35 protein-coding genes and 2 riboswitches are annotated in these 48,342 nt (G+C 70.2%); of the genes, 22 read left to right on the forward strand and 13 right to left on the reverse strand.

What is annotated here, in order from left to right; genetic code table 11:
• The 6 genes from A3IC_RS69340 to A3IC_RS0142240 form a co-directional block, all read right to left on the reverse strand.
• Nucleotides 1-4,185: toxin glutamine deamidase domain-containing protein (locus A3IC_RS69340; protein ID WP_020556105.1), on the reverse strand; the 4,185-nt coding region annotated here is incomplete at its 3' end.
• Nucleotides 4,185-4,511, reverse strand: coding sequence for a WXG100 family type VII secretion target (locus tag A3IC_RS63380; protein WP_020556106.1), 327 nt, complete (start codon nucleotides 4,509-4,511; stop codon nucleotides 4,185-4,187). The genes A3IC_RS69340 and A3IC_RS63380, both read right to left, overlap by 1 nt.
• A 179-nt stretch (nucleotides 4,512-4,690) precedes the next feature.
• Nucleotides 4,691-6,970 carry a 1,4-alpha-glucan branching protein GlgB gene (glgB, locus tag A3IC_RS0142225; RefSeq protein ID WP_020556107.1) on the reverse strand — a complete coding sequence of 760 codons (2,280 nt, stop codon included), beginning with the start codon at nucleotides 6,968-6,970 and terminating at the stop codon, nucleotides 4,691-4,693.
• A 48-nt stretch (nucleotides 6,971-7,018) separates the two neighbouring features.
• Complete coding sequence (locus A3IC_RS59720) at nucleotides 7,019-8,470, reverse strand: maltokinase N-terminal cap-like domain-containing protein (protein WP_063744957.1); 1,452 nt, start codon at nucleotides 8,468-8,470, stop codon at nucleotides 7,019-7,021.
• On the reverse strand, nucleotides 8,467-10,161 hold the full coding sequence (gene treS / locus A3IC_RS0142235; RefSeq protein WP_020556109.1) for a maltose alpha-D-glucosyltransferase: 1,695 nt from the start codon (nucleotides 10,159-10,161) through the stop codon (nucleotides 8,467-8,469). Before treS ends, A3IC_RS59720 begins: the two co-directional genes overlap by 4 nt.
• A complete protein-coding gene (locus tag A3IC_RS0142240; protein ID WP_079027041.1) occupies nucleotides 10,158-12,422 on the reverse strand; it encodes an alpha-1,4-glucan--maltose-1-phosphate maltosyltransferase in 2,265 nt (754 codons plus the stop codon). The genes treS and A3IC_RS0142240 overlap by 4 nt, the downstream gene beginning before the upstream one ends.
• A 419-nt stretch (nucleotides 12,423-12,841) precedes the next feature.
• On the opposite strand from A3IC_RS0142240, the gene glgP reads away from it, so the two are divergent.
• Both glgP and A3IC_RS0142250 read left to right on the forward strand, forming a co-directional pair.
• Nucleotides 12,842-15,454, forward strand: coding sequence for an alpha-glucan family phosphorylase (gene glgP / locus A3IC_RS0142245; RefSeq protein WP_026219364.1), 2,613 nt, complete (start codon nucleotides 12,842-12,844; stop codon nucleotides 15,452-15,454).
• Nucleotides 15,455-15,797: 343 nt separating this feature from the next.
• Nucleotides 15,798-16,991: a L,D-transpeptidase gene (locus A3IC_RS0142250; protein ID WP_020556112.1), complete on the forward strand. Its 1,194-nt coding sequence runs from the start codon at nucleotides 15,798-15,800 to the stop codon at nucleotides 16,989-16,991.
• Between the two features lie 116 nt (nucleotides 16,992-17,107).
• Here A3IC_RS0142250 and A3IC_RS0142255 read toward each other — a convergent pair whose 3' ends face one another.
• Nucleotides 17,108-19,408, reverse strand: a complete 2,301-nt coding sequence (locus tag A3IC_RS0142255) for an MMPL family transporter (protein WP_020556113.1) — start codon at nucleotides 19,406-19,408, stop codon at nucleotides 17,108-17,110.
• A gap of 391 nt (nucleotides 19,409-19,799) precedes the next feature.
• Here A3IC_RS0142255 and A3IC_RS0142260 point away from each other — a divergent pair, with 391 nt between their 5' ends.
• The 6 genes from A3IC_RS0142260 to A3IC_RS0142285 all read left to right on the forward strand — a co-directional run bounded on the left by A3IC_RS0142260 (nucleotide 19,800) and on the right by A3IC_RS0142285 (nucleotide 24,403).
• The gene (locus A3IC_RS0142260) at nucleotides 19,800-21,071 is read left to right on the forward strand and encodes a sensor histidine kinase (protein ID WP_020556114.1); all 1,272 of its coding nucleotides are present in this window, start codon (nucleotides 19,800-19,802) and stop codon (nucleotides 21,069-21,071) included.
• A gap of 7 nt (nucleotides 21,072-21,078) precedes the next feature.
• Nucleotides 21,079-21,759, forward strand: a complete 681-nt coding sequence (locus A3IC_RS0142265; RefSeq protein ID WP_020556115.1) for a response regulator — start codon at nucleotides 21,079-21,081, stop codon at nucleotides 21,757-21,759.
• 236 nt (nucleotides 21,760-21,995) lie between these two features.
• Nucleotides 21,996-22,403: a hypothetical protein gene (locus tag A3IC_RS63385; protein ID WP_020556116.1), complete on the forward strand. Its 408-nt coding sequence runs from the start codon at nucleotides 21,996-21,998 to the stop codon at nucleotides 22,401-22,403.
• 104 nt (nucleotides 22,404-22,507) lie between these two features.
• Nucleotides 22,508-23,119, forward strand: a complete 612-nt coding sequence (locus A3IC_RS59735; protein ID WP_020556117.1) for a hypothetical protein — start codon at nucleotides 22,508-22,510, stop codon at nucleotides 23,117-23,119.
• 63 nt (nucleotides 23,120-23,182) lie between these two features.
• Entirely contained in the window at nucleotides 23,183-23,359 is a 177-nt protein-coding gene (locus A3IC_RS69345) for a hypothetical protein (RefSeq protein ID WP_020556118.1), read from the forward strand.
• Nucleotides 23,360-23,413: 54 nt separating this feature from the next.
• Nucleotides 23,414-24,403: a hypothetical protein gene (locus tag A3IC_RS0142285; protein WP_020556119.1), complete on the forward strand. Its 990-nt coding sequence runs from the start codon at nucleotides 23,414-23,416 to the stop codon at nucleotides 24,401-24,403.
• A 91-nt stretch (nucleotides 24,404-24,494) separates the two neighbouring features.
• Here the strand turns inward: A3IC_RS0142285 and A3IC_RS0142290 are convergent, their stop codons facing one another.
• From A3IC_RS0142290 to A3IC_RS0142300, 3 genes are all read right to left on the reverse strand, one after another.
• Entirely contained in the window at nucleotides 24,495-25,274 is a 780-nt protein-coding gene (locus tag A3IC_RS0142290) for a tyrosine-protein phosphatase (protein WP_020556121.1), read from the reverse strand.
• 206 nt (nucleotides 25,275-25,480) lie between these two features.
• Nucleotides 25,481-27,646: a glycogen debranching protein GlgX gene (gene glgX / locus A3IC_RS0142295; RefSeq protein WP_052174051.1), complete on the reverse strand. Its 2,166-nt coding sequence runs from the start codon at nucleotides 27,644-27,646 to the stop codon at nucleotides 25,481-25,483.
• A gap of 244 nt (nucleotides 27,647-27,890) precedes the next feature.
• Nucleotides 27,891-28,220, reverse strand: coding sequence for a hypothetical protein (locus A3IC_RS0142300; protein WP_020556123.1), 330 nt, complete (start codon nucleotides 28,218-28,220; stop codon nucleotides 27,891-27,893).
• Between the two features lie 431 nt (nucleotides 28,221-28,651).
• Between A3IC_RS0142300 and A3IC_RS0142305 the strand changes: the two genes are divergently transcribed.
• The 3 genes from A3IC_RS0142305 (at nucleotide 28,652) to A3IC_RS0142315 (ending at nucleotide 31,562) form a co-directional block, all read left to right on the forward strand.
• On the forward strand, nucleotides 28,652-29,116 hold the full coding sequence (locus A3IC_RS0142305) for an NAD(P)H-binding protein (protein WP_020556124.1): 465 nt from the start codon (nucleotides 28,652-28,654) through the stop codon (nucleotides 29,114-29,116).
• Nucleotides 29,117-29,367: 251 nt separating this feature from the next.
• On the forward strand, nucleotides 29,368-30,588 hold the full coding sequence (locus tag A3IC_RS59740; RefSeq protein WP_020556125.1) for a L,D-transpeptidase: 1,221 nt from the start codon (nucleotides 29,368-29,370) through the stop codon (nucleotides 30,586-30,588).
• 200 nt (nucleotides 30,589-30,788) lie between these two features.
• Nucleotides 30,789-31,562: an enoyl-CoA hydratase/isomerase family protein gene (locus A3IC_RS0142315; protein ID WP_020556126.1), complete on the forward strand. Its 774-nt coding sequence runs from the start codon at nucleotides 30,789-30,791 to the stop codon at nucleotides 31,560-31,562.
• A 90-nt stretch (nucleotides 31,563-31,652) separates the two neighbouring features.
• Here A3IC_RS0142315 and A3IC_RS0142320 read toward each other — a convergent pair whose 3' ends face one another.
• The 3 genes from A3IC_RS0142320 to gcvT form a co-directional block, all read right to left on the reverse strand.
• The gene (locus A3IC_RS0142320; protein ID WP_020556127.1) at nucleotides 31,653-32,957 is read right to left on the reverse strand and encodes a serine hydroxymethyltransferase; all 1,305 of its coding nucleotides are present in this window, start codon (nucleotides 32,955-32,957) and stop codon (nucleotides 31,653-31,655) included.
• Entirely contained in the window at nucleotides 32,954-33,328 is a 375-nt protein-coding gene (gene gcvH, locus A3IC_RS0142325; protein WP_020556128.1) for a glycine cleavage system protein GcvH, read from the reverse strand. Before gcvH ends, A3IC_RS0142320 begins: the two co-directional genes overlap by 4 nt.
• 172 nt (nucleotides 33,329-33,500) lie before the next feature.
• Nucleotides 33,501-34,601 (reverse strand): glycine cleavage system aminomethyltransferase GcvT, encoded by a 1,101-nt coding sequence (gene gcvT, locus A3IC_RS0142330; RefSeq protein ID WP_020556129.1) that lies wholly within the window; start codon nucleotides 34,599-34,601, stop codon nucleotides 33,501-33,503.
• Between the two features lie 252 nt (nucleotides 34,602-34,853).
• Nucleotides 34,854-34,971: riboswitch (glycine riboswitch) on the reverse strand.
• A riboswitch (glycine riboswitch) is annotated at nucleotides 34,972-35,065 on the reverse strand.
• Between the two features lie 214 nt (nucleotides 35,066-35,279).
• Here gcvT and A3IC_RS59745 point away from each other — a divergent pair.
• The 11 genes from A3IC_RS59745 (at nucleotide 35,280) to mnmA (ending at nucleotide 47,822) form a co-directional block, all read left to right on the forward strand.
• Nucleotides 35,280-36,011 (forward strand): AAA family ATPase, encoded by a 732-nt coding sequence (locus A3IC_RS59745; RefSeq protein ID WP_020556130.1) that lies wholly within the window; start codon nucleotides 35,280-35,282, stop codon nucleotides 36,009-36,011.
• A 29-nt stretch (nucleotides 36,012-36,040) separates the two neighbouring features.
• Nucleotides 36,041-36,757 (forward strand): enhanced serine sensitivity protein SseB, encoded by a 717-nt coding sequence (locus A3IC_RS0142340; RefSeq protein ID WP_020556131.1) that lies wholly within the window; start codon nucleotides 36,041-36,043, stop codon nucleotides 36,755-36,757.
• 195 nt (nucleotides 36,758-36,952) lie between these two features.
• Nucleotides 36,953-37,681 (forward strand): enhanced serine sensitivity protein SseB C-terminal domain-containing protein, encoded by a 729-nt coding sequence (locus tag A3IC_RS0142345; RefSeq protein WP_020556132.1) that lies wholly within the window; start codon nucleotides 36,953-36,955, stop codon nucleotides 37,679-37,681.
• A gap of 308 nt (nucleotides 37,682-37,989) precedes the next feature.
• Entirely contained in the window at nucleotides 37,990-38,985 is a 996-nt protein-coding gene (locus A3IC_RS0142350; protein ID WP_020556133.1) for an ABC transporter permease, read from the forward strand.
• Nucleotides 38,986-39,023: 38 nt separating this feature from the next.
• A complete protein-coding gene (locus A3IC_RS0142355; protein ID WP_020556134.1) occupies nucleotides 39,024-40,793 on the forward strand; it encodes an ABC transporter substrate-binding protein in 1,770 nt (589 codons plus the stop codon).
• 102 nt (nucleotides 40,794-40,895) lie between these two features.
• Nucleotides 40,896-41,903, forward strand: coding sequence for an ABC transporter permease (locus A3IC_RS0142360; protein WP_020556135.1), 1,008 nt, complete (start codon nucleotides 40,896-40,898; stop codon nucleotides 41,901-41,903).
• Nucleotides 41,903-43,003, forward strand: a complete 1,101-nt coding sequence (locus A3IC_RS0142365; protein WP_020556136.1) for an ABC transporter ATP-binding protein — start codon at nucleotides 41,903-41,905, stop codon at nucleotides 43,001-43,003. The genes A3IC_RS0142360 and A3IC_RS0142365 overlap by 1 nt, the downstream gene beginning before the upstream one ends.
• 176 nt (nucleotides 43,004-43,179) lie before the next feature.
• The gene (locus tag A3IC_RS0142370) at nucleotides 43,180-44,412 is read left to right on the forward strand and encodes an ABC transporter ATP-binding protein (protein ID WP_063744960.1); all 1,233 of its coding nucleotides are present in this window, start codon (nucleotides 43,180-43,182) and stop codon (nucleotides 44,410-44,412) included.
• Between the two features lie 36 nt (nucleotides 44,413-44,448).
• Nucleotides 44,449-45,123, forward strand: coding sequence for a trimeric intracellular cation channel family protein (locus tag A3IC_RS0142375; RefSeq protein ID WP_020556138.1), 675 nt, complete (start codon nucleotides 44,449-44,451; stop codon nucleotides 45,121-45,123).
• A gap of 177 nt (nucleotides 45,124-45,300) precedes the next feature.
• Entirely contained in the window at nucleotides 45,301-46,488 is a 1,188-nt protein-coding gene (locus A3IC_RS0142380) for a cysteine desulfurase family protein (protein WP_026219370.1), read from the forward strand.
• A gap of 221 nt (nucleotides 46,489-46,709) precedes the next feature.
• Nucleotides 46,710-47,822, forward strand: coding sequence for a tRNA 2-thiouridine(34) synthase MnmA (mnmA, locus tag A3IC_RS0142385; RefSeq protein WP_026219371.1), 1,113 nt, complete (start codon nucleotides 46,710-46,712; stop codon nucleotides 47,820-47,822).
• Nucleotides 47,823-48,342: the final 520 nt, after the last annotated feature.

Below are 48,342 nucleotides of genomic sequence, written 5' to 3' on the forward strand. Positions count from 1 at the left end.
GCTCGTGTCCGCGCTCGTGTCCGGCGTGGGATCCGCAGTCGGATCCGGGCTCGTGTCCGCGCTCGTGTCCGGCGTGGGATCCGCAGTCGGATCCGAGTCGGTGCCCGGAGTCGTGTCCGACGCCGGTTCGGGAGCGGTGCCGGGCGTGGTGTCGGCGGTCGGGCCCCGGTGCGAATCGGTGGCCGGGTCGGTCGCGGGCCGGGTCGCCGGATCGGGCGTGCCGTCGGGAGCCGAAGGGTCCGGCGTGCCGGTGTGCTGCTCGGGCGTCGGCGGCGCCGTCGGCGTCGAATCGGTGTTCTGTTGTTGTGAGTGCGGCTGCGGGGCGGGCTCCGACGTCGAGTCGGCCGGCTGCGTGGTCGGCGGCAGCGACATGTCGATCGGCTGCGCGTTCGCGTCCACGGCGATCGCCCACACCCGGTTCTGGTTCGGATACGGCTCGGGCATGACCTCGCCCGACTGCGGGTCGACCCACAGGACGTCGCCGTCCACGTTGATCGCGGCCCACGCGTGCGAGACCTGGCCGGTCTTGATGGTGCCGTCCGGATTCACCTGCGGCTCGGTCGGCCTGGACGTGACGATGTACGTCATCGCGCCCGGTCCGGCATCGCGCAGCCGTGCCTCGATGTCGCCGTACGCGCCGGCGGTGTCGGTGCTGCCGTCCGGGCGCCGGGCGAGCGGTGTCCAGTTCGTACCGAGCTCGTGCTGGGCCCGCTCCGGCGCTTGGACCTCGCCGGTCGTCTCACCCGGGATGCGCGGCGCGGCCACCTCCGGACGCCCGAACCAGGTGTTGCCGAAGGCCAGCACGCCGTCCATGCAGTTGTTGTCGCGGCCGGGCACCTGGGTGCCGCCGTCGTTCTGCACCGCGAACCAGTGGCCGTCGCGCGGGTCCGGGTGCACCTGCGGCGTGCCGTCGGCGTTGCGCGGGACGGCGACGTTCAACACGGACTGATCGCGCACGCTCGGCGGCATCAGGCCGCCGGGCTCGTACAGCGGACGGCCGTCGTTCAGCGGCGGCCGATCGGCGATCGGGCTCGTCGGATTCCGCAGCGAATCCGGCCGGTCGGGCTGTGCATTCGCGTCGGTAGTGGCCGGCGAGTTCGCGTACGGAGTCGAGTCGTAGGTGGGGTTCGGCTCCGGGCGCGTGCTCGGATCGGTATTCGGCGAGGCGTTCGGGCCGCGGCCGAAGAGGCTGCGGAGCCGGTCGCCGAGGCCGCGCACCGTGTTGTCGGTCCGACCGGTCGGATTCGGGTCGGTCGGCGTGCCGTGCCGCGCCCCCGTCGGGTTGCCGGCCGGGGTCAGGTGCAGGATGCCGACACCGCCGCCGTCCCGGGACGGCGTGCCGTCCTGCTCCGGACGCGGCGCGGTGTCCGGCGCGGGGGCGATGGAGGGGCCGGCGACCGTCGGTTCGGCGTTGAGATCGGTGTCCGGGGTCGTGGTCCGGTCGGTGTCCTGAGTCGGGTCCTGGTTCGGGTCGAGGTTCGAATCCTGCTCGGTGTTCCCGGTCGGGTCCGGTCGCGAGTCCGGGGTCGGGTTCGCGGCCGGGTCCGACTCGGCATCCTGTCGGTGCTCCGGCGTGGTGTCGCCGGTCGGGTCCTGCCGGGTGTTGTCCGAGGTGGACTCGGGCGTCGAGTCGGGCCGGGATTCCGGCCCGGTCTCCGGCTTCGAATCGGTCGTCGGATCCTGCCGGGTCTCCGGCGTCGTGTCGTGCCTGGGGTCCGTGGTCGGGTCCGTCGTCGGGTCCGGCCGGGTGTCCGACCGGGCGTCCTGGTTCGGATCCGTGTCGCCGTCCGGTGTCGGACTCGTGGTGTGGTCCGGCGCGGTGTTCGGCGTGACGCTCGGATTCGCGTCCGTCGTCGATCCCGGCGTCGGGTCCGGCCCGGTCCCGGTCGGGTCGGTCGCCCGGTTGGGGGTGTTGCCGGCCGGGCCGTCCTGTCGCTGCCCCGGAATGCGGCTCGTGTCCGGGGAGGTGCCGTTCGGCGTACCGGAGGTGGGCGAAGTGCCGTTCGGGCTGGTCGGGTTCGTGGCACCGGAGTTCGGCGTCGCGCCGGTCGGGGAGCCGGTGGTCGTCGGGTGGCCCGAGTTGGGCGCGCCCGTGCCCGGCGACGTCGGACCGGTCCCGCTCGTGGCCGGAGCGCCCGTGCCCGGGCTCCCGGTCATCGGCGTCGCGCCACTCGCCGGACGGGTCGCAGTCGGCGTACCGGCGGAGTTCGTCGCGGCTGAAGCGCCGTTGCTGCCACCGGAGTTGGGCGCCGATCCCGATCCCGATCCCGATCCGGCGCCGGCACCCGGTCCGGAACCCGTACCCGTACCCGGGCCGGTACCGGCAGCCGGGCCTGCTCCCGTGCTCGCCGCCGCCGTTGTACCGGCCACCGTGCTCGTCGTCGACACGTTGGTGGTCGTACTCGGACCGGACGTCGAGGGCGTCGTGGCCGACGTCGAGCCGATCGGGGACGAACCGCTCGTGGCGGGCGCGGTGCTCGTGGACGCGGTCGTGGTCTGCACGCCGCCGGTGTGGTTGCCGCTCGACGGGCTGCCCATGGACGGCGAACCACCGCTCGGGCCGTTGGAGCCGGTCCCGGATGGCGAGCCGCCCATCGACGGCGTATTGCCGGCGCCCGGCGCGCCACCGGTGCCGGGCACGCCACCCGGCTGCTGGCCGCCGCTCGGCGGCGCCTGCACGTACGTGTTGTTCTGCGAGGAGCCGCCGTCGTGGCTCGGCACGCGGCGCGGCGCGTCGCTGCCGTGGCCGGTCACTCCGGCCGGCGCGTCCGTCGAGGGCGGTGCCGCGGCCGATGCGCTCTGGGTGGCGACCGGGGTGTGCGTGGGTCGGTAGTCCCCGCCCGTGCTGCCACCCGTGTTGCCACCCTGATGTCCGGAATTCCCACCGGAGTTAGCCGAGTTCCCACCCGAGTTTCCGGAATGCCCGCCCGAGTTCCCCGAGTTGTTTCCGGAGTTTCCGGAGTTCCCGCCGTTGCCCGAGTCCCCCGAATTTCCCGAGCTCCCCGAATTCCCCGAATTCCCCGAATTTCCGGACGAGTTGTGCGACGAGCCGCCGCTTTGATTCCCGTTCCCGGAAGACCCGCCGTTTCCGGCACCGTTCCCGTGCGATCCCCCCGAGCCGTTCGATCCACCGGAGCCGTTGTCGGACCCGCCCGAGCCGTTCGACCCTCCGCCGTTTCCCCCGCCGTTGCCGGAGTTCCCGCCGTTCGGGTTGAGCGTCGAATCGATTCTGTTGCCGCCGGTCACCGGCCCGTTGGTGCCCAGGTTCGGCCCGCCGAGGTTCGTGTCGATGCCGGGGGTGGTGAACGCGTTGCTCACCCGGTCGCCGAGCTTGGACGCGCCGTGGTCGGTCGCGCCGCCCAGGCCGCCACTGGCGAACGTCTCCCAGTTCACCGGACCGCCGGTGGCCACCGTGCCGGCGACCTCGGCGCTGATGTTGGAGGCGAGCGAGGTGGTGACGCCCTTGACGCCCAGCTCGGCGCCCTCGCCGAAGACCTTCTTGCCGAGGCCGTTCACGCCGATCGCGGCCAGGCCACCGGCCGCGCCGCCGCCCGCGGCCAGCGCGGTCTGCTTGATCGAGTAGCCGTCCTGAGAGCCCCAGGTCATGTGGATGAACTGGGAGATGATGTCGTCGCGCACCTCGGAGAGTGCTTCGAGGGCGACGTTCTTGAGCAGCCGGCGCACCATGGACGCCTCGATCCGCCCCAGCATCCGGCGCAGCACCTGCATGAACGAGAAGCGCAGCGCGGCGGTCGAGGCCGCGGCGGTTCCGGCGGTGATGCCGAGGGTGATCGGGGCCGCCGCGATCTGGGCCAGGATGGCCGCGCCCTGGATGGTCGCCATCGTGACGAACTCGATCTTGGTGGCGTAGATCGTGTCACTCGTGTCGTCCGCCGCGCCGCCGAGCGCCTTGGAGGCCGCTTCCAGGGCCGGGAAGAACGCCTTGTCGCCCTTGCTCAGCTTGTCCCACATCCGAAGGAAGGCTTCCATGCCTTTGCCCTCGTTGGCGGCGTTGAGCTTGTTGACCGCCGCGGCAAGGTCCCCCGCGACCTTGGCGATTTCGCCGGCGGCGTGCTCCCACGCATTGCCCAGCGCCTCACACTTGTCCTCGTCGCCCTCCGGCCAGTCGACACCGACCAGGAGTTCGAGGACCTTCTCGACGATCTCCCCCGCTTCGACCGCCATCAGGCCCTGCCGCCGAAGGTATCGCGGTTGTGGTCCTCGGTCTTCTGGTAGTTGCCGGCGGACGTGTCCAGGCCCTTGCCGATCTCGCCGAGGCCCTTGGCGAGCGCCTCCAGCGCTTCGAGCACTTTGTCCCGGGCGGGCTTGTACTGCTTCGCGAACCCGTTGCCGAGATCGTCGTCGCCCCAGCACTCGCCGAGACCCTCGATGGACGTCTTCAGCGTCGCCCGTATTTCACCGATGCGCCTTCCCGCGTCGGTGAAAGCCTTGCCCGCCGTCTTGAAGTCCGAGGGAAGGGCCTTGTACCCCGTACCCGCGTCCGCCGTCATGTGAGAACACCCCCGTGTTCCGTGTCTCTCTGGCTGTCGCACAGTCCCCGGCAGGTTCCGGACAGGACGTCTCCCGGGGGCATGAAGGCAAGACACTAATTCACGATTCGCCGGAGTGTCACGTTTCCGGGGGCCGACGCTCCGCTACGAACGTCGGCCCCCGGACGGTACTTCGCCTGCTATTCGGGGACAAACCAGACGGTGGCCAGCGGGGGAAGCGTCAGCAGCGCGGAAGCGGGCCGGCCGTGCCATTCCACGTCCTCGGCCCGGATCTCGCCCTGGTTGCCCACGTTGCCGCCGCCGTAGCCGCCCGCGTCGGTGTTGAGCACCTCACGCCAGGGGCCCGCATGCGGCAGGCCCACCCGGAAGTCCTCGCGGACCACCGGGGAGAAGTTGCACACACAGAGCAATTGCTCGCCGGCCGTGCCTTGTCGGATGAACGACAACACGTTCGACGCCGCGTCGCCGCCGTCGATCCAGGAGAAGCCCTCGGGGCGGGTGTCCTGCGTCCACAGCGCGGGCTTGCCCCGATAGGTGGCGTTGAGGTCGCGGACCAGTCGCTGGATGCCCCGGTGCTCCTCGTGGTCCAGCAACCACCAGTCCAGGCCGCGCGCTTCCGACCATTCGGCGCCGTGACCGAATTCCGAGCCCATGAACAACAACTGCTTGCCCGGATGGGCCCACATGAAGGCGAGGTAGGCGCGCACGTTCGCCATCTGTTGCCAGCGGTCGCCCGGCATCTTGTCCACCAGCGAGCGTTTGCCGTGCACCACCTCGTCGTGGCTGATCGGCAGGATGTAGTTCTCGCTCCAGGCGTACATCAGCGAGAAGGTGATCTCGTTGTGGTGGTGTTGCCGGTGGATCGGCTCCTTCTGGATGTACTCCAGCGAGTCGTGCATCCACCCCATGTTCCACTTGAAGCCGAAGCCGAGCCCGCCGCCGTCGGTGGAGCGGGTCACCCCGTCCCACGCGGTGGACTCCTCGGCGATGGTCAGCACGCCGGGCACCCGCCGGTACAACGTCGCGTTCATCTCCTGGAGGAAGGCCACCGCGTCCAGGTTCTCCCGGCCGCCGTGTTGGTTCGGTGCCCACTGGCCGTGTTCGCGCGAGTAGTCCAGATAGAGCATCGAGGCGACCGCGTCCACCCGCAGCCCGTCGATGTGGAACTCCTCGCACCAATAGACCGCGTTGGCGACCAGGAAGTTGCGCACCTCGTGGCGGCCGTAGTCGAAGACCAGCGTGCCCCAGTCCGGATGTTCGCCCCGACGCGGATCCGGGTGCTCGTACAGCGGCGTCCCGTCGAATCGGGCCAGCGCCCACGCGTCCTTGGGGAAGTGCGCCGGCACCCAGTCCACCAGGACACCGATGCCCGCGCGGTGCAGGGCGTCGACGAGGTGGCGGAACTCGTCGGGGCTGCCGAACCGCGACGTGGGCGCGTAGTACGAGGACACCTGGTAGCCCCAGGACGGCCCGTACGGATGTTCGGCCACCGGCAGCAGTTCGACGTGCGTGAAGCCCATCTCGGCGACGTAGGCGGGCAACTGCTCGGCGAGTTGGAGGTAGCTCAGGCCCGGCCGCCACGAGCCGAGATGGATCTCGTACACGCTCATCGCCGAGGTGTGATGGGCGGCCTCGGCGCGCTTTCCCAACCACTCCTTGTCCGACCACGAGTAGGTCGAGGTGTGTACGACCGACGCGGTGGAGGGCGGCAGCTCGGTCGCGAAGGCCAGCGGGTCGGCCTTTTGCCGGGACACGCCGTCCCGGCCGAGGATCTCGTACTTGTACTTGGCGCCGTCGCCGACGTCGGGGATGAACAGCTCCCACACCCCGGACGAGCCGAGCGAGCGCATCGGGTGCCCGATGCCGTCCCAGTAGTTGAAGTCGCCCACCACCCGCACGCCCCGCGCGTTCGGCGCCCAGACCGCGAACGAGGTGCCGGCGACCGGCCCGTTGGGGGTCTCGTACGAGCGCACGTGCGCGCCGAGCACCTCCCACAGCCGCTCGTGCCGGCCCTCGGAGATCAGGTGTATGTCGAACTCGCCCAGGGTGGGCAGGAACCGGTACGGGTCGTCCGTGTGCAGTTCGCTGCCCTCGTAGCGGACCTCCAGCCGATAGTCGGGCACCTGCGTATCCGGCAGGACACCGGTGAACAGGCCCTCCGCCTCGTGGGTCAGCTCGACCCGGCGCTCACCGGTGACCACGATGACCTCGCGAGCCCACGGCCGCAGCACCCGCACCACCACGCCGTCGACGCCGGGCACGTTCGGGTGCGGGCCGAGCAGCGCGTGCGGATCGTGATGACCGCCCTCCACCAGGCGGCGCAACTCGTCTGCGGCCAACGGCGGTACGGCCGGGCCGGCGGTCGGGCGGGATCGGGGGCGCTTGTCCCGACGCTGGGAGGGGCGGCCGGTGGCCCCGCCGCCCTCGGGTGACGCGCTGATGTCCTGACGGGCCGTCACGGCTTGGACCTCCTGGGACGTTGGTGCTGAACGGGAATCGACGGATCGTCAGTGCGGCTGCGGCGCACGTTCGGCCAGGCGCCGGATCGCCGACATCGGAACCGGCAGCCACGAGGGTCGGTTGCCCGACTCGTACATGACCTCGTACACGGCCTTGTCGGTCTCGAAGGCCCGCAGCAGCACGGGCTCGGAATGTGGGTCGAAAGAGCCCGCTTCGGCGTATCCCGCACAGAAGGCTTCCCGATTGCGGGTCGCCCACTCCTCCGCACGGCGTACCAGGTGCGGCGCGGGCGCCCCGCGACCCCAGAACCCGCCGCCACCGGCCAGCAGATGCCGGGCCGCGTAGTCGAACGAGCGCAACATCGCCGCGATGTCGCGCAGCGGCGAGTGCAGGGAGCGCCGTTCGCTCAGCGGCCGGGCGGGTTCACCCTCGAAGTCGAGCAGCACCCACCGGGTGGCGGTGCGCATCACCTGGCCGAGGTGGAAGTCGCCGTGGATGCGCTGCAACGGGACCGGATGCCCGTTGCGCCCCAGCGCCTCCAGATCCCGGTACGCCTCGCACAGCCGGTCGGTGAACGGCGCCAGGTCCGGCACCGCCTCGGCCGCCGCGTGCAGCCGGCGCTCCATGTCCGAAGCGATCGCGGTCAGTTCCACCTCGCCCGCCACCGCCGTGGGCAGCGACCGGGCCAGGTCGGCGTGCACCTCGGCGGTGGCCGCGCCGAGCCGGAAGGACTCGCCGGCGAAGTCGCCACCGGTCTCGTGCGCCTGCGGACCGGCGCCGCGCACCTCCTGGCCGGCGTACAGGTCGCGGACCGAGGTCTTGGCGAGTTCCCAGCCGTCGGTGCCGGTGCGCAGGTATTCCTGGAGCAGGCCGAGCGTGGTCGGCTCGCTGTCCGCGCCCGGGAACGGCATGTCGAACCAGGCGACCGGCGCCGGGATGCGCCGCGAACCCGCGCCCGCCAGCGCGAGCGAGACCTCCAGGTCCGGATTGACCCCGGGCACCACCCGCCGGAACAGCTTGAGGATCACGTCGTCGCCGAAGATGATCGACGTGTTCGACTGCTCGGCGCCGATCACCAGGCCGACGTGCTCGGGATCGGGGGCCTGCGCGCCGGGGCGGTGGAAGGCCAGCGGGCCCACGGCGTCCGCCGCGACGAACCGTTCCGGCAACCACCGGGTCAGTTCCGCGTCGTGCACCGCGTCGTAGAGGCTGTGGCCGTTGGGCAGCCGGCCGATCAGCGCGTGGGCGAGCCGGCCCGGCAGGGTCTCGCGAACCCCCAGCAGGAGTTGATAGTGCTCGGGTGCGCCGCCGTGTTCGACCCGCAGCAGCATGTGGTGCAACGCGGGATCGCCGGAGACCACTTCGAGACTGTGGACCACGCCGGCCCCACGAAGAGGCCGGCCCTTGCCGGCGAACCATCTCTGCTGCGGCAGCCAGTCGCGCAGCAGAGCGATCACGGCGGAGGCAGTCGGATCGTGGGGTCGGGTGGAATCCGTCACAGTGTCATTTCTCCACGGGTGAGGCGGAACCAATAGAAACCGTGCCCCGCGAGGGTGAGCAGATACGGCAGCTCACCGATCGCCGGGAACGTCACCCCCCCGAGCAGCTCGACCGGTTCGTACGTCTCGAACTGCCGCAGATCCAGCTCGGTGGGCTGGGCGAAGCGCGAGAAGTTGTGAACACACAGCACGATGTCGTCCTCGTATTCGCGAAGGAACGCCAGCACGCTGGGATTGGACGAGGTCAGCTCGTTGTACACACCGAGCCCGAAGGCCGGGTTCTGCTTGCGGACCTCGATCATCCGGCGGGTCCAGTGCAGCAACGAGGAGGCGTTGGACATCTGCGCCTCGACGTTGGTGACCTGGTAGCCGTAGACCGGGTCCATGATGTTCGGCAGGTACAGCCGACCCGGGTCGCACGTGGAGAAGCCCGCGTTGCGATCCGGGGTCCACTGCATCGGCGTGCGCACTCCGTCGCGGTCGCCGAGCCAGATGTTGTCCCCCATGCCGATCTCGTCGCCGTAGTACAGGACGGGCGAGCCCGGCAGCGACAGCAGCAGCGCCGTGAACAGCTCGATCTGGTTGCGGTCGTTGTCCAGCAACGGCGCGAGCCGACGGCGGATGCCCACGTTGGCCCGCATCCGCGGGTCCTTCGCGTACTCCTTGTACATGTAGTCGCGTTCCTCGTCCGTGACCATTTCGAGGGTGAGCTCGTCGTGGTTGCGGAGGAAGATGCCCCATTGACAGTTGTCCGGGATGGACGGCGTGCCGGCCAGGATCTCCGAGACCGGGTAGCGCGACTCGCGGCGCACCGCCATGAAGATGCGCGGCATCACCGGGAAGTGGAACGCCATGTGGCATTCGTCGCCGTCGCCGAAGTAGTCCACCACGTCCTCGGGCCACTGGTTGGCCTCGGCCAGGAGCACGGTGTCCGGGTACTTGTCGTCGATCTCCTTGCGCACCCGCTTGAGGAACTCGTGGGTCGCGGGCAGGTTCTCGCAGTTGGTGCCCTCCTGCGCGAACAGGTACGGCACCGCGTCCAGCCGGAACCCGTCGATACCCAGGTCCAGCCAGAACCGCAGACCGGCGAGCATCTCCTCCTGCACGCGCGGGTTCTCGTAGTTGAGATCCGGCTGGTGGCCGAAGAAGCGGTGGAAGAAGTACTGCTTGCGCACCGGGTCGTAGGTCCAGTTGGAGGACTCGGTGTCGACGAAGATGATCCGGGCGTCGCCGTACGCCTTGTCGTCGTCGGCCCACATGTAGTAGTCGCCGTACGGCCCGTCGGGGTTGTTCCGCGACTCCTGGAACCACATGTGTTGATCGCTCGTATGGTTCATCACGAAGTCGATCACCACCCGCATGCCGCGCTTGTGCGCCGAGTCGACGAACTCGACGAAGTCGGCGAGGTCGCCGAACTCGGGCAGCACGGCGGTGTAGTCCGCCACGTCGTAGCCGCCGTCGCGCAGCGGCGAGGCGAAGAACGGCGGCAACCACAGGCAGTCGACGCCGAGCCACTGGAGATAGTCCAGCTTCTGGGTCAGGCCCTTCAGGTCGCCCACCCCGTCCCCGTTGCTGTCCTGGAAGGACCGCACGAGGACTTCGTAGAAGACGGCTCGCTTGAACCACAGGGGATCGCGATCCCGCGACGGGGTGTCGTCGAAGGTGTCGCGGACGGGTTCGTTGACGATCACGGGCTGTTCCTCCGGACCGAGAAGAGATGCGCGGGCTCGTGCGCGGGATCCAGCCGCACGTAGTTGTGCCGACCCCAGCGATAACCGGCTCCGGTGAACTCGTCCTGCACCGCGAAGGTGTCCTGCCAGTCCAACCCGAGGGCGGGCAGGTCCAAGGCGACGGTCGCCTCGTGCGTGTTGTGCGGATCCAGGTTCACCACGACCAGGACCAGGTCGTCTGCGTCACCCACACGGGTGCGCTTGGAGAAGGCCATGACCGCATCGTCGTCCACGTGATGGAAGGTCAGGTTGCGCAGATGTTGCAGGCTCGGGTGGCGTCGGCGCATCCGGTTCAACGTGGTGATGTACGGCGCCAGCGAGCGACCCTCGCGTTCGGCGCCGGCCCAGTCGCGCGGGCGCAGCTGGTACTTCTCCGAGTTCTGATACTCCTCGCTGCCGGCCTTCACCGCCAGATGCTCGTACAACTCGAAGCCCGAGTAGACGCCCCACGACGGGGACAGCGTGGCGGCGAGCAGGGCCCGGATCCGGAACGCGGCCGGCCCGCCGTACTGCAGGTAGGCGTGCAGGATGTCGGGCGTGTTCACGAAGAAGTTCGGCCGCATGTAGGCGGACGCCTCACCCGTGGTCAACTCGGTGAGGTACTCCTGAAGTTCATCCTTGCCGTTGCGCCAAGTGAAGTACGTGTACGACTGTTGGAAGCCGACCTTGGCCAACGTGCGCATCATCGCCGGTCGGGTGAACGCCTCGGCCAGGAAGATCACGTCCGGGTCGGTCGCGTTGATCGCGGCGATCACCTGCTCCCAGAACATCACCGGCTTGGTGTGCGGGTTGTCCACCCGGAAGATCCGCACGCCGTGCGCCATCCAGTGCCGCAACACCCGCAACGTCTCGGCGACCAGCCCCTCGAAGTCGGCGTCGAAGTCGATCGGGTAGATGTCCTGGTACTTCTTCGGCGGGTTCTCCGCGTAGGCGATGGTGCCGTCGGCACGGTGGCGGAACCACTCGGGGTGCTTGGCGACCCACGGGTGGTCGGGGGAGCCCTGGAGTGCGAAGTCCAGCGCGACCTCCATCCGCAGTTCGCCCGCCCGGGCCACGAACGCGTCGAAGTCCTCGATCGTGCCCAGGTCGGGGTGGATCGCGTCGTGCCCGCCCTCGGGCGAGCCGATCGCCCACGGCGAGCCGGGATCGTGCTCGCCGGCTTCGAGCGTGTTGTTGGGCCCTTTGCGAAACGCCTGGCCGATCGGGTGGATCGGTGGCAGGTAGACCACGTCGAAGCCCATCGCGGCGATCCGCGGCAGGCGTTCCATCGCGGTACGGAAGGTGCCGCTGCGCGGCGGGCGGTTGCCGGTGGGATCCACGACCGCGCCCTCGGAGCGCGGGAAGAACTCGTACCAGGAGCCGTACAGCGCGCGTTCGCGCTCGACCCGCAGCGGATGGCGGGCCGACGTGGTGAGCAACTCGCGCAGCGGATGCTCGGCCAGCACCTCGTCCAGCGCGGCGGAGCGCGCCGCGGCCAGCCGTTCGGCGGGGCTGCGCGTCTCGTCCCGGACCGTGTCCACCGCGGCCAGCACGATCGCCCGCAGGCCGTCCTTCTTGGGCACGCCGGCGGCGGCCCGCTCCAGCAACTGCGCGCCCTCCTCCAGCATCAGGTCGACCTCCAGGCCGGCCGGGATCTTGATGCCGGCCGCGTGCCGCCATGTGGCGATCGGGTCGCCCCACGCCTCGACCGCGTAGGACCACAGGCCCTCCGTCGTCGGCGTGACGCTCGCGTGCACGCGGTCGGTCCCGGGCGCGCCCGGGAGCATCGGGGTGGGCGCGCCCGTCCGGCCGCGCGGGTCGCGCAGCACGACGCTCGCGGCCACCGCGTCGTGACCCTCGCGAAAGACCGTGGCGCCCACGTGGAACGTCTCGCCCGGGACCGCCCGGGCCGGTCGGGTGCCGCCGTCGACGGCCGGTTCCACGTCGAGGATCGGGATGCGCCCGATGCGCGGCGTCACCGGTTTGGCCGATTTCCCGGCCCGCGCCGCCGACTTGGCGGCAGCGGTCGGCGCCGCGGCGACGCGGGCCGCCGGCTCCGGCCGTACCGCGCCCGCCTCGGTCGTGGCCGGGCCGGCCGCCGGTGGGTGGGCCGATTCGGTCGCGGGCCCGGCGGCCCGCGGCCTTGTGGCGGTCGTCTTCCGTGCCGCGGCCTTGCCGGCCGCGACCTGCCCCGCCCGGGGTGCGCGGGCGCCCCCGGGGTCCTTCTCAGCCGAACTGGTCATGCCGAACTCCTGTACCCACGGACGGGCATCCCGTGCGCGTCGCGCGCGATGCACCCGTACGGAAACCCACTCGATACCCCGATTGCCGGACCCGGGAGTGGCGGAAAACCGACCCGGCGGCGACCGGTGGGATCGCTCGGGTCCACCTCTCACCGCTGCGCGGCGGCCATTGCTCGTGACGCGACCACCAGGCGGGGACCGGGTGGGGCCCGGCCCGCGACCGTGGACGGCGGATGTCTGGTGTGTCCGCGGTACGCCGGGACGGAAGGACCCGGCTGTTCAACGATCATCGAGTCACTCGGGGCACGGTCCATATGGTGTAAAAACGCCCCCAGACGCATCCGCAAGATCTTGCCGGCTTTGCAAGCACACCGCATCCACTGTCGCAAGTTCTGCCGCCTTCCGGCTAGGGTCGCAGCGTGAGAGCAATCCGCAGATTCACCGTGCGTACGGTTCTGCCCGCTCCGCTGGAGCCACTGGGTGAACTGGCGATGAACCTCCGCTGGTCCTGGCACGCGGAGACCCGCGACCTGTTCGAGTCGATCGATCCGGACACCTGGGCCTCGGTCGGCCGGGACCCCGTCCGCCTGCTCGGCACCGTGCCGAACGACAAACTCGGCGCCCTCGCCGACGACCGCCGCTTCCTCGCCCGATTGCGGGTGGCGGCCGAAGACCTGCACGAATACCTGACCGGACCTCGTTGGTACCAAACCCTGTCGGAGCCGGGCACAGCTCCGGATTCGCCGCCGGCGGCGATCGCGTACTTCTCGCCGGAGTACGGCATCACCGCGGCACTTCCGCAGTACAGCGGCGGTTTGGGCATCCTCGCGGGCGACCATCTCAAGGCCGCCAGCGACCTGGGTGTGCCGATCGTCGGAGTCGGCCTGATGTACCGCCACGGGTACTTCCGGCAGTCCTTGTCCCGAGACGGTTGGCAGCAGGAGCGCTATCCCCTCCTGGACCCCAACGAGTTGCCACTGACCCTCCTTCGGAGTGCCGACGGTGCACCCGCACGGGTGGTCATCGGACTCCCGACGGGTGAGTTGCACGCGCGGATCTGGAAGGCCCAGGTCGGCCGAGTGCCACTGCTGCTGTTGGACTCGGACATCGAGGAGAACGAGCCCGCCGAACGCGAGGTGACCGACCGGCTGTACGGCGGCACGAGCGAACACCGTTTGCATCAGGAGATGCTGCTCGGCATCGGCGGGGTGCGGGCTTTGCGGGCTTTTTGCGAGATCACCGGTCATCCGGCGCCCGAGGTCTTCCACACCAACGAGGGCCACGCCGGCTTCCTGGGCATCGAGCGCATCCGCGAGTTCACCCAGGCCGAGGGGCTGGACTTCGACGCGGCCCTGGAAGCCGCCCGGGCGGGCACGGTGTTCACCACGCACACGCCCGTCCCGGCCGGTATCGACCGGTTCGGGCGCGACCAGATCCAGCGGCATTTCGGCGGTGACCTCGCTTGTCCGGGGGTTCCGGTGGACCGGGTCCTCGCACTGGGCGCGGAGACATACCCGGACGGCGATCCGGGCGTGTTCAACATGGCCGTGATGGGCCTGCGGCTCGCTCAACGGGCCAACGGCGTGAGCAAGTTGCACGGACGGGTCAGCCGGGGCATGTTCGACGGCCTGTGGCCGGGCTTCGACACCACCGAGGTACCGATTACCTCGATCACGAACGGCGTACACGCGCCCACGTGGGTGGATGCCGACGTGCTCGACCTGGCCGGCCGCGAAGCCGGCGTCGAACTCGCCGAGGATCCCTCGGCCTGGGCGGCGATCGACCGACTGTCGGCCGCCTCGGTGTGGGAGCTGCGCCGCACGCTGCGCACCAAGCTGGTCACCGAGGCCCGTCTGCGGCTGCGCGCGTCCTGGAAGCAACGTGGCGCGGGCGACGCGGAATTGGGCTGGATCGAGAACGTGCTCGATCCGGACGTGCTGACCATCGGGTTCGCTCGCCGGGTGCCGTCCTACAAGCGGCTCACCCTGATGCTGCGGGATCCGGCCAGGCTGCGCGGGATGCTGCTGCACCCCGAGCGGCCGGTGCAGATCGTGATCGCGGGCAAGGCGCATCCGGCCGACGAGGGGGGCAAGCGGCTGATCCAGGAACTGGTGCGGTTCGCCGACCGCGAGGACGTACGGCACCGGATCGTGTTCCTGCCGGACTACGACATCGCGATGGCCCAGCACCTGTACCCCGGGTGCGACGTGTGGCTGAACAACCCGCTGCGGCCGCTGGAGGCTTGCGGCACCTCGGGGATGAAGGCCGCGCTGAACGGCTGTCTGAACCTGTCCATCCTGGACGGATGGTGGGACGAGTGGTACGACGGCTCGAACGGGTGGGCGATTCCGACGGCCGACGGGATCACCGACGTCGACCGCCGCGACGACCTCGAAGCGGGCGCGTTGTACGACCTGATCGAGAACTCGGTCGCGGCCCGGTTCTACGACCGGGGGCCCGAGGGCCTGCCGACCCGATGGCTGGAAATGGTCCGGCACACGCTGGCCACGCTCGGCCCGAAGGTGCTCGCGGACCGCATGGTCAAGGACTACGTCGACGTGCTGTACACGCCGGCGGCGCTCTCCGGCCGGGCGATCACCGGTCGGGCGGCGCGCGAACTGGCCGAGTGGAAGGCGAATGTGCGCCGGTGCTGGGCCGGCGTACGGGTCGATCACGTGGAGTCGGGCGGGATAGGGGACGCCCCCGAGGTCGGCAACACGCTGAACGTGCGGGTCTTCGTCTCGCTGGGCGAACTCGCGCCCACCGACGTCGAGGTCCAGGTCGTGCACGGCCGGGTCGACAACGCGGACCGGATCGTCGAAGCCGCGGTGGGCCCGCTCAAGGCGGGTCGCCGGGACGAGCACGACCGCCGGCTCTACGAGGGCTCCCTGGCCCTGGATCGAACCGGCCCGTTCGGCTACACCGTCCGGGTGATGCCGTCGCACCCGCTGCTCGCCGGCCCGGCCGAACTCGGCCTGATCGCGGCACCCCCGGAGAGCGAGGGCTTCGCGGAGGGCATGCCGCTGCGCTGAGCCGCACCGGCCGTTCGGGCCCCGCCGTCCTTGTCGACGGCGGGGCCCGAACGCGTTCCGGGGCGGATCGCGACCGGCGGTCGGCCGGGCGGGATGGGCGTCGCGGCTTCGTGACCTCTCGCGCGGACGGCCGACTCCCGTACCCGGTTCCGCACCGGGGAGAGTGATCCACCTCATACTGCCGGGTCGTAACGGCAAGGGTGGGAAATGTCGTCATCTCCTCTGGTAGTGCGGCGACTTAGGGAGATCCATGCCGACGACGGCAGCAGGGGCGACATCCGGTTCGGAAGCACGGAGACCTCGCTCGCGACGACGGATACGCAGGGTCCTGCCGGCGCTCGCCGTGTGTGTCGCGCTCCTGGGGGTCGGGGCGTGTGGCGGGGGCGACGACAAGAAGGCCAAGAAGGACGACAAGGTCGAGCCGATCGCCCAGACCAAGGCACCCGACGGTGCGCCCAAGACCTCCCAGGCGGTGGTCACCATCGTCCCGAAGGACGGCGCGACCGGGGTGGCCACCGACGGTGCGCTGAAGGTGAGCGCGAGCGCCGGGAAACTGACCCGGGTCACCGTGACCAGCTCCGAGGGCGGCAAGCCGGTCGAGGGCACGATCGCGCCGGACGGGGCCAGTTGGGTGCCGGCGGCGGCGCTGCAGACCGGCACCAAGTACGCGGTGTCCGCGACCGCGACCGACGCCGGCGGGCTGGTCTCCGCGCTGCAGTCCTCGTTCACCACGCTGACGCCGGCGAACACCAACTACGGCGTGTTCAACATCGATGCCAACGAAACGTACGGCGTCGGCATGATCGTGTCGCTGGAGTTCACCAAGCCGGTCAGGGACAAGGCGGTGGTGAACCAGTCGGTCACCGTCACCTCCGAGCCCGCCGTCGACGTCAAGGGCCACTGGTTCGGCAACCAGCGGCTGGACTTTCGCCCGGAGAAGTACTGGGCGCCCGGCACGAAGGTGACCCTGCACCTGGACCTGGACGGCAAGCAGACCTCCCCGGGCGTCTACGGCAAGCAGAAGAAGGACGTCACCTTCACCGTCGGCCGCGCGCAGACCAGCGTCGCCGACAACAGCGCGCACACACTGACGGTCACCCGTGACGGCGCGGTGCTCAAGAAGCTGCCGGCCAGCCTGGGCGACGCGGAGAACACCACGTACAACGGCAAGATGACGATCATGTCCAAAGAGCTCACCGTGCACATGAACTCCCAGTCGGTGGGCCTGGCCAAGGGCGTGTACGACATCCCGGACGTCCCACACGGCATGCGGCTGAGCGTCACCGGCACCTACGTGCACGGCAACTACTGGCGCGACCCGCCGCCGTTCGGCAAGGAGAACACCAGCCACGGCTGCGTGAGCCTGCAGGACGTCAAGGGCGGCGGCGACCCGAACATGGCCGCCGCGTGGTTCTACAAGGAGTCGCTGATCGGCGACGTGATCGAGGTGGTCAACTCGCCCGACAAGGTGATCGCCCCGGACAACGGCTGGAGCGGCTGGTCGATGGACTGGGCCGGCTGGACGGCGGCGAGCTGACCGCTTCGATCGTTCGACCGCGCCGAATTCGCATGGCGCATACGCCCGAAGGGGGCGGTGCCGGGTCACCGGCACCGCCCCCTTCGGGTTGTTCGTTCGGATTTCCTCCTACCCGGTCAGCCGTGCGACTGGTCCGGGCGGTACGGCGGGTAGGGCTGCCGGTGCTGCCCCTGGGACGGCTGCCCGGGGTAGGGCTGCTGCGCCTGGTAGGGCTGCTGTCCCTGGTAGGGCGTGGGCCCGTAGCCGCCGGCCATCTGCGGCTCGGTCACGAGCGTGCGGTCCGCGTCCGGGTTGCCGTACGCCTCGGGCGCGCCGGTCCCGCCGCCGTGCCCTTTGGCCTTGCCGCCCCGGCGCGGCCACCACAGGCCCCGACCCAGGATCGCGGCGATCGCGGGCACCAGCACGATGGACAGCAGCATCGAGGAGAGCAGGATGCCGACCGCGGTGGCGAAGCCGATCTCGGCGGTCGCGGGGCTGGCCGCCAGGCTGGCGAAGGAGCCGGCCAGGACGAGACCGGCCGTGGCGATCGCGGGCGCGGTGTGCTCGACCGCCTTGGCCACCGCCTTGCGGGCCGGGATGGGCTTGTCCATCTCCTCACGGAGTCGGTCGCTCATCAGGATGTTGTAGTCGGTGCCCAGCGCGACCACGAACAGGAACAGCACCAGCGGCAGGGTGAAGGAGACACCGGGCCGGTCGAGCATGTGCTGGAAGACCAGGGTGCCGGCGCCCAGCGTGGCCACGAAGCCCAACCCGACCGCGAGCATCAGCACGAGCGGCGCCAGCAGCGAGCGCAGCAGCAGGAACAGGATCAGCGCGATCAGGATCGCGGCGACCGGGAAGACCAGCTTGAGGTCCTTGTCCACCGCGCTCGACACGTCGGCGAAGATCGCGGCCGTTCCGGTGATGTGCGCCTCGGTGCCGTTCGGGGTGTTCTTCGAGATGGTGCCCCGGACCGGGCCGGTGACCAGGTCACGCGCCTTCTGCGAGTCGGCCTTCGCGGCCAGGAACACATCGATCCGAGCGGCCGAACCGTCCGGGTTGAGGACCGGCTTGGCGACCTGGCCGACGCCCTCGACCTTGCCCAGCGCGCCGGTCAGCCCGGTGAGCGAGCGCTCGTCGAGCTTGCCGCCGGCCTTGGTCTGCACGTAGACGGTGTGCGGGTCGGATACGCCCGCGGGGAGCGAGCGGGAGATCTCGTCGGCGGTCCGGGTCGCGTTGGTCGTGGGCTGACCCTCCTGGTCGTAGCTCATCTTGACGCCGACCGCGCCGGCGCCGAGGGCGCCCAGCAGGACCAGGCTGCCGACCAGGTAGCGCACCGGACGCGCGCTGACCTTCTCGCCCAGACGGGCGGCGAAGCCCGCCGGACGTTCCTTCTTCCAGGCACGGGCCGGCCAGAACAACCCGCGACCGGTGACCGCGAGCAGTGCGGGCATCAGGGTCAGGCTGCCGAGCAGGGCCACCAGCACCGAGACCGCGATGGCCGGGCCGAGCACCTTGAACTGACCGAAGCTGGCGATGCCCAGGGTGGCGAACGCGGCCACGATGGTCAGCGCCGCGCAGGTGATCGCGTTGCCCACCCGACCGGCGGTGATCGCGGCGGCCTCGCGCTTGTCCATATCCGGATTGGCGCGCAATTCCTCACGGAAGCGGAACATCAGGAACAGGAAGTAGTCGATGGCGATGCCGAGCAGTACGACGGTGATCAGCGACGGCACGGACGGGTCCAGCTTGATGTCCAGGAGCTTCGCGCTGCCGGCCACCGCGCCGGTGGCCACACCGCTGATCATCACCACCGCGAGCAGCGGCAGCAGAGCGGCCAGGACACTGCGGAAGACCACCACGTTCAGCAGGACTATGAGACCCATCGTCAACATGGCGACGAGAGCCTCGGTGTCCTTCTCCTCGTCCAGGTTGTCGACCGTGTTCGCGATACCACCGGTGAATCCGACCCGGAACCCGGCGGCCTCGAAATCGGTCTTCGCCAGATCACGGGCGTCCCGGTAGACGTCCTGGAGGCCGACATCGTTCATATTCCCGCTCAGCGACAGCGAGACCAGCTGGAACGTCCCGTCCGGGGCGACCACCCCGACGGTGTAGCGCGGCGTCTGCGAGAAGTCCTTGGCGAACTGCTCCGGCTCCGCCTCGATCGGCTTCTTCGCCAGCGCAGCCGCTGTGTCGGCGATCTTCCTCTGGTCCGCCGGGCCGATCTTGGCGCCGTCCGCACGGGCCACCAGCACGGTCACCATATTGGGATCGGGCTTTTCGTCGAACTTCTTCTCGGCGATTTGCAGAGCCGCCGCCGAGTCGTATTTCTTCGGCAGGAAATCGCCGGTCGAGGAATCGGTGACGCTGTTCATCAACGGGGTTGCGACGGCGGACAGCGTGAGACCGAAAATCGCCCAGACGATGATGGTCATCCATCGATGACGAGTGGCGAACGCGGTTGTTCTACGGATCATTTTCCTTCTCCGCCGTCGGGTCGAAACGCGGGAGCTCGATACGGGAACTCCGGATTGACTCAAGGTCATCACGCGCGGCCCCCTTCGGACATCGACCGGGGGAAGGGCTGTGGACCGGGACCTCGGTCCGGGACCACCGCGCAACCAGGACTCGGGTCCGGGGCCGGGGATCGTCTGTGAAGCGGTTCAGGAATGGGGGCGGAGAGGATGGAATGGGTCAATGAGCCGCGTGTCGGCGCGGGTCGGGTCCGCGACCGGGACGACGGCGGCGCGCCGGCGCCGGGTGCCTGGGGGAGGCGCCGGTCCGGCGGCCGAACGAACCGCACAAGATCATGAAGGGGGCCTGCGGATGGGCGCCGACCATCGCTCAGCGGCCGAGGGCGGCACGCTGCTCGTCGTCGAGCCGGGCGCCGCGACGCCGGCGACCCTCGCCGGTACCGCGCCGGCCGAGCCGGGGCCGTCGACCGGGCTGCTGCGGCAGGCCGGCCGCCGGATCCGGGCCTTCCCGTGGCGACGCAACGACCTGCTGATCGCGCTCGGCTGCGCCGCGGCCGAGGTCGCCTCGTTCCTGTCGTCCGGGCACGGCGACGGGCACCTTTCCGTGCTTGCGCTGCTGTTGCTCGTGGCGGGTGGCGCGTCGACGATCATGCGCCGGCGGTATCCGGTGCACGTGCTCGGCGCGGTGGCCGGGCTGTACCTGGCGGTGGTGCTGCTGGTCACGCCGACCGTGTACAACTTCGGCCTGTCGCTCACGGTGGCGCTGTACTCGGTGGCCCGCTACCGCTCCCACCGCGTGGTCGCCGCCGCCGGGGCCGCGACGCTGGTGAGCCAGGTGGTGTGCGGAGTCCGGATCGGATGGTCGCTTCCGATGGCGACGCTCGCCGATCTGACGGCGATCTGCATGGCGAGCGCGGCCGGCGTCGGGGTGCGCAGGTGGCAGGAGCAGATGGAGCTGAACCGGCAACTGCTGGCGGATCGGGCGGTGACCGAGGAGCGCCGGCGGATCGCGCGCGAGCTGCACGACATCGTGGCGCACCACATCACCACGATGTACCTGATGTCCGGCGGCGCGCGGTCCACCCTGGACCGCGATCCGGACACCGCCCGGGCCGCGCTGGTCACGCTGGAGTCGTCCGGCCGCACGGCGCTGCGCGAGATGCGCCAACTGCTCGGAGTCCTGCGCGGTTCGGACGCGGTCGAGGAAGCGCCCTCGGAACCACAGCCGGGGGTCAACGAGATCGACCGGTTGCTCATCGAGTCGCGCGCGGCCGGCCTGCCCGTCGAGTACGAGGAACTCGGCGAGCCGCGTCCGCTGCCGCCCGCCACCGCGCTCGCGCTGTACCGGATCGTGCAGGAGGCGCTCACGAACGCGCGCAAACACGCGGGCAACGCGCGTGCCTTCGTGCGACTCGAATACGGCTCGGACCGGGTCACGGTGGAGATCTGCGACGACGGCGACGGCGGTGGGTCGACGATGGCGGGCGGCGGGTACGGTCTCCTGGGCATGCGTGAGCGAGTCGCCGTGCACGGCGGCACGCTGGAGGCGGGCAGGCGACCCGAAGGCGGGTACCGTGTGGCCGCCCGCGTGCCGTTGCCGCCGATGGAGCCAGGAGAGGACTGAAATCCGGATGAGCGTGGACGCACCCCCGATCACCGTGCTGCTCGCGGACGATCAACCCCTTGTGCGTCGGGGCCTGGCCCTGATTCTGCGCTCGGATCCCGGCATCGAGGTGATCGGCGAGGTGGGCGACGGTGCGCAGGCCGTCGAGGCGGCGCACCGACTGCACCCGAATGTGATCCTGATGGACATCCGGATGCCGGTGCTCGACGGCGTCAAGGCCACCGCGCGGCTGACCGAGGAACTGCCCGAGTGCCGGGTGCTCGCGCTGAGCACCTTCGACATGGACGAGTACGTGGTCGGCGCGCTGCGCGCGGGCGCGATCGGCTTCCTGCCCAAGGACGTGTCTCCCGAGGACCTGATCGCGGCGGTCTACACCGTCCACCTCGGCGAGGCCGCGGTCGCGCCGCGACTGCTGACCCGGCTGATCGAGTCCTTCGTCAAGGCACCCTCGGCCCCGCAGCCCTCGACGACCGCCCTGCGCGACCTGACCCCGCGCGAGGTGGAGGTACTCCGGCTGATCGCCGCGGGTCTGGACAACGCCGAGATCGCCCAGGCGATGAGCATCGGCGTGCAGACCGTCAAGAACCACGCCACGGGCCTGTTCGCCAAACTCGGCGTCCGCGACCGCGCCCAGGCCGTCGTCTTCGCCTACGAATCCGGCCTGGTCCAGGCGGGCCGGACGCCGTAGGGCGAACGATGCCGGCCCTCGGTGACCCGTACCGCGACTGACGCGCCCACGACGGTGGGAGCGTCGGGGCAGGGAGCCGCGTGGGCCGGGCTTTCGGTGTGGTCCGGCGGTTGTTGTGGGCCGAACAGGTGACGGAAAGGCATCAACTCGTGCGTGTGGCCCCCATGGACGGGTTCGACAGGCTGGGATGGAACCTGCGGGGGCCGGTTCGACCCGATTGGCGAAGGTGCCGTTCCATGAGTGACTCATCCGGCAATCCCTACGCTCCACGCCTGGTGGCCGCCGGGCAGACGTTCGATGTCGTCGAGGTCGACGCGCGGTTGGGGCGTGAGGTGGTGAAGCACCTGCGCGCCGCGGGAGTTCGGGTCGGGCCGGTGATCCACGACCGGCGCTGCGCCAAGATGGGCTTCCTGGTCCCGGTCACCTCCCCGGCCCGCACGCGCCTGCGCGACCAGCGCGGCCCCAGTCGGCACGGCCTCGGCGCGTGGGTCACCTTCCCACCGCTGCGCGGCGGCGCCGGCCCGCTCGTCTGGTTCGTCCCCCCCACCGAGAACCCGATCCCCACCCCGCTGGGCCCCCTCGACGCCGCCATCACCAGAGCCGCGGCGACCCTGATCGACCACGGCCACGCCCCCGACGGCTGAACCGTCGTCACCGCCCGGCCGGCAGGAGAGCCGCGGAAGCTCTCGTCAGGGGTTGGCGCCCGCCCGTACGATGCGGGCCTCGGGACCGAATACGGGGGCGACGGATGGGTGTGGTGGGGCGCAAGGCCGAGGAATTACGCGACGAGGTGGTCGGGCATCTCCGGTGCCGGCGGCGGATTCGGCAGTGGATCGCGATCGGGTTCGTGTTCGGGCTGCTGATCGGCGCGGGCCTGGCCGCGGGCGCGGCGGCGCTGTACTGGCCGGAGAAGGACAAGCCGCTGAAGATGACCATGCGCGAGTGGGAGATACCGGTCAAGGCCCCGGCCGTGCTCAGCGGGCCGGCCACGTTCACCGCGCAGGGCCTCACCTGCGGCATCGAGTGGATCACCGGTACCCACGCCGAGCACTTCGCCAAGGGCCGACTGTGCCGGGTCAAGGTCTCCATCGCCAACAACTCGCTGGCCACCGTGCAGATCGCCAACCTGGAGCAGCGCCTGGTCCTGTCGGACGGCAGCCGACTGGGCATGGACCTGGAATCGATGGAGATCAAGCGCCAGCTCCGCGACTTCACCCTCGGCGCCTCGGACACCCTGGTCGAGGACCTGTGGTTCGACCTCCCCAAGGACATCGTCCCCACCGCGATCCTCCTGCGCGCCAACGCCGACACCCCACAGGGCCGCGCGGAACTCCCGCGGCGCGACTGGTCGAAGAAGTAACGGCCCGGAAGGGGTGGGCACCCCTTCCTCGACGGCGACAAGCGCACCGGCCCGGTGGCTGCCGTGGTGTTCCTCGCATACGACGGGATCGATGCCGGACACCGGGACGAGGACGCGACGTTCGACCCGATCATCGCGGTGGCGGCCGGCTCGCCGAGCGACTTCCGGCCGATCGCGAACGCGTCGCGCGGCGGACCGCGCGCCCGAACCGGCGACGGCATCCCCCGGAATACCCCCTAGCATCGGGGCGAGTCGGCGCCTGTACGGGGGCGCGTCGTCGAGAAAGGCGTTCCTGTGACGCAGTCGTTCCATCCGCCCGGAGCCGCCGGCATCGAACGCAAGGCGATGTTCGCCTTCGGCTGGATTCCGCTGCCCAAGCGAGTCGCCGAGCGATACTTCGTGCCCGACTATCGGTTGATCGGGCGCGACGTGACCCTGGAGCGGGTGCGCGCGATCCGGTCCTGGCTCGGCCTCGGCGTACTCATCTGGATCGCGGTCACCTACGGCGGCACCGACGACGCCGCCCAGGGCTGGATGGCGAGCTTCATCGCGTCCGTCTTCGTGGCGATCATCGCGTGTCCGATCGCGGTGGCCGTGATCGTCGCCCTGACCCGCCCCGACGTGCGGACCGAGACGCGCAAGAGCCTGATGTTGCCGCTGCGTTCGCTCGGTCTGTTCGTGGTCGTCTCGGTGGCCACGCTCGGCGGTCTGACCTCGCTGGCCTACGGATCCCGACGGGTCAACGCGGGTGCCGACGTGACCTCGTTCCTCGTCACGCTGCTCGGCCTGATCGTGTCGCTGTGGGTGCTGCGCTTCTGGCTCCTCGCGGTTCGGGCGATTCCGCAGCACCTGTTCCGTGCCGTGGACGGACACCCGCTGCTGCCCGCCGTGATCGCGCCCTGGCTCTCGTGGTGTGGCGCGCTGGTCGACCTCGGTGACGACGGCGGCAAGGGTGCGCTGCCGACCGGCGTACGGCTGATCGGCACGCTCGGCGGCCCGGTCACCATCACGCTGATGTCGCTGTGGGAGATCCGCCGGGTGCGCAGTCGCTACGGCGTCACCTTCCGTGGCGGACCGCACCCGACCCGCCGGCCGGAGCCGGTGCCGCCGCCGATGCCGCTGTTCCCGAACCAGGCCAACCCGTGGCAGCCGCAACCGCAAGGGTTCTTCCCGCCGGCCCCGCCGCGACAGCCACCGAACCCGCATCAACACCCGGCCTGGCAACAGCCGCAATCCGGCTACCACCGCCCCCCGCCGCCGCCATGGGGCCCGCCGCGCGGCTGACCCCGTGCACCGCCGGGGGTGCCGGCCGATCCGGCCCACCCCCGGCGCGCGCCGAGAACACCGCGCGCCGATACGGCCGGTGCGTCGACAACTAGTGCGTCAACAACCGCTCCCGCAGCCGCGCGACCTCCGCGTCGGTCAGCCCCAGCCCGTCCCGCACATAGCCCTCGACCGACCCGTACCGCTCCTGCGCCGTGGTGAACGCGGTGTTCAGGTAGTCCTCGTGCACGTCGAAGACCGGCTTGAGGTGTGCGGGGTCGAAGCCGCGCTCGGCGATGTGCCTGAGGATCTCGCCGTTCTTGTCCGCGAGGTGCTCCGCGCTGGCCAGGTAGTCCTCGACGATGGTCACCCGCGGCACCCCGAGCAGGGTGAGCAGCACCGCCGAGGTCCACCCGGTCCGGTCCTTGCCCTGCGAGCAGTGGAACACCGTCGGCGCTTCCACGGCCGCCATCCGGGCGAACACGTCGCGGTAGGCCGTCCGGGCCCCCTCGGTGGTCACGAAGCGCCGGTACACCTCGCACATCAGATCGCGCCCGGCCGTGCCGCCGAGCAGTTCACCCGCGCGGTCCGGGTCGGCGAACACCTCGCCGAACAGCTCGTCGTTCTGGCGCCCCATCACGTCCGCGATCAACAGCTCGGCGCCCTCGGGCACCCGGTCCGGCTCACGGTCGCGCTCGGTGTCCGAGCGCAGGTCGATCACCAGGCCGATGCCCAGCCGCAGCAGCGTCGCGGCGTCCGCGGCATCCACCTCGCCCAGACCGTCGGAGCGGTACACGAGACCCGTGCGCACCTTGCGGCCGTCCACGGTGGCATGCCCACCCGCGTCACGGAAGTTCGGGGCGGTGACCAGTATCGGCGTCGGGGACGTCATGGTGCGCGGTCCTTCGCTTCGAGGAGATGCCGGGCGAGCGGATGCCGGACGGGCGGCTGCCGGGTGGGTGCATCCACCCTACGGGAGGGTACGGCGGAGGATGCCGCTGCCCGCGTTCGGCAATCTCGGCGATCACCTTTGGCCATTCGGGCGTCCGCGCGCGGCCATCCCGCCCCCGCCGCCCCGGTTCGGGCCGGGCACCGTCGTCATGTGGGTGCCCACACCGCGTGCTCGACCCGCAGCAGCATCGCCGAGCGCCCGGCCAGCCGCAGTCCGCTGCCGCCCGCGACCGGCTCGCTGTAGCGTGCCATCGGGTCTTCCTCCAGTGCCGTGTCCAGCACCACCTCGTAACTGTGCGCCCACGGCTCGTCCGGCAGCGTGAAGCGCATCGGCTGCGAGGACGCGTGCAGGATGAACAGGAAGCTGTCATCCAGGATCCGTTCGCCGCGCGGGCCCCGACGGTCGATGTCCAGACCGGACAGGTACATCCCCAGCGTCGCGGTCGGCGCGAACCAGTCCTTGCGGGTCATCTCGCGCCCGCCGGGGGTGAACCAGGCCAGATCGCGCAGCCCGTCCGGCGCCACCGGGCGACCCGAGTAGAACGCCCGTCGGCACAAAACCGGATGCGCCCGCCGCAGCCGGATCAACCGCGCGGTCAGATCCAGCAGCGGCCGCCACTGCGGCGAGTCCAGCGCCGACCAGTCCAGCCAGGACAGCTCGTTGTCCTGACAGTAGGCGTTGTTGTTGCCCGCCTGGGTGCGGCCCATCTCGTCGCCGGAGGTGATCATCGGGACGCCCGTGGACAGCAGCAGGGTGGTCATCAGGTTGCGGATCTGCCGCTTGCGCAGCGAGACCACGTTCGGGTCCGACGTCTCGCCCTCGTAGCCGTGGTTCCACGACCGGTTGTTGTCGGTGCCGTCCCGGTTGTCCTCGCCGTTCTCCTCGTTGCGCTTGCGTTCGTAGGTGACCAGGTCGCGCATGGTGAAGCCGTCGTGCGCGGTGACGAAATTGATCGAGGCGTACGGGCTGCGCCCGTCGCGCTGGTACAGGTCTGACGAGCCGGACAGTCGGTAGGCCAGCCCGCGCACATCCGGGTGGGCGCCCCGCCAGAAGTCGCGGACCGCGTCCCGATACTGGTCGTTCCACTCGGTCCACAGCGGCGGGAACGCGCCCACCTGATAGCCGCCGGCGCCCAGGTCCCACGGCTCGGCGATCAGCTTGACCCGGGACAACACCGGGTCCTGGGCGATCACGGTCAGGAACGAGGACAGCATGTCCACGTCGTGCGTCGACCGGGCCAGCGCCGCCGCCAGGTCGAACCGGAAGCCGTCCACACCCATCTCGATCACCCAGTAGCGCAGCGAGTCGGTGATCAACTGGAGCACCTGCGGCTGGACCACGTCGAGCGTGTTCCCGCAGCCGGTGTAGTCGGTGTAGTGCCGGCCCCCGTCGGCCAATCGGTAGTAGCCGGCGTTGTCGATGCCCCGAAAGCACAACGTCGGCCCGGCCGGGCCGCCCTCGCCGGTGTGGTTGTAGACCACGTCCAGGATCACTTCGATGCCGGCCGCGTGCAGCGCGTGCACCATGTCCCGGAACTCGTGCACCTGACCGCCGCGCCCGCCCGCCGAACTGTAGCCGGCGTGCGGCGCGAAGAAGCCCACCGTGTTGTAGCCCCAGTGGTTGGTCCGTCTGCCCCGCAACAGGTGTTCCTCGGACACGAACTGATGCACCGGCAACAACTCGACCGCGGTCACCCCCAGCCGGACCAGATGATCGATCGCGGCCGGGTGGGCCAGGCCCGCGTAGGTGCCGCGCAGGTGGTCCGGGATGCGCGGGTGGCGCGCGGTGAAGCCCTTGACGTGCAGTTCGTAGATGACACTCTCGGCCCACGGGATCTTCGGCCGCCGGTCCTGCGACCAGTCGCTGTCATCCGCCACGACCACCGACTTGGGGACGTACGCGGCCGAGTCGCGATCGTCGCGCACCGTGTCGTCGCGGCCGCGCACGTGCCCGAACACCGCGTCGTGCAGCACGAAATCGCCGTCCACGGCCCGTGCGTAGGGGTCCAGGAGCAGCTTGGCCGGGTTCCAGCGGGCGCCCCGACCCGGCTCCCAGCGTCCGTGCACGCGGTAGCCGTACCGCTGACCGGGGCGCACACCGGGCACGTAGCCGTGCCACACCCGAAAGGTCTGCTCGCGCAGCGGCAGCCGACTCTCGCGCGGCGTCCCGTCCGGTCCGTCCTCGAACAGGCACAGGTCGACCGCCTCCGCGTCGCCGGCCCACAGCGCGAAGTTGGTGCCCGCGCCGTCGAAGCGCGCGCCGAGCGGCAACCGGCGGCCCGGCCAGGGCGGCGGCACATGGCCGTTGGACATGGCATATCCGCCGAGCACGTCACGCGTGTCGACCTCGGGGTCCGTCGATTCCCACTCGAGCGTCACGGCCCGCCTCCCATCCCGGTCCCCCGGGATGTTCCCGCCGGGCCCCCACACCTACACGCCCGGACCCTGATCCCCGGACAGGACCTGTCCCGGTACGCCGCTGCGGCGGCATCCCCCGAGGGATGCCGCCGCAGCGGGAACGACGATCGGCTGGGTCGGTGCGGCCGATCGGGTCTGCTCAGAACCAGGGGTGCCAGTGGCGGACGATGTCCGCGTTGCCCTGCCCGATCACCACGACGCCCGAGTTGCCGTTGACGCCCGCGGTGTTGTTCTGGTTCGAGGCACCGGCGCCGGTCGCGCTCTGCTGGGTGGCGTTGTAGTTGCCGTCCACGCCGCCGAGCACGTTCCCGCTGCCACTGTTGGTGGTGGAGGAGGTCGTGGTCGACGCGGTCGAGCCGTTGTCTCCGACGGTGCCGTTGCCCCCGTCGGCGGAGGCGGCGCCGGCGCCCAGGAAGAGCAGGCCGGCGACGAGGGGGGCTACGGCGAGAGTGCCGAGCTTGCGGTTCATGTGGATCCTCCGTGTGTCGCGGATCCGGGCTGAGCCCGGGCATCCCATCAGGTGCACGGGTCGCTGCGGGGGCGAACGACCCGGCCCTCGGAGCGACTTCGTGTGACCAAGCTGTCGCAAGCAGTGACAACAAATCCAGTCACATGGCTCGGCTTCCCTCGGGAGAGTGACATGGGAGCCCCGTGCCCCCAACGAGCGCCGACACGGAGGGTTGCGGCCGAGGTGGGATTTCCGCCGATTCGGCCTAGACTTTCGGCCATTGTGGCTGGATTTCATGGCTTTGTCGATGAACGGTGAGTGACCGAGGCGTCGTTCCCTACCGGCGGAGCGCGGAAGTGCACCTCAAGTCCTTTCGTGCCACCCCGCCGGGGGCGCGCGCTCCCGTCTTCACACGAGCTTCACGAATGCCGGGTTTGAGTAAGGTTGCCGGTATGCCTGTCGTAGTCACCGGAGCCGACCAACCTCTCGGTCGTGCCGTCGCGCTCGAACTCGCGGCCTCGGACGGGGAGGTGCGAGCCACCGTCCGCGATCGCGGCGCGGTCGGCGCGCTGCGGGCGGCCGGCATCCGGGTCGCGGTGAGCGACCTGTGCGACCCGGGGCGGCTGGGCGCGGTGCTGGAGGGCGCGCACACCGTGGTGCACCTCGATCGCGGCGCCGACGGGGACGGTTCGCCGGGTGACACCTGGGGGTGGTTGCTGGAGGCAGCGGAGGGTACGGATCTCCAGCGGATCGTCACGGTCCTGCCACAGCCACCGACCCATGCTTGGGCCCAAGGAGCCGAATCGGAGTACGAATTGATCATCCGTCAGTTGCCCGCCGGCGGGGCCGATCGGCCGGGATGCCCGGATCCGGCGCTGGTCCACGAACTGGTGGAGGCCGATCGGCGGGCCGAGTGAGACACGTCGAGGCGGCGCGATCACGGTGGGCCGGCTGCCCGTTGTCCGAGAGGATGGCCGGGATGGCCGTATTTGCCTGCGGATGACCGAGACTTCGGAACCGCGGTGGATGTTCGATTCGTCACATGGGTTGTGAGATGTGGCTCTCGGCCCAGGCCGGGTTACGACTCGGCTCCGGATGAAGGGACTACCCGTACATGTCAGCAGGATCGAAGCCGCTCTCGTCGAGGCGGTCGCCGGCTCGATGGCGTGTGCTGCCCGCACTGGTGCTCGGCGCGCTCCTGCTCGTGTCGGGCTGCAGCTCCGACGACGGCAACGACGACGGCAAGAAGGCCGACGGCGGGAACACCTCGACGGCCAAGGGTGATCAGAAGAAGGGGGCCGATCCGGCGGCGATCACGCTGACCCCGGCGGACGGCGCGACCGCGATCGACCCGCAGGCGCCGATCACGATCGCGGTCGACGGTGGCAAGCTCGGCGAGGTCAAGGTCGTCAACGCGCGGAACGAACCGGTCGACGGCGCACTCGACCCGGACGGCAAGACCTGGAAGCCCAAGGTCGCCTTCACCCTCGGCGGCAAGTACACGGTCAGCGCGACCGCGACCAACGCCGACAACGCGCCCACCACCGCGCGGGCGACGTTCGGCACGTTGTCCGGCGACAAGAAGGTCACCGCGAGGTTCAGCCCCGAGGACGGCGCCACCGTCGGCGTGGGCTTCCCGGTGTCCCTGACCTTCGACTATCCGGTCAAGAACAGGGCCGCGGTGGAGAAGGCGCTGTCCGTCGACGTCCAGCCCAAGGTCGAAGGCGACTGGCACTGGTTCGACAACACCCGCGTGGACTACCGGCCCAGGGACTACTGGGCGCCCGGTACGAACGTGAAGGTCAACCTGAACCTGCGCGGGGTCGACGTCGGCAACGGCGCGATCGCCAACCAGTTCAAGAGCTACAGCTTCAAGGTGGCCGCCACCAAGCGGATCGCCATGGTGGACGTGAAGGCGCACACCATGAAGGTGTACGAGAACGACCAGTTGATCAAGACCATCCCGATCACGGCCGGCAAGTCGCCGAAGTACAGCACGTGGAACGGCAAGATGGTGATCACCGAGAAGTTCGAGAAGACCCGGATGAACTCGCAGACCGTGGGCCTGGGCAGCGAGTACGACATCGACGACGTGCCGAACGCGATGCGGATCACCACGTCGGGCACCTTCGTGCACGGCAACTACTGGGCCGACCCGAGTGTCTTCGGCAGCGAGAACACCAGCCACGGCTGCGTCTCGATGACGAAGGAGAACGCCAAGTGGCTGTACGACCGGGTGATCCCGGGCGACGTCGTGGACATCTCCGGCTCCGACGAGCGCACCGTGGCCGCGGACAACGGCTTCGGCGACTGGAACGTGCCCTGGGACAAGTGGATCGCGAGCGATACGTCGGACGGCGCTCCGAAGAGCACGACGCCGACGCACTGAGGCGCGGGCGCCGAGGCCCGGGGAGCGAGGCCCGGGCGCCGACGGGTGGGCCCGGTGGGTTGGCACCGGGACTCGGGCGCCGAGGCCGACGGGCCGGGACAAGGCCGCGACCCACGCGCCGGCGGCCCCGCTCGCGGCCGCGCGGGGTGCCGGCGCCTAAGGTCGGGTCAGCACATCAGGGCTGACCAAAGGAGAGCGTCATGGGCGAATTCGTCAACCTGGAAGTGGCCGACGGCGTCGGCACGATCCGGCTGAGCCGGCCGCCGATGAACGCGCTGAACCGGCAACTCCAGGAGGAGTTGCGGGCGGTGGCGCACGAGGCGAGCGAGCGCGCCGACGTGCGCGCGGTCGTGCTCTACGGCGGTGAGAAGGTGTTCGCGGCGGGTGCGGACATCAAGGAGATGGCCGACATGTCGTACGTCGACATGGCCGACCGGGGCGCCGCGCTCCAGTCCTCGTTCACCGCCGTCGCCGAGATCCCCAAGCCGGTCGTCGCCGCGATCACCGGCTTCGCGCTCGGCGGCGGTTGCGAACTCGCGCTGTGCGCGGACGTACGGGTGTGCGCCGACACCGCGAAGCTGGGCCAGCCGGAGATCACTCTGGGCATCATCCCGGGCGCCGGCGGCACCCAGCGGCTGCCCCGGTTGATCGGCCCCGCCAAGGCCAAGGACCTGATCTTCACCGGTCGCTTCGTGGCCGCCGAGGAGGCGCTCGCGATCGGCCTGGTGGACCGGGTGGTCCCGGCCGAGGACGTGTACACCGAGGCGGTGAAGTGGGCCACGCAGTTCGCCAACGGCCCGGCCTACGCGCTGCGCGCGGCCAAGGAGGCGATCGACCGCGGCCTCGACGTCGACCTGGACACCGGCCTGGAGATCGAACGCCTCCAGTTCACCGCGCTGTTCGCCACCGAGGACCGCTCCACCGGCATGCGCGCCTTTGTGGCCAAGGAGAAGCCGAAGTTCACGGGCCGCTGATCGCGGTCGCGAAACGGCCGCGGGGCCGGTGGGGCGAGTGCCCCGCCGGCCCCGCGGCCGTCGGCGTGAACGTGGATCCGCGAGGTGGGATCAGAGGTTCGGGTACAGCGGGTGCTTCTTCGCCAGGGTCGTGACGCGCGCGGCCAGGGCCGCCTTGCGGGCGTCGTCGAAGCCGGGGAGGAGGGCCTCGGCGATGATGTCGGAGACCTCCTCGAAGTCGGCCGCCTCGAAACCGCGGGTGGCCAGGGCCGGCGTGCCGATCCGCAGTCCGGAGGTGACCATGGCCGGCCGCGGGTCGAACGGGACCGCGTTGCGGTTGACCGTGATGCCGATCTCGTGCAGGCGGTCCTCGCCCTGCTGACCGTTGAGCTCCGAGTCGCGCAGGTCGACCAGGACCAGGTGCACGTCGGTGCCGCCGGTGAGCACGGTGATGCCCGCGTCGGTGACGTCCGCGCGGGTGAGCCGCTCGGCGAGGATGACCGAGCCCTCCAGGGTGCGCCGCTGGCGGTCCTTGAAGTCGTCGGAGGCGGCGACCTTGAAGGCCACCGCCTTGCCCGCGATCACGTGCTCCAGGGGGCCGCCCTGCTGGCCCGGGAAGACCGCCGAGTTGATCTTCTTGGCGTACTCCGCCTTGGACAGGATGACGCCGCCGCGCGGGCCGCCCAGGGTCTTGTGCGTCGTGGTGGTGACCACGTCCGCGTACGGCACGGGGCTGGGGTGCAGACCCGCGGCGACCAGGCCCGCGAAGTGCGCCATGTCCACCATGAAGTACGCGCCGACCTCGTCGGCGATCCGGCGGAACTCGGCGAAGTCGAGCTGCCTCGGGTAGGCCGACCAGCCGGCGATGATCAGCTTCGGTCGGTGCTCCTTGGCCAGGCGCTCGACCTCCTCCATGTCGACCCGGTGGGTCTTCTCGTCGACGTGGTAGGCGACCACGTTGTAGAGCTTGCCGGAGAAGTTGATCTTCATGCCGTGGGTGAGGTGGCCGCCGTGGGCCAGGTCCAGGCCGAGGATCGTGTCGCCGGGCGTGAGCAGCGCGAACATCGCTGCGGCGTTCGCGGACGCGCCCGAGTGCGGCTGCACGTTGGCGGCCTCGGCGCCGAAGAGCTCCTTGACCCGGTCGATGGCGAGCTGCTCGACGACGTCGACGTGCTCGCAGCCGCCGTAGTAGCGCCGGCCGGGGTAGCCCTCGGCGTACTTGTTGGTCAGGACGGAACCCTGCGCCTCCAACACCGCCACGGGGGCGAAGTTCTCGGAGGCGATCATCTCCAGGGTGTTCTGCTGGCGGTGCAGCTCGTCGGTGACGGCGGCGGCGACCTGCGGGTCCACCTCGCTCAGCGGACGGTCCAGGATCGTCACGGTTGTCAGCTCCTCGATCGGGTCGATCTCGATCATTCGCCGCAGAACGCGGCGTACTCGTCGGCCGACAGCAGGCCCTCGGCCTCGCCGTCGATGCGCACCTTGAACAGCCAGCCCGCCCCGAAGGGGTCGGAGTTCACCAGGGCGGGGTCCTCGGCGACCGCGTCGTTGATCTCGACGATCTCACCGGAGACCGGCGCGTACATGTCGCTGACCGACTTGGTGGACTCCAGCTCGCCGCACGGCTCGCCGGCGACGACCGTCTGGCCGACCTCGGGAAGCTGGACGAACACCACGTCGCCGAGCGCGTCGGCCGCGTGCTTGGTGATGCCGACGAGGGCGGGGGAGGCCGCCTCGTCGAGCCACTCGTGTTCCTTGCTGTAGCGCAGGTGCTGGGGTGCGTGCACGGGTCCATTCTCCATTCGAATGAGGTGAGTCTGTTCCGCAGGTTGTTTTGTAATGGTTTATCCCGCCGGCCCGAGAGCGTCCGCCGGCCCGAGAGCCGGATTCGGGCCGCGGCCGAAGAGCTCGGATCGGGCCCGCTCGCAGCCGGGCCGGTCCGTGCCCGGCGAGCTCGGGTCAGGCCCGCTTGTAGAACGGCAGCGCGACGACCTCGACCGGCTCCGCCTTGCCGCGGATGTCCACGGCCAGCCGGGTGCCCGGTTCGGCCCGCTCCGACGCCACGTACGCCATCGCGATCGGCACGCCCAGTGTCGGCGAGGGCGCGCCGGAGGTGACCTCGCCGACCCGCTCGCCGGTCTCCGCGTCCACCACCGGGTAGCCCGCACGCGGGACCCGCTTGCCCGGCGAGGTGAGCCCGACCAGCGTCCGGCGCACGTCCTCCTGCGCCGCGGCCAGCGCGTCGCGCCCGACGAAGTCCTCGGGCTTGTCCAGCCGGACCACCCGACCCAGGTTGGCCTCGTACGGCGAGGTGTCCCGGGTCAGCTCGTGGCCGTACAGCGGCATGCCCGCCTCCAGGCGCAGCGTGTCCCGGCAGGAGAGCCCGGCCGGCACCAGGCCGTGCGGCTTGCCCGCCGCGAGCAGCGCCTCCCACAGCGCGACCGCGTCGTCGGGCGCGGCGAACAGTTCGAAGCCGTCCTCGCCGGTGTAGCCGGTGCGCGCGAGCAACACCGGGACGCCGGCGACCTCGGTGCGCAGGATCGCGTAGTACTTGAGCGCGGGCAGGTCCGCGTCGGTGAGCGAGCCGACGATCTCGGTCGACGCGGGGCCCTGCACGGCGAGCAGCGTGTACTCCTCGGACGCGTCGCGCACGACGGCGTCGAAGTTCTCCGAGCGGTACTTCAGGCTGCCCGCGACCACGTCCGCGTTGGACGCGTTGGCCACCACCACGAAGTGCTCGTCGCCCAGCCGGTAGACGATCAGGTCGTCGACGATGCCGCCCTCTTCGGTGCAGATCATCGTGTACCGGGCGCGGTCGACCCCGATCTTCGAGACGAAACCGACCAGGGCGTGGTCGAGCGCGCGGGCGGCGTCCGGGCCGGTGACCTCGATCTCGCCCATGTGGGTGAGATCGAACAGGCCGGCCGTGGTGCGCACCGCGGTGTGCTCGTCGCGCTCGCTTCCGTACCGGAGCGGCATCCGCCAACCGGCGAAGTCGGTCATCGTGGCCCCGAGCGCGTCGTGCACGGCGTCGAGCGGGGTCCGGCGGTCGGTGGTCATGCGAAGGCTCCTTCGAGGGGGCGCCGGCGGGAACACCCGAGGGGCGCGGGCCGGTCGGGGGCATGGCGAACGGTCGCGTGCTCGGCGGCGCGCACCACGCGCGGACCGCGGACGGGGAGCGCGGACGACGAGGGGGTGCCGGCGCGAGGTGCGGCGAAAGGTGACGGGTGGTGCGGCGAATACGACAACAAAGGGGGCTCCCTGCCATGGCTTTCAGCCCTTTTCGACCGGAGTCGGTCGAAAAGTGGGGTGCCCTCCCCTTCTGTCATCGGAACCTGAGAGCTTCATCGCGTGTGAGCGCATCCGCGCGAAACAGCGATTTGCACCGTGGGTGAACCGCACCAGCGGTGCGGTTGCTTTCCAGAAGTGCCTGACCCATGCGGTATCGGTGCCTGAGAGATTCCGGGGAGGAGTTGCTCCTTCGGCGCCCCGCTCGTGGGCGAGGACTCTTCCGCGTGGGGTCGACGGCCGATATGAGGTTGTGCCCGGCATGCTAGCGCGTGTCGTCAATCCCCCGCCGGGACCGGGAGCCGCCGGGACCGGGACCCGCCGAGCCCGAGGGCTGCCGACTTCGAGGGCCGGCGACTTCGAGGGATGGCCGACACGCGCTCGCGCGCGAGGGTACGAGGGTGCGACACCATGCGCAGGGCAGGACGGTTCGGGACAAGGGGAGGGCGCGTGGAGACGGACTCGGCGGGGGCGCATACCGGCGCCGCGACGAGCGGCGTATTGATGCCCCGGGCCGTGCACGACCTCCGGGAGGAGCACGATCGCACGGGGGACCGGATCGGCGACCGGGTGGTGGACGTACTGGTCTATCCGGCTTCGTGCGTGCTCGTGGTGACCGGCCTGCCCGGGGCCGGCAAGAGCACGCTGCTCGCGCGTGTGGTCACCCCCGGGCCGACCGTGGCCGTGCTGGACGCGGACCTGGTCCGGGCGCGCTGGGCGGTGCGCGCCGGCCGCATCCCCTATCGGGTCTATCGGCCGCTGGTGCGGCTCTCGCACTACGGCGAGGTCGCCCGGGCACTGCGCGGTCCCGGCGCCGTGGTCGTGCACGACAGCGGCCGAAACCCGATTCTGCGCCGGATGCTGGTGCTCGCCGCCCGTCGGCGCGGCAGTTCGGCGCACGCCCTGCTGCTGGACGTGACCGCCCATCAGGCGCTTTCCGGCCAACGCGCGCGCGGGCGCGGAGTGTCCACATCGGTGTTCGCCCGGCACCACCGCGAGTGGCGCGAACTGCTCGCCCGGCTGACGCCGTGGCTGGACGCGGGCCCCACCCTGGCGTCCGCGCCCGGCGGCTTCACATCGTGTGTACTGCTCGACCGACCGGCCGCCCGCAAGCTCGGCCGGATCGTTTTCGCAGAGCCCGTACCCGGACAGGCCCGACGGCGGCAGCCGACCGAGTCGTAAACTGCGGCGGACACCAGAGGAGCACCACCATGCCGTTCCCGGCCAATCCCGTGGAGAGCGCGCTCGTCGCGGCGATGCACGACCCGTCCCGGGCCGGGGCTCTCTTCGAGGCCCTGGCCGAGGCGGACGTGTGGGTGCCGCTGCCCGAGGGCGGCAACCCGGGCGACAGCGAACTGACTCTGCCGACCACCGAGATCGACGGCCGGCCGTACGTACCGGTGTTCTCCTCGGAGGAGGAGTTCCGGCGGGTCGCCGGCCCGATGCCGTGCACGGTCGCGCCGATGCGCGAGTTCGCCCGCGGGATGCCGCCGCATGTGGGCATCGCGGTCAACCCGGGCGGTGAGGCGGGCATCCCGATTCCACCGCCGGGCGTGCTCGAACTGGCCCGGTTGCCCGGCGCGGGTGTCCGCGGCGCGCGGGTGCGGCTGTACGAGCCGGACGAGGAGCCGATGGAGTTCCTGATCGCGGCCGCCGCCGAGTTCACCCACTTGCCGGTGGTGCTGAGCGCGCGACGCGGCCTGGGCGTGATCGAGTCCGACCCGCCGTGCCTGTTCATCGGCCTCGAACTGGACCGCTGGCAGGAGGAGGACCGGCTGGCAGCGGTCGGCGCCCTGGAGCGCGCGCTCGGCCGGGCCGCATCCCCGTGGCCGGTGAACGTGGTGCTGTTGGACGTTGCGCAGGATCCTGTGGGGGACTGGATGCTGGAACAGACCCAGCCGTTCTACCTGCGGGCCGACCAGCGCTGAGCCCGCGCCCGGTCACCCGCGCACCCGCGTGCGCGGCGCACACCGGCGCGCCCGGGTCCGGTGCCGGCCACCGCGGCATTCATCGCAATCACGTCGGCGGGTCGGCGAGCGGGCCGGCGGTACACGGGACACGGGATAACAGAACATCGGGACATCGGGACATCGGGACATCGGTTCGGGTTCGGGGAGGACGTCGTGAACCAGGTCGAACAGGCGTTGAGCCAGGTGGCGCCCGGGCGTTACGACGCCTACGAGCGGTTGCTCGAAGCGCTCACCGGCGCTCACGTGTGGATGCTGCTGTGGCAGGGGCAACCGGGCAGTCCGGATGCCCAGTACGGGAACATGGACGTGGCCGGGTGGCGTTACGCCCCGGCGTTCACGTCCGAGGAGCAGTTGCGTCTCAGTGGCTGGGATCGCTCCTTCGAGGTGTGTCCGGTCACCGAGATCGCCTCCTCGCTGTACACCGATCACTGGGGCCTGTGGCTGAATCCGCACGTCCAGGGCGGCGGCGTCGGCGTGCCCTACCTCGACCTCCGGCGAATCGTCGGCGGCCTGGACCGGTTGATGGCCGGCCCCCTGGAAGTGGGTGAACCGACCCTGTGGGACCCGGCGTTCTACGCCCTGCTCGGTGGCCAACTGTTCCAGACCCAGGTGGTGCGAGCCGCGCACCGCGCCTGGGTGCGGCCCACCGTCGGACCCGAACGCCTCGTGATCGGCCTGCGCCTGACGGACAATCAGCCCACCACGATGCAACGGATGCGGGACGCGATGGCACGCGCCTCGGCCGCCGCGCCGGCCGGACTGACGTTGTCCTCGGTCGCACTGGACGACCCGTTCGACCCGGTCGCCGCGTGGATGCGCGAGCACACCCGGCCGTTCATCGGCATCGACATGCTCGACGAGGCCGCGCGCAACACGCGGTGAACGAAGATCGGCGCACAGCGGCGGGAGGGGGTAACAGGCACTGATGCCCCCAAAAAACTGACGTCACGTCATCAACTGCTGCCTTGTTGTGATTTCGTGACCGATCTACGCGGATCAACCGGTGAATCGTGTCGCCGTAATCACGGTTCAGTAAAGGTATCCCTCGACCCCTGTTGGTGACCCCCGTCACGGAGGAGTCTCACCCGGACGACAGATCCCGAAGATCATCGGGATCGCAATGCCGGGTATGGCGACGGGACCGGCGATCCCGAGCCGCCGTCGCATCCGTGAGCGGGGAGGGTCGATCCATGACGGCACCGATCGAGACCACCGGTGTGGCCCGAGAGGCGCACCCCGAAGCGATCGCCGAGTCCGCCGGCGTACGCATCGAGGGTCGTTCCCTCGGCCAGATCGCGTGGGCCCGATTCCGTCGCGACAAGGTCGCGATGGCCGGTGGCGTAGTGATCATCTTCATGATCCTCGTGGCGATCTTCGCCCCGGTGATCACCTCGTTCGTCGGCGGCGACCCCGCCGAGTACCACGACGATCTGCTCGACCCGGTGTTGAACATCCCCAACGGCAGCTTCGGCGGCGCCAGTTGGGACCATCCGCTGGGTCTGGAGCCGGTCAACGGCCGGGACATCTTCTCGCGCATCGTCTACGGCGCCCGCATCTCGATGCTCGTGGCCTTCCTCGCCACGCTCCTGTCGGTGGTCATCGGTGTCGTCCTGGGCACCGTGGCGGGCTACTTCGGCGGCTGGGTCGACGCGCTGATCAGCCGCGCGATGGACGTCTTCCTGGCCTTCCCGCTGCTCCTGTTCGCGATCGCGATCGGCAGCAGCCTCCAGGGCGAGGCGTTCGGCATGAAGGGCGACACGCTCCGGGTCACCGTGCTGATCTTCGTGATCGGCTTCTTCAGCTGGCCCTACATAGCCCGCATCGTGCGCGGCCAGACCTTGTCGCTGCGCGAGCGGGAGTTCGTCGAGGCGGCCCGCAGCCTCGGGGCCACCGATCGGCACATCATCTTCAAGGAACTGCTGCCGAACCTGGTCGGTCCGATCCTGGTGTACTCCACGCTGCTGATCCCGACCAACATCCTGTTCGAGGCCGCCCTTTCGTACCTGGGGGTCGGCGTGCAGGAACCCACCGCCTCGTGGGGTGGCATGCTCGCGCGCGCCACCTCCCGGTACGAGGACGCACCGATGTTCATGGTCGTCCCCGGAGTCACGATCTTCATCACCGTGCTCGCGTTCAACCTGCTCGGCGACGGCCTTCGAGACGCCCTCGACCCACGCAGCCGCTGAATATCCCGCAAGTCCCCACGGAGGAGGCACGACCAGCGATGAAACACCCGGTAACTCGCAGGCGTAGGGCCCAAGCGCTGATCGGCATCGTTGCGGTCACCGCGCTGGCCGCAACCGCGTGTGGCGGTGGTGGCGGCGGCTCGAAGAAGAAGTACTCGCCGAGCAACAAGGCCGTCACCGAGGTCGTCAACCAGTCGCCCAAGAAGGGCGGCACGCTCAAGCTGGTCAGCTCGGACAAGTTCGACTCGCTCGACCCGGGCGACATGTACTACGCCTCGGCCTGGAACTTCTCCCGGCTGATGGCCCGTCCGCTGCTGACCTTCAAGCCCGCCCCGGGCAACGCGAGCTACGAGTTCGCGCCGGACCTGGCCACCGACGTGGGCAAGACCGACGACGGCGGCAAGACCTGGACGTACCACCTGCGCAAGGGCGTCAAGTACGAGGACGGTACCGAGGTCAAGGCCGCGGACGTCAAGTACGCCGTCGAGCGGACCTTCGACAAGGAGATCCTGCCCAACGGCCCGGCGTACTTCACCCAGTACCTGGACCCGGACGGCGCCTACAAGGGCCCGTACAAGGACAGCGCGCCGGACAAGCTGGGCCTGAACGCGATCGAGACGCCGGACGACTACACCATCGTCTTCAAGATGAAGGAACCGTTCGCGGACTTCAACTACCTCGCCGCGCTCCCGCAGACCGCGCCGGTCCCGCCCGCCAAGGACACCGGCAAGGAGTACGTCAAGCACCCCCTCGCCACCGGCGCGTACATGGTCGACGGCCAGTACGAGCCCGGCAAGGCGGTCAACCTGATCCGCAACCCGCACTGGGACCCGAGCACCGACCCGCTGCGCAAGGCGCTGCCGGACCGGATCGAACTCCTGGAGAAGCAGGACGCGAACGACGTCGACAACCGGCTCTTCGCCGGCACGGCGCAGCTCGACGTGGTCGGCACCGGTGTCCAGGCCGCCGCCCAGAACAAGATCCTGACCGACGAGAAGCTGGCCGCGAACTCGGACGACGCGGTCTCCGGCGCGCTGGCGTACCTCGCGATCAGCTCGAAGACCCCGCCGTTCGACAACGTGCACTGCCGGCGCGCCGTGCAGTACGCGGTGAACAAGGCGCAGATGCAGCGCGCGGTCGGTGGCGAGGTCGGTGCCGACATCGCGACGAACCTGATGCCGCCGACGCTGGCCGGTTCCAAGGTCGCCGACATGTACCCCAACGGCGCGAAGCACACCGGTGACGTGGCCAAGGCCAAGGACGAGCTCAAGCAGTGCGGCAAGCCGGACGGCTTCAGCACCGTGCTCACCGCGCGCAGCAACCGGCCCAAGGAGGTCGCGGGCGCCACGTCGGTGCAGAACGCGCTCGCCAAGGTCGGCATCAAGATCGAGATCCGCCAGTACCCCTCGGGCGACTACTTCACCCAGTTCGCCGGTGTGCCCAAGTGGGTGGCGGACAACAAGGTCGGCATCATGTTCATGCAGTGGGGTCCCGACTTCCCGACCCAGTTCGGCTTCTTCCAGCAGATCGTGGACGGTCGGGCGATCAAGCCCGCAGGTGGCACGAACCTGTCCGAGCTGAACGACCCGGCGGTCAACGGTCTGATCGACCAGGCCACCCGCACGATCGACCAGAACGCGAGCGCGGCCATCTGGCAGCAGCTGGACCAGAAGGTCATGGAGTCGGCGGTGATGGTTCCGTTCGCGTGGACCAAGTCGCTGCTCTACCGCCCGCCGAACGTGACCAACCTGGTCGTCACCCCCGCGTACTCCGGGATGTACGACTACCTCAACATCGGTATCCAGTAAGCCTGCGACGAGGTCAGTAGCCCGAAGGAGAGGTGAAGGCCCGTCAGTTCCGGTGCGGGGAGTGGTGATCCCGCTCCCCGCACCGGACCGGGTCGCCGGCTCATGATTTTCTATCTGCTCAGGCGACTGGCGGGAGCGGTGGTGCTCCTGTTGATCGTCACCATGGCGGTCTTCGCCATCTTCTTCCTCATCCCGCGTCTGGGAGGCGCCACAAGCGACCAACTCGCTGCGCGGTACGTCGGCAAGTCACCCAGCCCGGAAGCGATTTCGCAGGTCAAGCACAGCCTCGGGCTGGACAAGTCGGTGCCCGAGCAGTACGGCAAATTCGTCAAGGGCATGATCGCCGGCAAGGACTACGACACCGGCGTACGCAAGGTGCACTGCGCACCGCCGTGCCTGGGCTTCTCCTTCCGCAACAACCTGGAGGTGTGGCCGCGGCTACAGGACCGGATCCCGGTCACGCTGTCGCTGGCCGCGGGCGCCGCGGTGATCTGGCTGATCGCGGGCGTCTCGATCGGGGTGATCTCGGCGCTCAAACGCGGCAGCCTCTGGGACCGCTTCTCGATGGGCTTCGCGCTCGCGGGAGTGTCCCTGCCACCGTTCTTCACCGGCCTGGTGGCACTGGCGTTGTTCAGTTATCAATGGCCGATCTTCAAGGGCGTGCACTACGTGCCCTTCTTCGACAATCCGGGCAGCTGGGCCTGGAACCTGGTTCTGCCCTGGCTGACCCTGGCGTTCCTGTACGCGGCGTTGTACGCCCGACTCACCCGCGCCGGCATGCTCGAAACCATGAGCGAGGACTACATCCGCACCGCGCGGGCCAAGGGCCTGCGGGAGCGGGACGTCATCGTCAAACACGGGCTGCGCGCGGCGCTCACGCCGATCCTGACCATCTTCGGCATGGACGTCGGCCTGCTCCTGGGCGGCGCGATCCTGACCGAACAGGTCTATTCGCTCGACGGAATCGGCAAGTTCGCCGTCGAGGCGATCACGCAACAGGATCTGCCCGAAGTGCTCGGCGTGACGATGATCGCCGCCATCTTCGTGATCCTGGCCAACCTCGTCGTGGACCTGCTCTACGCGGTCGTCGATCCCCGGGTGAGGACCTGATGCCCCGACTGCTACCGCGCCGCAAGCGGGACACCGCGGCCGAGACACCCAAGCTCGCCCCGGCCGGTCCGCCGCCGGAGGCCGACAACTTCCTCGAAGTGCGCGGCCTCACCGTGCACTTCCCCACCGACGACGGCCTGGTACGCAGCGTCGACGGGGTGGACTTCGCGCTCCGGCGCGGGCGCACCCTGGGCATCGTCGGCGAATCCGGCTCCGGCAAGAGCGTCACCTCGCTGGCGATCATGGGCCTGCACGGCAACACCGGTGCCCGGATCGGCGGCGAAATCTGGCTGGACGGGCAGGAGTTGGTTCGCTCGACGCCCGAGCAGGTCCGGCTGATGCGCGGCCGTCGGATGGCGATGATCTTCCAGGACCCGATGTCCTCGATGCACCCGTACTACACGGTGGGTCACCAGATCATCGAGGCGTACCAGGTGCACAACGAGGTCTCCGGCAAGCAGGCCCGCACGCACGCGATCGACCTGCTCGGCCGGGTCGGCATCCCGCGTCCGGACCGGCGCGTGGACGACTACCCGCACCAGTTCTCCGGCGGCATGCGCCAGCGCGCGATGATCGCGATGGCGCTGAGCTGCGACCCGGAACTGTTGATCGCGGACGAGCCGACCACCGCGCTGGACGTCACCGTGCAGGCCCAGATCCTGGACCTGATCCGGGACCTGCAACGTGAGTTCAACTCCGCGGTGATGATGATCACGCACGACCTGGGTGTGGTCGCCGAACTCGCCGACGACGTACTGGTGATGTACGCGGGCCGGGCGGTCGAGCACGGTCCCTCGCGGACTCTGTTCGAGCAGCCCCGACACCCCTACACCTGGGGCTTGTTGGGTTCGCTGACCCGGCTCGACCGGGATCGCCAGGAACGGCTGATGCCGATCAAGGGCAGCCCGCCGAGTCTGATCTCGCTGCCCTCGGGCTGCGCGTTTCGTACCCGCTGCCCGTACGCGGACCACAACGACGGGCGTGAGAAGACCGAGGTCCCCCAGCTGCTCGAGATCGAGCCGGGCCACCGGACCGCATGCCACCTGGACATCCAGGAGCGCGAGCGGATCTGGACCGAGGACATCAGGCCGCGCCTGTGAGCGAGACGGCGAACGGGAAAGCGGATGGGCCCGCGGCCGGTGGGATGGATGGGCGTAGGGCCGGTGGCAGGGCTCGTGGAACCGGTCGCGGGGTTGAGGGCACGGCGGATGGCACGGCGGGAATCAAAGGGAACGGGAACGCTGAAGTGACCGAGGGCGCCCGAGCGGGAGACGACGTGAAAGCTGCGCAGGCCGCCGAGGGGGCCGCCGATTCCCCGGACGTGCGGGAACGGGACGTGCTGGTGCGTGTGCGCGGGCTGCGCAAACACTTCCCGATCCGGTCCGGGGTGACCCGGCGCCGGGCGGGTGCGGTCAAGGCCGTGGACGGTCTCGACTTCGACATCCGCGAGGGCGAGACGCTGGGTCTGGTGGGCGAGTCGGGCTGTGGCAAGTCGACCACCGGGCGGATGGTGATGCGGCTGCTGGAGCCCACCGAGGGCACCATCGAATTCGGCGGGCGCGACATCACCGGGCTCTCCCGGGGGCAACTTCGACCGCTGCGGCGCGACTTCCAGATGATCTTCCAGGACCCGCAATCCTCGCTGAACCCCCGGCACACCGTCGGCACCATCGTCGGGCTGCCGTTCCGGTTGCAGAAGGTCACCCCCGAGGGCGGCATCAAGAAGGCCGTGCAGGAACTGCTGGAACTGGTCGGGCTCAGTCCCGAGCACTACAACCGCTACCCGCACGAATTCTCCGGCGGCCAGCGCCAGCGGATCGGCATCGCGCGGGCGTTGGCGCTGCGACCCAAGCTGGTGGTCGCCGACGAACCGGTGTCCGCGCTGGACGTGTCGATCCAGGCGCAGGTGGTCAACCTGCTGGACGACCTGCAGAACGAGTTCGGGCTGACCTATCTGATCATCGCGCACGACCTGTCGGTGGTCCGGCACACCAGCGACCGGGTCGCGGTGATGTACCTCGGCAAGATCGTCGAGATCGCGGACCGCGAGGACCTCTACTCCTCGCCCAAGCACCCGTACACGGTCGCCCTGATGTCCGCCGTCCCGGTGCCGGATCCGGCCCGGCGCGAGACCCGCGAGCGCATCCTGCTCAAGGGTGACGTGCCCAGCCCGATGGATCCGCCGCCGGCCTGCCGGTTCCATACCCGGTGCTGGAAGGTGCAGGACATCTGCAAGACGCAGGAGCCGCCGCTGGCCGAGATCACCGGACGGCATCAGGTGGCCTGCCACTTCCCGGAGAACGTGCCGGCGGGGGAGGGCGGCGCGGTCGAGGTGGTGGAGTTGGTGAAGCCGGGGGCGGCTGCGGATGTGGATGCGGCTGCGGCCGGTGTGGCTGAGGCTTCGGTGACGGATGTGGATGCGTCCGGTGCGGAGGCTGCGGACGCGGATGCTGGTGGTCCTACGGATGTGGCTGAGCCCAAGGACACACCGCCCACATCGGCCCCGTGAGTAACGGGCCGTGCGTGGCGGTGTAGAACATCCGTTATGTCGCCCGAGGTGCCGCCCGAGATCTTCCACCACACGCTCCAGCAGGTCCTGGACCTGATCGGCATCTTCGTGTTCGCGGCGGCCGGTGCGCTGATGGCCGTCCGGAAGAACTTCGACGTCATCGGGATCGCCCTGCTCGCCGAGGTCACCGCCCTCGGCGGCGGGGTGATACGTGATGTGATCATCGGGTCGGTGCCACCGGCGGCCTTCACCGATCTCGGTTACTTCTCCACTCCGTTGCTCGCCGCCGGCCTGGTCTTCTTCCTGCACCCCCAAGTCGAGCGCATCATGTCCGCGATCGACGTGCTGGACGCGGCCGGGCTCGGCCTGTTCTGTGTGACCGGCACCGCGAAGGCGTACGCGTACGGCCTGAATCCGATCCCGGCCGCCGCGCTCGGGGTGACCACCGCGGTCGGCGGCGGCGCGATGCGCGATGTGCTGGCGCGCGAAGTGCCCACGCTGCTGCGCTGGGACCGGGAGATCTACACCTTCCCGGCGCTGCTCGGCGCGGGCATCACCGCCGCGCTGATCGAGTTCGACCTGTTCGGGCCGGTCACCGCGACGGCGGCGGTGACCTTCGCGTTCCTGCTCCGGGTGCTCGCGCTCCGGCGCGGGTGGCGGGCGCCGCGCGCGTGGCGCCGGAACTCGGGCACCAGCGCCGAGGAGCACTGAGCCGGCGGCGACCCGTGTGTGCTGGTGCCGGCCATCCCCGGCGACTTCGCGGGCTCGCAGCCCCGGCTGTCCCGGCGCTTGTGGCTCGCCCGATTCCTGCCCGGAGGGCCGCGTTACGGACGGGTGTACGGCCGCCGCGCCGGCGCCCGCGCGTACCCGACTAAGCTTCGCAGTGCGATGGCCTACTTCGATCACGCGGCGACCACCCCGATGCGCCTTTCGGCAATCCGGGCGATGACCGTACAGCTTGCCCGACTCGGGAATCCGTCCTCGTTGCACGCGTCCGGGCGACGCGCGCGCCGCACGGTGGAGGAGTCCCGCGAGTCGCTGGCCCATGCGCTGGGTGCGCGACCGAGCGAGATCGTCTTCACCGCGGGCGGCACCGAGGCCGACAACCTCGCGATCAAGGGGATCTACTGGTCGCGGGTCGCGGCGGACCCGGCGCGGCGGCGGATACTCGTCAGTCCGGTGGAGCACCACGCCGTGCTCGACCCCGTGTTGTGGCTGGAGTCGGCCGAGGGCGCGGAGGTCGAGTGGCTGGACGTGGACACCGACGGGCGGGTGCAGCCGGACACCCTGCGAGCGGCGATCGAACGCGATCCGGCGTCGGTGGCGCTGGTGTCGGTGATGTGGGCCAACAACGAGGTCGGCACGGTCGAACCGATCGCCGAGCTGGTCGAGATCGCGCACGAGTTCGGCATCCCGTTCCATTCGGACGCGGTTCAGGCGGTCGGCCAGATCCCGGTCGACTTCTCGGCGGTCGGCCTGGACGCGATGACGGTCACCGGACACAAGCTGGGCGGCCCGGGCAACTGCGGCGCACTCGTGCTCGGGCGCGGCATCACGCCGGTACCGGTGCTGCACGGCGGCGGCCAGGAGCGCGACGTGCGCTCGGGCACGCTGGACGCCGCGTCGATCGCCGCGCTTGCCGTGGCGGCCGAGGAGTCGGTTCGCGAACAGGCACAGTACGCGCGGCGGGTGGGCGCGCTGCGGGACGAGTTGGTGCGGCGGATCGTGGCGGCTGTACCGGACGCGCAGCTCAACGGCGATCGGCGGCTCGACCCGGCGTACCGGTTGCCGGGCAACGCGCACTTCTCCTTCCCGGGCTGCGAGGGCGACTCGTTGCTGTTGCTGCTCGACGCGCGTGGGATCGAGTGCTCGACCGGTTCGGCCTGCTCGGCGGGCGTGGCCCAGCCGAGCCACGTACTGCTCGCGATGGGCGCGGACAGCGCCCGGGCTCGCGGCTCGCTGCGGTTCAGCCTGGGGCACACCACCACCGAGGCGGAGGTCGCGGAATTGGCCGAGGCGATCCTGCCGGTGGTCACTCGGGCCCGATCGGCGGGGTCGGTGGCGGCGCGCCGGTAGGGCGGCCGGCTCCGGGGTGGGGCGGGGTGGGGTGGGGCGGGGTGGAGTTGGGTTGTCTTTTGGGGCCCGGGCCGGTGGTGCTTTGGGGCGCGGGCCGGTGGTTTTTCGGGACGCGGGCCGGAGGTTCTTTGGAGTGCGGGCCGGTGGTTCTTTGGGACGGGGTTCGGGATCGGGTAATCCGCTCGGGGGTCCGTAGGGTGACCACGTACTCTTGAGGCGCCATGTCTGATCACACGCTTCCCCCTGCCAACGGCCGCCGCCTTCGGGTGCTCGCCGCCATGTCCGGCGGGGTCGACTCCGCCGTTGCCGCCGCCCGAGCGGTCGAGGCCGGCCACGACGTGGTCGGTGTCCACCTCGCGCTCTCGGCGAAACCCGCGACGCTGCGCGAGGGCGCCCGCGGCTGTTGCACGATCGAGGATTCCCGGGACGCGCGGCGAGCCGCGGACGTGATCGGCATTCCGTTCTATGTGTGGGACATGGCCGAGCGCTTCCGCGAGGACGTCATGGACGACTTCGTGGCCGAGTACAAGGCCGGGCGCACGCCGAACCCGTGCCTGCGCTGCAACGAGAAGATCAAGTTCGCGGCGCTGCTCGACAAGGCGCTCGGGCTCGGCTTCGACGCGGTGTGCACCGGGCACTACGCGCAGGTCGTCGAGCATCCGGACGGCTCGCGCGAGCTGCACCGCTCGGTCGACATGGGCAAGGACCAGTCGTATGTGCTGGGCGTGCTCGACACCGAGCAGCTCGCGCACGCGATGTTCCCGCTCGGCGGCGACACCAAGGGCGACGTGCGGGCGGAGGCCGAGCGGCGTGACCTCGCGGTCGCGCAGAAGCCGGACAGCCATGACATCTGCTTCATCGCCGACGGCGACACCCAGGGCTTCCTGGCCAAGCACCTGGGCACCGAGCGCGGCGACATCGTGGACGCGACGGGCACCAAGCTCGGTGAGCACGACGGTGCGTACGCGTACACGATCGGCCAGCGCAAGGGCCTGCGGATCGGCCGGCCGGCGGCGGACGGCAAGCCCCGGTACGTGCTGGACATCTCGCCGGTGAGCAACACCGTCACAGTCGGCCCGGTCGAGGCACTGGATGTGGACCGCCTGGTCGGCATCCGCCCGAGGTGGTGCGGTCCGGCCCCGGTCGGCGAGGTGGCCTGCACGGCCCAGGTCCGAGCGCACGGCGAGGAGACCCCGGCGATCGCGGAGGCGATCGGCGACGAGGTCCGCGTCCGACTGGCCGAGCCGATCCGAGGCATCGCCCGGGGGCAGGCGGTGGTCCTGTACGACGGGACGCGCGTCATCGGGTCGGCGACGATCGACGGGACGGCGTAGGGCGAGGTCGCGGGGGCGCTGGGTCGGGCCGGCGGGTCGGGCCGGCGGGGTCGCGGGCCGAGCGAGGCGAGGGCGGCAGGTCGCCGGTGGAGCCACCCGGTTGGGCGACGTCGCGAGCGCGGCGAGGCAAGGCAGCACCCGAATCGGGGACTCGATGAGCTCGGCCGGCCGGAGTCGCGGACGCGGCGAGTCGCGGCGAGTCGGGACGAGCCGGGTCGCGGGCAGGTGAGCGTGTGTGGCGGGGGTCGCGGGGGCGGGCGGTGCGGGTGGCCGGAGTCGTGACGGGGGCGGTGCTGCTTGTTGGGCGCCTTCGGCGCCGGCTCGCGAGGGGCCGCTTTTTCTTTCCCCCGCTTCGCTCCTCCAAGAAAAAGCGGCCCCTCGCTCGGGACTTCGTGTCCCTCCGCTTCGCTCCGGGTCACGAAGTCCACGTTTTGCGGCTCCGCCGCTCTCCGCGCTTCGCGCGTCGATCACGAGGTCTCGCGCGGGTCGGGGGCGCTGACGCGCCGGGGGGTGGCCGGGG

This window comes from Embleya scabrispora DSM 41855, from assembly GCF_000372745.1.
GTDB lineage: Bacteria > Actinomycetota > Actinomycetes > Streptomycetales > Streptomycetaceae > Embleya > Embleya scabrispora.

Coding starts and splice junctions, on each gene's coding strand:
- A3IC_RS63380 (WP_020556106.1), bottom strand. CDS start 4,511: ATGACGGCGGACGCGGGTACGGGGTACAAGGCCCTTCCCTCGGACTTC.
- A3IC_RS0142240 (WP_079027041.1), bottom strand. CDS start 12,422: ATGACCAGTTCGGCTGAGAAGGACCCCGGGGGCGCCCGCGCACCCCGG.
- A3IC_RS0142255 (WP_020556113.1), bottom strand. CDS start 19,408: ATGACCATCATCGTCTGGGCGATTTTCGGTCTCACGCTGTCCGCCGTC.
- A3IC_RS0142260 (WP_020556114.1), top strand. CDS start 19,800: ATGGGCGCCGACCATCGCTCAGCGGCCGAGGGCGGCACGCTGCTCGTC.
- A3IC_RS0142265 (WP_020556115.1), top strand. CDS start 21,079: ATGAGCGTGGACGCACCCCCGATCACCGTGCTGCTCGCGGACGATCAA.
- A3IC_RS63385 (WP_020556116.1), top strand. CDS start 21,996: ATGAGTGACTCATCCGGCAATCCCTACGCTCCACGCCTGGTGGCCGCC.
- A3IC_RS59735 (WP_020556117.1), top strand. CDS start 22,508: ATGGGTGTGGTGGGGCGCAAGGCCGAGGAATTACGCGACGAGGTGGTC.
- A3IC_RS0142290 (WP_020556121.1), bottom strand. CDS start 25,274: ATGACGTCCCCGACGCCGATACTGGTCACCGCCCCGAACTTCCGTGAC.
- glgX (WP_052174051.1), bottom strand. CDS start 27,646: ATGTCCAACGGCCATGTGCCGCCGCCCTGGCCGGGCCGCCGGTTGCCG.
- A3IC_RS0142300 (WP_020556123.1), bottom strand. CDS start 28,220: ATGAACCGCAAGCTCGGCACTCTCGCCGTAGCCCCCCTCGTCGCCGGC.
- A3IC_RS0142305 (WP_020556124.1), top strand. CDS start 28,652: ATGCCTGTCGTAGTCACCGGAGCCGACCAACCTCTCGGTCGTGCCGTC.
- A3IC_RS0142315 (WP_020556126.1), top strand. CDS start 30,789: ATGGGCGAATTCGTCAACCTGGAAGTGGCCGACGGCGTCGGCACGATC.
- A3IC_RS0142320 (WP_020556127.1), bottom strand. CDS start 32,957: ATGATCGAGATCGACCCGATCGAGGAGCTGACAACCGTGACGATCCTG.
- gcvT (WP_020556129.1), bottom strand. CDS start 34,601: ATGACCACCGACCGCCGGACCCCGCTCGACGCCGTGCACGACGCGCTC.
- A3IC_RS0142340 (WP_020556131.1), top strand. CDS start 36,041: ATGCCGTTCCCGGCCAATCCCGTGGAGAGCGCGCTCGTCGCGGCGATG.
- A3IC_RS0142350 (WP_020556133.1), top strand. CDS start 37,990: ATGACGGCACCGATCGAGACCACCGGTGTGGCCCGAGAGGCGCACCCC.
- A3IC_RS0142355 (WP_020556134.1), top strand. CDS start 39,024: ATGAAACACCCGGTAACTCGCAGGCGTAGGGCCCAAGCGCTGATCGGC.
- A3IC_RS0142360 (WP_020556135.1), top strand. CDS start 40,896: ATGATTTTCTATCTGCTCAGGCGACTGGCGGGAGCGGTGGTGCTCCTG.
- A3IC_RS0142365 (WP_020556136.1), top strand. CDS start 41,903: ATGCCCCGACTGCTACCGCGCCGCAAGCGGGACACCGCGGCCGAGACA.
- A3IC_RS0142375 (WP_020556138.1), top strand. CDS start 44,449: ATGTCGCCCGAGGTGCCGCCCGAGATCTTCCACCACACGCTCCAGCAG.
- A3IC_RS0142380 (WP_026219370.1), top strand. CDS start 45,301: ATGGCCTACTTCGATCACGCGGCGACCACCCCGATGCGCCTTTCGGCA.
- mnmA (WP_026219371.1), top strand. CDS start 46,710: ATGTCTGATCACACGCTTCCCCCTGCCAACGGCCGCCGCCTTCGGGTG.